Origin of the sequence: Pseudomonas sp. B3G-3 (assembly GCF_028640915.1) — a bacterium.
GTDB lineage: Bacteria > Pseudomonadota > Gammaproteobacteria > Pseudomonadales > Pseudomonadaceae > Aquipseudomonas > Aquipseudomonas chlororaphis_I.
This window is the reverse complement of the sequence record NZ_JAQZAB010000076.1, coordinates 1-41079: the sequence shown is the minus strand read 5'-3', so window position 1 is coordinate 41079 and position 41079 is coordinate 1. Positions and strand designations below refer to the sequence as shown.

Genomic DNA, 41079 nt, shown 5'->3' with positions numbered 1-41079 from the left:
CACGCATCCAGTGTAGGAGCGAAGCTTGCTCGCGATGAACGATAACGCGGTACTACAGGCGCTCCGCGGCGTCTGAATCGCGGGCAAGCCTCGCTCCTACGGGGAGGATGGCCCCACGCATCCAGTGTAGGAGCGAAGCTTGCTCGCGATGAACGATAACGCGGTACTACAGGCACTTCGCGGTGCCTGGGTCGCGGGCAAGCCTCGCTCCTACCTGTTCAAGGGCCTCAGCCGGCGGTGAGCATCGGATGCCCGGCCGCCTGGGCCTCTTCGCGCAACCACTGGAAAAACGCCCGCACCGGCGGATGCCGTTCGCGCCCGGGCACGCACAAGGCGCTGTAGCCTGCGCCGTCGACATGTATCTCCGGGCGATACGGCACCAGCAGGCCGCTGGTCACGCTCTCCGACACCAGGATATTGCTGGCCAGCACCAGGCCCTGGCCGGCAATGGCTGCTTGCAGGGCGTAGTGCTCCTCGTCGTATTCGCGAAACACCGGGCGATCCCGCATCCAGCTTTCCTGCGCCTTGTCGCACCAGGCCTCCCAGCCATGGGCATAGAGCTTGGAGTTGTGCCAGCGCACGCTGATCAGCGTCGGCGTTTGCTCGCGGGCCAGGGCCACCTGCTCCGGCGAGCCGTAGACCGCGAAGCACTCGTCGAACAGGCACAGCCCATAGAGGTTCGGGTAGTCGTCCAGGCTGTAGCGGATCACCAGGTCGACGCTCGCGTCCTGCTGCAGGTCGATGACCTCGCAATTGGTGTCCAGGCGCAGGTTGATGTTCGGGTGCCGGGCATAAAAACGCCCCAGGCGCGGCACCAGCCACAGCGCGGCGAAGGCTGGCGTGGTGGAGATCATCAGGTTCGCGCCGCTGCGTTGCGGGCGCAGGCTGTCGACGCTCTGCGCCACTTCCAGCAAGGCGCCGTGCAGGCTGTGGAACAGGCGCTCGCCGCATTCGGTCAGGCGCACCTGGCGTGGCAGGCGCTGGAACAGCGGCACGCCCAGCCAGCTTTCCAGGGAGCGGATCTGGTGGGAAATCGCCGTGGGCGTGACCGACAGCTCCTCGGCAGCGGCCTTGAAACTCAAGAGCCGGGATGCCGATTCGAAGGCGCGCAAAGCGGTCAGCGGCAGGTTGGCAAACATACAGGGGCACCTTATGGGTGAAATGGATTCATCCTGATCAACTATTGCTCATTTGTTCCATGGGGCCGGCATCAATAGCTTTATTCCCGCCCAGGAAGGCTTTTTACGGTCTTCCAGAATGATCCAGGATGAGGAATGACAGATGAGCAGAATTCTAGCAGTACATGGCAGCCCCCGTGGCGAACGCTCCCATTCGCGGCGGCTGACGGAACGCTTTCTCCAGGCCTGGCTCGAGGCCCATCCCCAGGGCCAACTGACCCGTCGGGAAGTCGGCCGCGCTTCGCTGCCCCATGTCAGCGAGGCCTTCGTCGCCGCGGCGTTTTATCCCGAGCCGCAGGCGCGGCCCTTGTCGATGCAGGCCGACCTGGCCCTGAGCGACGAGTTGGTGAGCGAGTTGCTGGAGCATGAGCTGCTGGTGATCTCGGCGCCGATGTACAACTTCAGCGTACCCAGCGGCCTCAAGGCCTGGGTCGACCAGATCGTGCGCCTGGGCCTGACCTTCAATACCGTGCAGGACAATGGCATCGCCCAGTACGAGCCGCTGGTGCGGGGCAAGAAAGCGCTGATCGTCACCAGTCGCGGCGGCTTCGGCTTTGGTCCGGGTGGCGAGCTGGAAGCCATGAACCACGCCGATCCGTGGTTGCGTACCGCGCTGGGCTTTATCGGCATCGAGGACGTCACGGTGGTCGCGGCCGAAGGCGAGGAGTCGGCCGAGCGCACGTTCCAGGTGTCCTGCGCCGAAGCCGAGCAACGCCTGCTGGCGCTGGCACGGACCTTCTGAGGAGGCGACATGGCCTGGCTGTTCTTGCTGATCGCCGCCGCCTTCGAAGTCACCTTCGCCATGGGCATGAAGTACGCCGAGGGTTTCACCCGGCTATGGCCGTCGCTGCTGACGGTGGTGGCCGCGCTGGGCGGCATCTACTTCCTGACCCTGGCGATGCGTGAGCTGCCGGTGAGCATCGCCTACCCGATCTGGACCGCCATCGGTTCCCTGGGCACGGTGTTCCTCGGTTTTGCCTTGCTGGGGGAGAGCCTGACGCTGGTCAAGCTGGTGTCGGTGGGGCTGATCGTGGCCGGGGTGGTGGGGTTGAAATAGCCTATCCCTTGTAGGAGCGAAGCTTGCTCGCGATGGGCTGCGCAGCAGCCCCAAACCCGCTTCAGTTCTACTGGAAGAAATCCATTGCCTGAACCGGAGCTATCGCGAGCAAGCTTCGCTCCTACAGACCCGGGGCGATCCATTTATTGCCAATCCCCTGTAGCGAGCTTGCTCGCGTTAGTCTCGGGGGAATGTCATACAGTGGTCGTGAAGCTGTCATCTTGGCTGTCGATGCTCTTGGCTGCTGCCGACATCCAGCCTCGGGCGCCGCGGTCCCTGATACAAGTCCGATCACAAGGATGTTCCCATGTCCCAAGAGCTTGCCACGCGTTACCCGCTGGTCCTGGTCCCCGGCATGCTGGGGTTTATCCGGCTGGTGCTGTACTCCTACTGGTTCGGCATCGAGTCGGCGTTGCGCCGCGGCGGGGCCACGGTGATTGCGGTGCAGGTTTCGCCGCTGCATAGCACTGAGGTGCGCGGCGAGCAGTTGCTGGCGCGGATCGAGGAGATCCGCCGCGAAACCGGCGCCGACAAGGTCAACCTGATCGGCCACAGCCAGGGGGCGCTCACCGCCCGCTATGCCGCGGCCAAACGCCCGGACTGGGTGGCCTCGGTGACCTCGGTCGCCGGGCCCAATCATGGCTCGGAGCTGGCCGACTACATCGAACGCCACCATTCCATCGACACCCTGCGCGGGCGGGTGCTGAGTTTTATCCTGCGGGTGATTGCCGTGTTGATGTGCTGGCTGGACACCGGCTATCGCGGGCCGAAGCTGCCGGCGGATATCCATGCTTCGCACCGCTCGCTGACCAGCGAGGGCGTGGCGCTGTTCAACCGCCAGTATCCCCAGGGCCTGCCGGAAACCTGGGGCGGGCAGGGGCCGGAAGAGGTCAACGGGGTGCGTTACTACTCCTGGTCCGGCACCTTGCAGCCGGGCAAGACCAATCGCGGGCGCAACCTGTTCGACGGCACCAATCGCAGCTGCCGGCTGTTCGCCAGGACCTTCGTCCGCGAAGCCGGGCAGTGCGATGGCATGGTCGGCCGCTACAGCTCGCACCTGGGCACGGTGATTGGCGACGATTACCCCCTGGATCATTTCGATATCGTCAACCAGTCCCTGGGGCTGGTGGGCCGGGGCGCGGAGCCGATCCGGCTGTTCGTCGAGCATGCGCAGCGGTTGAAAGCAGCGGGGGTATAGCCAGGGAGGGATGTGGCGGTTTTGAGATTTATCGCGAGCAAGCTCGCTCCTACAGGATCGAGCCATCCCCTGTAGGAGCGAGCTTGCTCGCGATGACGATCTGTCAGGCGACGCTGACCTTGCGCCCCAGCACCGTGGTCCAGCGTTCCGACAGGATCACCCCGCCCAGGGTCAGCATCCCACCCACCAGGTGATACAGCGCCAGCTGTTCATGCAGCACCACGGCGGCGATCAGCGCGGTAATCAGCGGCAGCAGATTGAAGAACAGCGTGGTGCGGCTCGGCCCCAGGCGCACCACGGCCTGCATCCAGGCCAGCGGCGCGAGCATCGAGGCCAGCAGGCAGGCGTAGAGCACCAGGGGAATGTTGTGCAGGGTCAGGCCGGTTTTCGGCGAGGCCAAGAACAGCGGAAACAGCACCACCACGGCCACCAGCACCTGCAGGTACAGCAGCACCAGCGGCGGCAGGCGCAGCTGCCATTTTTTCAGCAGGGTGCTGTAGATCGCGTAGGCCAGGGTGGCGATCAGCATCATCGCGTCGCCCAGGTTCACGCCGTGTTCCAGCAGCACCTCGAGGCTGCCGGACGACACCACCACCAGCACCCCGGCAAACGACAGCACCGCACCGACCAGGGCACCGGCCGTCAGGCGCTGGCCGAGGCTGGCGATCGCCATGGCCAGCGACATCAGCGGCATCAGCGAAAGAATGATGCCCATGTTGGTGGCCGAGGTCAGTGTCGCGGCGAAGTACGCCAGGCTCTGGTACACCGCCATGCCCAGCACGCCGAGGATGAAGATCTTGCCCAGGTTCGGGCGGATCACCGCCCAGTGGGCGACCACCGCCTTGAGCATGAACGGTGTGAACAGCAGGCCGGCCAGCAGCCAGCGATAGAAACCGATCTCCGCGGGGAAGATCGCCCCGACCGCCAGCTTGTTGATGACGGTATTGCCGGCCCAGATAAAGACGGCCAGTAACGGATAAGCGTATTGCATGAGGAAAAACCAGAACGTTGATGAAGGGTGATTATCCCTCTGTCTGGATCAAAGCCTATACTTCGATCCAGACAACCCACCCTTGAATCCGGACAGCATGAGCAAAAAACACATCGACCTGCTGCCCTTCAGCGGTCTGCCGGCCCCGGTGTACTTCCGCTACGCCGATTTCGACGCCCACAGCCATGCGCTGGAGCATCGTCATCCCTGGGGCTGCCTGGAGTATTCGGCCCACGGCGTGATGCACATGGAGATCGCCGGCCAGCGCTTCATGTCGCCGCCGCAGTACGCCATCTGGATTCCGCCGGACACCGAGCACAGCTTCTACAGCCCGCAGCCGATCGTATACCGCGCCGTGTGCCTGGTCCCGGAGCTGTGCCGGGTGCTGCCGCAGCAGGCCTGCACCCTGGCCATCAGCGACATTCTCAAGGCGATCCTCAAGGACTTCGCCGCGCGCGACGTACAGATCCCCGAGCAGGAAACGGACAGCCGCCTGGCCCAGGTAATGCTCGACCAGTTGCAGCAGGCGCCGGTGCATGACGGTTACCTGCCTTATGCCAGCAGCCCGGCCTTGCTCGGCGTGCTGGAGGCATTGCAGGCCGCCCCGGGGGATAACCGCGCGCTGGCCGATTGGGCGCGGCAGATCCATGTCAGCGAACGCACCCTGGCCCGGCAATTCGTGCGCGAGCTGGGCATGAGTTTTGGCGAGTGGCGCCAGCGCCTGCGCTTCCTGGCGTCCATCGAGGCGCTGGACAGTGCGCGCAGTGTCCAGGAGGTGGCGTTCGACATGGGCTACAGCAGCGCCTCGGCGTTTATCGCGATGTTCCAGCGCCAGGCCGGCTGCACGCCCGAGCAGTACCGGCGCACCAGCCTACAGAACAGGTGAACCTGTAACAGGGTTTGTCTACACTGCGCTGGAGGCCGCGCCCGTCGGTGCGGTAACAAGGAGAAAACTCCATGAAGATGCTGCGTATCCCTTTGTTGATGGTTGGCCTGCTGCTCTGTTCCCAAGGATTTGCCGCCACCGCCCAGCAGAACAAGATGACCACGTGCAACGCCGACGCCACCGCCAAAGCCCTCAAGGGCGATGAACGCAAAGCCTTTATGAGCACCTGCCTGAAAGCCACCCCGGCTGCTGCGGCAACCCCGTCCACCCCGCAGGAACGGATGAAGACCTGCAACGCCGACGCCACCGCCAAAGCCCTCAAGGGCGACGAGCGCAAGACCTTCATGAGCACCTGCCTGAAGAAGCAATAACCTTTTCCCTCGCAGGCGCGAGCTTGTTCACGATCCGGTCGCGGCAGTTTGCCTGACACACTCTGTATCGTTGATCGCCAGCAAACCCGCGCCTGTCGGCCTCGCATCGTCAGTGCAACGCTGGCAGACTGCCAATCCTTTCACGCTGTTTGTTTGAGGCTGTATGCCAACGTTTTCTCAGCGTCATCTGTTGTTGTTCAGTTGGGTGATCATCTTCGGCGGCCTGCTGCTGGTAATCCCGTTGCGGCTATTACCGAGCCTGCTGGCGGGCCTGCTGGTGTTCGAACTGGTCAACATGCTCACCCCGCAATTGCAACGGCTGATCGAAGGTCGGCGGGCGCGCTGGTTGGCGGTGGCCCTGCTCGGCACCCTGGTGGTCAGCGTGCTGACGCTGCTGTTCGCCGGCGCCATCAGCTTCCTGCTGCACGAAGCGGAAAATCCGGGGGCTTCCCTGGACAAATTCATGGCGGTGGTGGACAAGGCGCGCGGCCAGTTGCCGCCGTTCCTCGACTCCTATCTGCCGGCCAGCGCGGCGGAGTTCCAGGTGGCCATCGGCGCCTGGGCCAGCAAGCACCTGAGCGAGCTGCAACTGGTGGGCAAGGACGCGGCGCACATGTTCGTGACCTTGTTGATCGGCATGGTGCTGGGGGCGATCATCGCCTTGCAGCGCGTGCCCGACCTGACCAAGCGCAAGCCGCTGGCGGCCGCGCTGTTCGACCGCCTGCACCTGCTGGTCCAGGCCTTTCGCAACATCGTGTTCGCGCAGATCAAGATTTCCCTGCTCAACACCTTCTTCACCGGGATCTTCCTCGCGCTGATCCTGCCGATGTTCGGCGTCAAGCTGCCGCTGACCAAGACCCTGATCGTGCTGACCTTCCTCTTGGGGCTGTTGCCGGTGATCGGCAACCTGATCTCCAACACCCTGATCACCATCGTCGGCATGTCGCTGTCGATCTGGGTGGCCGCGGCGGCGCTGGGCTACCTGATCTTTATCCACAAGCTGGAATACTTCCTCAACGCGCGGATCGTCGGCGGGCAGATCAGTGCCAAGTCCTGGGAATTGCTGTTGGCGATGCTGGTGTTCGAGGCGGCGTTCGGCCTGCCGGGGGTGGTGGCCGGGCCGATCTATTACGCCTACCTGAAGAGTGAATTGAAGCAGGCGGGGTTGGTTTGAGCTGACGCTATCCCTGTAGCCGCTGCCGAAGGCTGCGATCGGCCGAAGGCCGTAGCGATCTCAAAATCGCTGAAGGTCCTGCGGACCTTATCGCAGCCTGCGGCAGCGGCTACAGGGGGGCGTTTAGCCGTAGCGTTTTTTCGCTTCGATGGCCAGGCCGCTGCCGATGCTGCCGAAGATGTTGCCTTCGACGTGGCGTGCGTTGGGCAGCATGTCCGCGACGCTCTGGCGCAGGGCCGGGATGCCGCTGGAGCCGCCGGTGAAGAACACCGTATCGACCTGGCCGACGCCGACATTGGCATCGCCCAGCAGTTGCGTGACGCTGCCGCGGATGCGCTCCAGCAGGCTGTCGATGGACGACTCGAACAGCGCCCGGCTCAAGTCCACGCTCAGGCCCGCCTCGATACGGTCCAGGGGCACCACGCGGTTGTCGGCGTGGGTCAGCTGGATCTTGGTCTCTTCCACCTCCATCGCCAGCCAGTGTCCGGCGCGCTGCTCGATCAGCTTGAACAGGCGGTCGATGCCGCCGGTGTCTTCGATGTCGTAGCGCATGCTGCCCAGGGCCAGCTGGGACTTCTGCGAGTACACCGAGTTGATGGTGTGCCAGGTCGCCAGGTTCATGTGGGTGCTGGTGGGCATGTAGGCGCCGCTCTTCATCCGGCTGCCGTAGCCGAACAGCGGCATCAGGCCCTGGAGGCTCAACTGCTTGTCGAAATCGGTCCCGCCGATGTGTACGCCGCCGGTGGCGAGGATGTCCTCGTGGCGGTTGTCCAGGCCACGGCGCTCGGGCGACAGGCGCACCAGGGAGAAGTCGGAAGTACCACCGCCGATGTCGACGATCAGCACCAGCTCTTCGCGTTCGATGGTTGACTCGTAGTCGAAGGCCGCGGCGATCGGCTCGTACTGGAAGGAGACTTCTTTGAAGCCCAGCTTGCGCGCCACTTCCACCAGGGTGTCCTGGGCCTCCTGGTCGGCGGCGGCATCGTCATCGACGAAAAACACCGGGCGGCCCAGTACCACTTCCTCGAACTCCCGGCCGGCGGCAGCTTCGGCGCGGCTCTTGAGCTGGCCGATGAACAGGCCCAGCAGGTCCTTGAACGGCATCGCCGTGCCCAGCACGCTGGTGTCGTGCTTGATCAGCTTGGAGCCCAGCAGGCTCTTCAGCGAGCGCATCAGCCGGCCTTCGTAGCCCTCCAGGTACTCGTGCAGCGCCAGGCGGCCATACACCGGACGGCGTTCTTCGATGTTGAAGAAGACCACCGACGGCAGGGTGATCTTGTCGTCTTCCAGCGCAATCAGCGTTTCCATGCCGGGGCGCAGCCAGCCGACCGTGGAGTTGGACGTGCCGAAGTCGATACCGCAGGCACGGGCCGCAGATGCGTTTTTCATGTCTTTCGAGTTCCGGTTGGAAAAAACGGCCGCGCAGTGTATGCCAGTCGTTCGCAGAATCGAAGGCCGACTATCCGCTAAATCGAAACCCGCAAGCCTTGAAAGACTATTCTTTACCCCAAACTTGCAGGCATGGGCCGGGCAGCCATCGGGCGGTCGCAAGAACCGCTGCCAGCTGCCGATAAACTTCTGCTGCGCCGCGTGAGTCACAGTATTGAGATCGATCAGCCTTGACGCTGCTCAAGAGTGCATGCTGTACGTCCCGCCGCGCCACATTGATAACGGATGGTGATCCTTAGATGGACTTCAAAGACTATTACAAGATTCTCGGGGTGGAGCCGACGGCGGACGACAAGGCGATCAAGGCCGCCTATCGCAAGCTGGCGCGCAAATACCACCCCGATGTCAGCAAGGAAAAAGACGCCGAAGCCAAGTTCAAGGACGCGTCGGAAGCCTATGAAGCGCTGAAAAGCGCGGACAAGCGGGCCGAATACGACGACCTGCGGCGTTATGGCCAGCACGGCCAGCCGTTCCAGGGCCCACCGGGCTGGAAAGGCCGCGCGGATGCGGGCGGCTTCGGCGATGGCGGGGATTTTTCGGACTTCTTCAGTTCGATCTTCGGCAACCGCGGGCCGGGTTTCGGCGGTGGACAATCGCGCAGCGCCGGGCGCAGGGGGCAAGACGTGGAAATGGAATTACCGATCTTCCTGGAAGAAACCCTGTCGGCCGAGTCGAAGAAGGTCAGCTTCAAGGTGCCGCAGTACAACGCCGCCGGGCAGCATGTCAGCAACACCAGCAAGAGCCTGAACGTGAAGATCCCGGCCGGCGTCGCCGACGGCGAGCGCATCCGCCTCAAGGGCCAGGGCGCGCCCGGTGTCGGCGGCGGGGCCAATGGCGACCTGTACCTGACCATTCGTTTCGCGCCCCATCCGAAGTTCGATATCGAGGGCGAGAACCTGATCATCACCCTGCCGCTGGCCCCTTGGGAGCTGGCGCTGGGGACCGAGGTCGCGGTGCCGACCCTGACCGGCAAGATCAACCTCAAGGTGCCGGCCGGCAGCCAGAACGGCCAGCGCATGCGCGCCAAGGGCCATGGCCTGCTGAACAAGGCCGGGCATCGCGGTTATCTGTTCGTGCAGCTCAAGGCCGTGATGCCCAAGGCTTGCGGCGACGACGTCAAGGCGTTGTGGCAGGAGCTGGCGAAGAAGGCCGCCTTCAACCCGCGGGAGCATTTCTGATCCGCAACCCATTCTGATCTGGAACATAGGAGTCGCTGACCATGAGCACCCTGATCGTTCAGCTGGATATGGAAGAGTTCTGCGAGGTGGCCGATCTGCCGGCCGCCTATGTGATGGAAATCGTCGAGCACGGGATCCTCGATCCCCATGGCGCGGCGCCCCGCGACTGGCGTTTCACCGACTATGAACTGGCGGTCGCCAAGCGTGCCGCCAAGTTGCGGCGCGACCTGGAACTGGAGTGGGAAGGCGTCGCCCTGGCGCTGGAACTGCTCGACGAAGTCCGCGAGTTGCGCACGGAAAACCAGATGCTCAAGCAGCGCCTGGGGCGCCTGCTCGCCGACTGAGACTGCGCGTTATCGTTCATCGCGCTCCTACGGAGGCATGGGTGGTGATGTTGTAGCCGCTGCCGAGCCCGCGAGGCTGCGATCGGCCGCGAAGCGGTCGCAAAACCGGGCAACCCGTTCTTCCAGACACACCCCATGCCCAGGCTTTGCGAGGACTTCGTCCTCGATCGCAGCCTCGCGGGCTCGGCAGCGGCTACGGTGCGTTCGTCTCTATAGCGGTTGGAAGGCTCGGGCATCGTCCATCGCGAGCAATGGCGCGTCGGCCGGCCGCTCCTACAGAAGCATGGGCAGCGGCTACAGGGTTCTGTGTTGGCGGCTACAACGATTCGGCGCGGGATACTCGTGGCAGGGTCACGGTGAAGGTGGTGCCATCGCTCTCGTTGGAGCTGACCTCTATGCTGCCCTGGTGGGCGGTGACCACTTCCTTGACGATGAACAGGCCCAGGCCGAGGCTGGTGGAAGGGCTGCCGAGCTCTTCGTTGGCACTGCGCACCAGGGGATCGAAGAGGGTGCCTAGGGCTTCCTTGGGAATCGGCGGGCCGTAGTTGTGGATGGTCAGCAGCACCTGCTCGGCGCTGCCAGTGAGGGTCAGGGTCACGGTGCGACTGTTGCTGCCATGCTGCAGGGCATTGCCGATCAGGTTCTGCAGCATCTGTTCGATACGCCCGCGATCCCAGATGCCATGGCTGTCGCCATGGAAGTTCAGCGCCGGTGTGCAGTCCGGCTGGCCGGCGCAGGCCTCGTCCATGGCTGCCTTGATGGCACTGGCCATGTCCATGGGCGCCGGCTCGATGGGCAGGCTGCTGCCCAGGCGGCTGCGCACGAACTCCAGCAGGTCGCCGACCATCGCCGCCATGTGCCTGGCGCCACTCTTGATCCGCGACACATAGGCCAGCGCATCGGCGTCCAGCGCGACTTTGCGCGCCAGCATCTCGGTGGACATGCTCACCGCCTGCAAGGGCGCGCGCAGGTCGTGGCCGAGAATCGCCAGGAAGATATCCCGCGAGCGGTTGACCTGCTCGGCATAGGCCGTGGTGGATTCGGCCAGCGCCTCGTCGATGGCTTCGTTGAAACGGATCATGTCCTGGAAATAGGCCAGCTGCGGCGACTCCAGGCTGGTGACCCAGAGACGGATCACGCAGGCGCGCAGGTGGCGGAATTCCGAGGTCATCTGTACCAGGTCGAAGCCGACGTTGTGGCGCAATTCGCCATGGCTGGCGGCGGCCTCGTCGAGGCTCGGGGTCTTCTCCGGGCCTTCGCCCCTGGCCTTGGCCGCCTGTTCGCTGGCGGTCTGGGCGGTGCGCATGTCGCGAGCGGCGGCCAGCAGGATGGACTTGGCATGGTCGCGCAATTGCAGGCGGGTCAGGGAGTCGGTTTCGGGGGCGATGGATCGGGCGAATTGCTCCCACTCATCAACGATTCGATCAACGTGTTGCACGATGAAGTCGGGTAGACGCATGGCCGGGAACCTTGTCAGGCAGCAAGAGTGAGAACGGCCTGTCGAATTCTAGCCGCGATTGAGCCGTTCAACACGGCAAGACGTCCGGCTTTGCTGACCGTTGGGCGGCCCGCATGGGCGCCCGTTGGATCCAGGTTTCTAGAACAGAAAGTAGCGCTGGGCCATCGGCAACACGTCCGCCGGCTCGCACCATAGCAGCACACCGTCGGCCTTGACCTGATAGGTCTGCGGGTCGACCTCGATATCCGGCAGGTAGTCGTTGTGGATCAGGTCGGTCTTTTGCACGTCGCGGCAACCCTTGACCACCGCGATCTGCTTTTTCAGCCCCAGTTGCTGCGGCACCCCGGCCTCCAGCGCGGCCTGGCTGATAAAGGTCAGGCTGGTGGCGTGCCGGCTGCCGCCGTAACTGGCGAACATCGGCCGGTAATGCACCGGCTGCGGGGTCGGGATCGAGGCGTTGGCGTCGCCCATCAGGCTGGCGGCGATGGCCCCGCCCTTGAGGATCAGCGTCGGCTTGACCCCGAAGAACGCCGGACGCCAGAGCACCAGGTCGGCCCATTTGCCGATTTCGATGGAGCCCACTTCGTGGCTGATGCCGTGGGTGATCGCCGGATTGATGGTGTATTTGGCGATGTAGCGCTTGACCCTAAAGTTGCTGTTGCCAGCACCGTCACCCGGCAGCGGGCCGCGCTGGCGGTGCATCTTGTCGGCGGTCTGCCAGGTGCGGGTGATGACCTCGCCGACCCGGCCCATGGCCTGGCTGTCGGAGCTGATCATCGAGAAGGCGCCCAGGTCGTGGAGGATGTCTTCGGCGGCGATGGTTTCGCGGCGGATGCGGCTTTCGGCGAAGGCCACGTCCTCGGCGATGCTCGGGTCGAGGTGGTGGCAGACCATCAACATGTCCAGGTGTTCGTCGATGGTGTTGCGGGTGAACGGCCGAGTCGGGTTGGTCGAGCTCGGCAGCACGTTGGGGAAACCGCAGGCCTTGATGATGTCCGGGGCGTGGCCGCCGCCGGCGCCTTCGGTGTGGTAGGTGTGGATGGTGCGGCCCTTGAAGGCGCCGAGGGTGGTTTCGACGAAGCCCGACTCGTTGAGGGTGTCGGTGTGGATCGCCACCTGCACATCGTACTGGTCGGCGACGCTCAGGCAGTTGTCGATGCTGGCCGGGGTGGTGCCCCAGTCTTCGTGGAGCTTGAGGCCGATGGCCCCGGCCTTGACCTGCTCGATCAGAGGCTCCGGCAGGCTGGCGTTGCCCTTGCCGGTGAAGCCGATGTTCATCGGGAACGAGTCCGCCGCCTGGAGCATGCGCGCCATATGCCAGGGCCCGGAGGTGCAGGTGGTGGCGTTGGTGCCGGTGGCCGGCCCGGTGCCGCCGCCGATCATGGTGGTGACGCCGCTCATCAGCGCCTCTTCGATCTGCTGCGGGCAGATGAAGTGGATATGGGTGTCGATGCCGCCGGCGGTGAGGATCATGCCCTCGCCGGCGATGACTTCGGTGCTGGCGCCGACGGCGATGGTCACGTCGGGCTGGATGTCCGGGTTGCCGGCCTTGCCGATGGCGGCGATGCGCCCGTCCTTGAGGCCGACGTCGGCCTTGACGATGCCCCAGTGATCGATGATCAGCGCGTTGGTGATCAGGGTGTCGACCACTTCGGCCGCCAGCAGTTGGCCCTGGCCCATGCCGTCACGGATCACCTTGCCGCCGCCGAACTTCACTTCTTCGCCGTAGGTGGTGAAGTCCTTCTCGACTTCGATCCACAGCTCGGTATCGGCCAGGCGTACCTTGTCGCCGACGGTGGGGCCGAACATGTCGGCGTAGGCTTGTCTTGAAATCTTCATGTGCTTGCCTTGGGATTCAATTGGATTTGAGACCGCTCGCGTAGCTCGCTATTCGCGGGCAAGCCTCGCTCCTACATTTGATCGCATTCCCTTGTAGGAGCGAGGCTTGCCCGCGATGGCGTCAGAACAGGCAATGCACCTCAAAGGTCGCCCATGACCCGCCCGGCGAAACCGAACACCCGGCGATGCCCGGCCAGGTCCACCAGTTCCACCTCGCGGGTCTGCCCCGGCTCGAAGCGCACGGCGGTGCCGGCCGGGATGTTCAGGCGCATGCCTCGGCTGGCGGCGCGGTCGAAGGTCAGGGCGTCGTTGGTTTCGAAAAAGTGATAGTGCGAGCCCACCTGGATCGGCCGGTCGCCGCTGTTGGCGACGCTCAGGCTGAGGGTGCGGCGGCCGGCGTTGAGTTCGATGTCGCCGGGCTGGATCTGGTATTGGCCTGGAATCATACGGGTTGCCCCAGAGTCTTGAAGTAAATGGCGGTCGGGCTGTAGGTGCCGTCCGGGCTTTGGCAGTAGTTCGGCAGTTCGCCGACGCGGGTGTAGCCGAGGGCGCTGTAGAAGGCTTCGGCGTCCGAACCGGCTTCGGTGTCCAGGTACAGCAGGCCGCGCTTGTGCTGGCGCGCCGCGAGCTCCACGGCGTGCATCAATTGCTGGCCCAGGCCACGGCGGCGGGCGTCGTGGCGCACCTGGAGCTTCTGCACTTCGGCGCGATTGAGGCCGTTGGGTTTCTGGCACAGCGCCAGTTGCACGCTGGCCAGGACCCGTTCGTCCTGCACCACCACCCACAGCAACAGGCTACCGTCGGCCACGCTGGCCTGGACGCTGTTGACGTAGGCGCGGGCCTGTTCCTCGTCGAGGTCGGCCATGAAACCCACCGAAGCGCCGTGGCCCACGGCGTCGAACAACAGATCAATCAACCCCTGGCGATAGTGGGCAAAGCTCTCCGCATGGACTCGACGCAGTTGGGCAGCGTTCATCGGGTATCACTCCTTGTGGATAGTGGGCGGTAGCGCCCCCGGATCGAGGGTCAGCTGCATGAACGTCAGGTCCAGCCAGCGCCCGAACTTGGTGCCCACTTGCGGCATCTGTCCGGTGGTGACGAAGCCCAGGCGTTCGTGCAGGCGGATCGAGGCGGCATTGCCGCTTTCGATGGCCGCGACCATCACGTGCTTGTCGCAGCTCCTGGCGCGTTCGATCAGCGCTTGCATCAGGCGCGGGCCGAGGCCGTTGCCGCGCTGGTCGTTGCGCACATAGACCGAGTGCTCGACGGTATGGCGGAAACCGTCGAAGGGCCGCCAGTCGCCGAACGAGGCATAGCCGAGCACGCTGTCGTCGGCGTCGACCGCCACCAGCACCGGATAACCCTGGGCCTGGCGGGCGCTGAACCAGGCCTGGCGATTGCCCAGGTCCACGGCCTGCTCGTTCCAGATCGCCGTGGTGTTAAGCACGGCGTCGTTATAGATATCGCGGATCGCCGGCAGGTCGGCATGCACGGCATCGCGGATGGAATACGTCATGGCGTGGCCTCAGGCAATCGGTTGATGAACGGTGACCAGCTTGGTGCCGTCGGGGAAGGTCGCTTCCACCTGGATTTCCGGAATCATCTCCGGGATGCCTTCCATCACTTGTTCGCGGGTCAGCAGGGTGGTGCCGTAGTGCATCAGCTCGGCCACGGTCTGGCCGTCGCGGGCGCCTTCGAGCAGCGCCGCGGAAATGTAGGCCATGGCTTCCGGATAATTGAGCTTCACCCCCCGGGCCAGGCGTCGTTCGGCCACCAGGCCGGCGGTGAAGATCAGCAGTTTGTCTTTTTCGCGTGGGGTCAGGTCCATCGTTGGCAATCCGTTGTTGTAGGAGCGAGCTTGCTCGCGAAAAGTGTTAGCGATAATGCGTACTGCCTGAAGGAGCGCGGTGACTTGGCGTTTTTCGCGAGCAAGCTCGCTCCTACAGGGACATGGATATTCATGTGCTCCAGATCCTCGGCGGCAGCGCCTCGCGGCCCAGCAGGGCGGGGCGCAGCAGGCGCCACAGGTCGATCAGCCAGGCGCGGGCCAGCAGCGCTTCGCTGGCCAGGCAGCGGGCCACCAACAGGCCGGGCAGTTGCGTCAGGTCGCCGCGCACGGCATGAGGCAGTGCGCGGCAGCGTTCCAGCAACGGGCTGTCGATCTCGCCGGTGGCCAGCAAGGTGGCGAAGACCGGCTGGCCGTCCAGGCCGATCGGTGAGTCGAGCAAGCCGTCGCCGCCGACAATGCGCTGGCGTTCGTGCCAGAGCAACTGGCCGTCGCGGCGGATGTCCAGGTGCGACTGGAAATGCCCGAGGTCGAAGCGTTCGTCGCTGGCGGGGCGGCCGAGGGCCACCAGGTCCCAGTAGAACAGCCGGGCGTCGCCTTGCAGCTCGATGCGGGTGCTCAGCTCGGCCTGGGCGGCGCTGAACACGATGGTTTCCTGGGGCAGCCATTCCAGGGTGGCACCGGCGGCGACGCTCAAGTCCAGGGTCTGATAGGCCGGCCCGGTGGCGCGATACCACTTGGCGGCACCGGGGCTGGTCAGCTGCGCCCAGGCATCGCGTTCGACGCTGGCGCGGATCTGCAGGCGGTCGCCGCCGGCAATCCCGCCGGGCGGATGCACGATGATGTGCTGGCAGACTTCGGGGCCTTCGGCGTACAGATGCTTCTGCACCCGCAGCGGGCCCTTGTGCCGGCGCTGCACCGGGCGCGTGCTGTCGCCAAAGCGGGCGTAGCCGAGTTCCAGCTCGGCATGCCAGCTGGGGGTGAACAGGGCGGTGTGGGCAGGCAGATTCATGATTCGTGCTTAATGTCGGGACGTTACAGGTTAGATCGTAACCAGTCCGCGTACACCCTCGGCTTCCATATTTTCACCGCGGCCCTGCTGGACGATTTCGCCCCGGGACATCACCAGATACTGATCGGCCAGTTCGGCGGCGAAGTCGTAGAACTGTTCCACCAGCAGGATCGCCATGTCGCCGCGTGCCGCGAGTTTCTTGATCACCGCGCCGATCTCCTTGATCACCGACGGCTGGATGCCCTCGGTGGGCTCGTCGAGGATCAACAGCCGTGGCCGGCTGGCCAGGGCGCGGCCGATGGCCAGCTGCTGTTGCTGACCGCCGGACAGGTCGCCGCCGCGCCGCTGCTTCATTTGCAGCAGCACCGGGAACAGCTCGTAGATAAAGGCCGGCACTTCCTTGGCCTCTTTCGCGCCAAAACGCGACAGCCCCATCAACAGGTTTTCCTCCACGGTCAGGCGGCCGAAGATCTCCCGGCCCTGGGGCACGTAGGCGATGCCGGCGTGCACCCGCTGATGGGGCTTGTAGGCGGTGATCGCCTGGCCTTCCCAGTTCACCGCGCCTTCCCTGGCCGGCAGCAGGCCCATCAGGCATTTGAGCAGGGTGGTCTTGCCCACCCCGTTGCGCCCGAGCAGGCAGGTGACCTCGCCGACCTTCACCTCGAAGCTCAGGCCCCGCAGGATGTGGCTACCGCCGTAGTACTGGTGCAGGTGTTGGACTTGTAGCATTGGAACTCCGTTAGTAGGGCTTCAAGCGGCAAGCTTCAAGCTGCAAGTAAGGGCGGGGGATGTGGCTTTGCTGTTCACTTGCCGCTTGAAGCTTGCGGCTTGAAGCTGGCCGATCATCTGCCCAAATAAACTTCAACGACACGTTCATCGGCCTGCACCTGTTCCAGCGACCCTTCGGCCAGCACGCTGCCCTGGTGCAGCACGGTGACGTGGTCGGCGATCGAGCCGACGAAGCCCATGTCGTGCTCCACCACCATCAGCGAGTGCTTGCCCGCCAGGCGCTTGAACAGCTCGGCGGTGAACTCGGTCTCGGCATCGGTCATGCCCGCCACCGGCTCGTCGAGCAGCAGCAGTTGCGGGTCCTGCATCAGCAGCATGCCGATCTCCAGGAACTGCTTCTGGCCGTGGGACAGCAGGCCGGCCTGGCGCTCCACCGAGGCGGTCAGGCGAATGGTTTCCAGCACTTCGTCGATGCGGTCCTTCTGCTCGCCGGAGAGTTTCGCCCGCAGGCTGGCCCACACCGACTTGTCGGTCTTCTGCGCCAGCTCCAGGTTTTCGAACACGCTCAGGGCCTCGAACACCGTGGGCTTCTGGAACTTGCGGCCGATCCCGGCCTGGGCGATCTGCACCTCGCTCATCTGCGTCAGGTCCAGGGTTTCGCCGAACCAGGCCTTGCCGTGGGTGGGTCGGGTCTTGCCGGTGATCACGTCCATCAGGGTGGTCTTGCCCGCGCCGTTGGGGCCGATGATGCAGCGCAGTTCGCCGACGCCGATGTACAGGTTGAGGTCGTTGAGCGCCTTGAAACCGTCGAAGCTGACGCTGATGTCTTCCAGGGTCAGGATGGTGCCGTGGCGGGTGTTCAGGCCCTTGCCGGCGGCCTGGCCGAGGCCGATGGCGTCGCGGCTGCTACCCGCGTCCTTATTGGGTTCGAGGATGGGCTCAAGCATGAAGTCAGCCGTCGCAGTGACTCTCATTGTTCACCTCGTTTTTTCAGCAGGCCGATTACACCTTTAGGCAGGTACAGGGTCACGACGATAAACAGCGCGCCGAGGAAGAACAGCCAGTATTCCGGGAAGGCCACGGTGAACCAGCTCTTCATGCCGTTGACCACGCCGGCGCCGAGCAGCGGGCCGATCAGCGTGCCGCGACCGCCCAGGGCGACCCACACGGCGGCCTCGATGGAGTTGGTCGGCGACATTTCGCTGGGGTTGATGATGCCCACCTGCGGCACGTACAAGGCGCCGGCCAGGCCGCAGAGCACCGCGCTCAACACCCAGACGAACAGCTTGAAGCCGCGCGGGTCGTAACCGCAGAACATCAGTCGGTTCTCGGCATCGCGCAGCGCGGTCAGCACCCGGCCGAACTTGCTCCGGGCCAGGCGCCAGCCGATGTACAGGCTGGCCACCAGCAACAGCACGGTGGCCAGGAACAGCACCGCGCGGGTGCCCGGCTCGGTGATGCCGAAGCCGAGGATGGTGCGGAAGTTGGTGAAGCCGTTGTTGCCGCCAAAGCCGGTCTCGTTGCGAAAGAACAGGAGCATGCCGGCGAAGGTCAGGGCCTGGGTCATGATCGAGAAATACACGCCCTTGATCCGCGAGCGGAAGGCGAAGAAACCGAACACCAGCGCCAGCAAGCCCGGCGCCAGCACCACCAGGCACATCGCCCAGAGGAAGCTGCTGGTGCCGCTCCAGTACCAGGGCAATTCGCTCCACGAAAGGAAGGTCATGAACGCCGGCAGGCTGTCCCCCGCGGCCTGGCGCATCAGGTACATGCCCATGGCGTAGCCGCCGAGGGCGAAGAACAGGCCATGGCCCAGGGACAGCAGCCCGGCATACCCCCAGACCAGGTCCAGGGCCAGGGCGACTATGGCGTAGCAGAGGATCTTGCCCACCAGGGTCAGGGTGTAGGCCGAGACATGCAGCGGGTTGTCCGGCGCCAGCAGCGAGAGCAGCGGCAGGGCCAGCAGCACCGCCAGGATCAGCGCGCCGACGGCGACCGAGACCTTGGGCCCGGCTTTCTGGCTGGCGGTAATGAGCAATGGTTGATTCATCAGTCGATCACCCGTCCTTTCAATGCGAAGAGGCCTTGCGGACGTTTCTGGATAAACAGAATGATCAGCGCGAGGATCAGGATCTTGCCGAGCACGGCACCGATCTGCGGTTCGAGAATCTTGTTGGCTACCCCTAAGCCGAACGCGGCGAACACGCTACCGGCCAGTTGGCCGACGCCGCCGAGCACCACCACCAGGAACGAGTCGATGATGTAGCTCTGGCCCAGGTCCGGGCCGACGTTGCCGATCTGGCTCAGGGCCACGCCACCGAGGCCGGCGATGCCGGAGCCGAGGCCGAAGGCGAGCATGTCCACCCGGCCGGTGGGCACGCCGCAGCAGGCGGCCATGTTGCGGTTCTGGGTGACCGCGCGCACGTTCAGGCCCAGGCGGGTCTTGTTCAGCAGCAGCCAAGTGAGGACGACGACAAACAGCGCGAAGGCGATGATCACGATGCGGTTGTAGGGCAGCACCAGGTTGGGCAGCACCTGGATCCCGCCGGACAGCCAGGCCGGATTCGACACCTCGACGTTCTGCGCGCCGAACACCAGGCGTACCAGCTGGATCAGCATCAGGCTGATGCCCCAGGTGGCGAGCAGGGTTTCCAGCGGCCGGCCGTAGAGGTGGCGGATCACCGTGCGTTCCAGGGCCATGCCGATGCCGGCGGTGACGAAGAACGCCACCGGCAGGGCGATCAGCGGGTAGAACTCGATGGCCTGCGGGGCGTAGCGCTGGAACAGCAACTGCACCATGTAGGTGGAGTAGGCGCCGAGCATCAGCATCTCGCCGTGGGCCATGTTGATCACCCCGAGCAGGCCGAAGGTGATCGCCAGGCCCAGGGCCGCCAGCAACAGGATCGAACCCAGGGACATGCCGCTGAAGGCTTGGCCGAGCACTTCGCCCACCAACAGCTTGCGCTTGACCTGGGCCAGGCTGGTTTCGGCAGCAGTGCGCACCCCGGCATCGGCTTCCACCCCGGGTTCGAGCAGGCCTTCGAGGCGGGTGCGGGCCAGCGGGTCGCCGGTTTCACCCAGCAGGCGTACCGCGGCCAGGCGCACGGCCGGGTCGCTGTCCACCAGTTGCAGGTTGGCCAGGGCCAGGCTCAGGGCGTCGTGCACGGCCTGGTCCTGTTCGGCGGCCAGACTGGCATTGAGGAATTTCAACTGCGCCGGCTTGGCGCTTTTCTGCAACTGCTGCGCGGCGGCCAGACGGATGTTGGCATCGCTGGCGAGCAGTTGATGGCTGGCCATGGCGGTGTCGATCAGGCCGCGCAGGCGATTGTTCAGGCGCAAGGTCTTGGCTTGCCCATCGACGGTCAGCTGGCCTTGCTGCAAGGCGCCGAGCAGTTCGAGGCGCGCCGGGTCGGGTTGCGCGGCCCAGCTTTCCAGGAGCCTGGCCTGTTGCGTGGCGTTGGCCGCGACGAAGTCTTCGGCGTCGCCGGCCCTGGCAGCCAAGGGCAGCAACAGCAGGCAGGCGAGAATGAAACGGTAGAGGGCAGTGGGCATATCGATGTCCTTGAAAGGTCCGGATGACCTCGCGGTACACCCGGACACCTGTAGGAGCGAGCTTGCTCGCGATGAGGCCCGCAGGACCTCCAGCGGTGATTGCTCTTGCGACCGCTTCGCGGTCGATCGCGAGCAAGCTCGCTCCTACAGGGAAGGCGTCAGACCTGAGGTCAGGATCAGTTGCTCTTCACTGCGTAATCCGGCTTCTTGTCGTTGCCCGGGATGAACGGGCTCCACGGCTGGGCGCGGATCGGGCCTTCGGTCTGCCAGACCACATTGAACTGACCGTCCGGCTGGATCTCGCCGATCATCACCGGCTTGTGCAGGTGGTGGTTGGTCTTGTCCATGGTCAGGGTGTAGCCCGACGGCGCGGCGAAGGTCTGGCCGGCCAGGGCTTCGCGGACTTTGTCGACGTCGGTGGACTTGGCTTTCTCCACCGCCTGGGCCCACATGTGGATGCCGACGTAGGTGGCTTCCATCGGGTCGTTGGTCACGGCTTTATCCGCGCCCGGCAGCTTCTTGGCCTTGGCGTAGGCTTTCCAGTCGGCGACGAACTTCTGGTTCACCGGGTTCTCCACGGACTCGAAGTAGTTCCAGGCCGCGAGGTTGCCCACCAGCGGCTTGGTGTCGATGCCGCGCAGTTCTTCCTCGCCCACGGAGAAGGCCACCACCGGTACGTCGGTGGCTTTCAGGCCCTGGTTGGCCAGCTCCTTGTAGAACGGCACGTTGGAGTCGCCGTTGACGGTGGAGATGACCGCGGTCTTGCCGCCGGCGGAGAACTTCTTGATGTTGGCGACAATGGTCTGGTAGTCGCTGTGGCCGAACGGGGTGTAGACCTCTTCGATGTCCTTGTCGGCCACGCCTTTGGAATGCAGGAACGAGCGCAGGATCTTGTTGGTGGTGCGCGGGTAGACATAGTCGGTGCCGAGCAGGAAGAAGCGCTTGGCGCTGCCGCCGTCTTCGCTCATCAGGTATTCCACCGCCGGGATCGCCTGCTGGTTAGGCGCCGCGCCGGTGTAGAACACGTTCGGCGACATCTCTTCGCCCTCGTATTGCACCGGGTAGAACAGCAGGCCGTTGAGTTCCTCGAACACCGGCAGCACCGACTTGCGCGACACCGAGGTCCAGCAGCCGAACACCACGGCGACCTTGTCCTGGGTCAGCAGCTGCCGGCCTTTCTCGGCGAACAGCGGCCAGTTCGACGCCGGGTCGACCACCACCGCCTCGAGCTTTTTACCGTTGACGCCGCCCTTGGCGTTGATCTCGTCAATGGTCATCAGCGCCATGTCCTTGAGCGAGGTTTCGGAGATCGCCATGGTCCCCGACAGCGAATGCAGGATGCCGACCTTGATGGTCTCGGCGGCCTGGACGGTCCAGGTCATGCCCATCGCGGCAATGCTTGCCGTGAGTGTGAAAGCCTTGATCAAGCTGCGACGCTTCATTGTGCGATCTCCATGAACTTATGAGTTTTCTTGGTTGGCAGATGCGGACTACTGAAGGGCTGTTTTGCAAGGGGTGTGCCTAGTCGGCACAGGGCATGAAAACGTCGCTTTTACGGATAGGGGGAGAGGGATGGCGCACCAATGCGGGGCCATCAGGCGTCTTTGGTGCGGGCGAATGCGCTTCGTTGGTGCTGCTGGTGGCCGCCTTTGTAGCCGCTGCCGCAGGCTGCGATAAGGCCGAAGGCCTTCAGCGATCTCGAAACCTTGCGCGCCCTTCGGTCGCGATCGCAGCCTGCGGCAGCGGCTACAGGGCAGCGTCCGCCAAACCGTGCGCATTGTTCTTCTGCAGGAGCGAGCGGGCGGCGATCCGACTTGCCCGCGATGGCGGCGCATCAGGCACGCCGCTTTTTCAGCGGCGGCGCATCAGGCCGATGAAAAACAACCCGCCAATGGCCGCCGTGGCCACGCCTATGGGCAGGTCTTCGGGGGCGATCAGGGTGCGGGCGGCGACGTCGACCCAGACCAGGAACACACTGCCCAGCAGCACGCACACCGGCAACAGCCGACGATGCTCGGCGCCCACAAGACGCCGGGCGATATGCGGCACCATCAGCCCGACGAAGCCGATGGAACCGCTGATGGACACCAGCACCCCGGTCATCAGCGAAGCGATCAGGAACACCCGCAGCCGCACGTTGCGGGCATTCAAACCGAGGGTCACCGCGGTCTGCTCGCCGGCCATCAGCGCGTTCAACGGCCGCGCCATGCCCAGCAGCAGGACCAGCCCGAGCAGCACGCTGGCCGCCGGCACCGCCAGCAGTTCCCAGCGCGCCAGGCCCAGCCCGCCGAGCATCCAGAACATCACCGCCGAGCTGGCGCGGTGGTCGCCCATGAACAGCAGCAGGTTGGCCACCGCCATCATCACGAAGGACACCGCCACCCCGCACAGCAGCAGGCGGTCGCTGTCGAGCCGGCCATGGCGCGCGGCGATGCCAAGCACCAGCAACATGCTCGCCAGGGCACCGATAAAGGCGGCGATGGGCAGGGTCAGCAGGCCGACGATTTCACCCACATGCAGCACCACGATCACCGCGCCCAGGGTGGCGCCGGAGGTCACGCCGAGCAGGTGCGGGTCGGCCAGCGGATTGCGCGTCACCGCTTGCAGCACTGCGCCGATCAAGGCCAGCCCGGCGCCGACCAGGGCGCCGAGCAGCATGCGCGGCACGCGGATCAGCCAGACGATATGTTCCTGCCCGGCGCTCCAGTCCACCTCGCCCAGGCCGAGTGTCTTGTGCAGCAGGATCCGCCAGACCACGTCCACCGGCACCCGCGCCGAGCCGAAACCCAGGGACAATACGCAGGACGCCAGCAGCAGCGCACCGAGGGCAAGCAGCAGCAAGGCATAACGACGATCGATCATGCGCCGTGGAAACCCTTGGCCAGGGTTTGCACCGCTTCGACGTTATCGATGCCCGGCGTGGCCTGCACGTAGGGGATCACGATGAAGCGCTGGTTGCGGATCGCGTCCACCGATTGCAGCGCCTTGTTGTTGAGCAGGAACTGCTGCTTCTGTTCGGCGCTGATTTCGCTGTAGTCGACGATCACGATCACCTGCGGGTTGCGCTCGACCACGGTTTCCCAATTGACCCGGGTCCAGCTGGCCTCCACATCGTCGAGGATGTTGCGTCCGCCGGCGGCGTCGATCAGCGCCTGGGGCATGCCCAGGCGGCCGGAGGTCATGGCGCGGTCTTCGCCGCTGTCGTAGAGGAACACCCGAGGTTTTTCCGTGGGCAGGTCCTGCTGGATCGCGGCGACCTGTTGCTGCATGTCGGCGATCAATTGGTTGGCGCGGTCCTGTACATCGAAGATCCGCCCCAGGTTGCGCAGGTCGTTGTAGGTGTCGTCGAGGCTGGCCGGCGGGCGCTTCATCACGAAGGCACAGGACTCGGTCAGCTCCAGCACATTGATGCCCAGCGGCGTCAGGGTCTGCGGGGTCAGGTCGCCGCCGACGCGCATGCCGTAGTCCCAGCCGGCGAAGAAGAAATCGACATTGGCGTCGAGCAGGGTTTCCACCGACGGGTACTTGGCCGCCAGCTCCGGCAGGCCGTCGAGGATGGTCCGCATCTCGGGCGTCACCGCCTTCCAGCCGCTGATGCCGCTGTAGCCGACCATGCGCGACTTGAGGCCGAGGGCGAGCATCATCTGGGTCATGTTGATGTCGTGGCTCAGGGCGTGTTTCGGCGTTTCCTTGAAGGTCACCTCGCGGTTGCAGCTGTGGACGGTCAGCGGGTAACGGGTGGCTTCGGCGCAGGCCTGGCCGGCGAACAGCGACAGGGCCAGGCACAGGCTGGAGCGAAACAGGCTGTTGAGTGAGACGCGCAGGGTCATGGTTGGGTTATCCAGGTGATTCGTGGGTAGCCGGACAGCGGGTGTTGGTCGACCAGGGCCTGGACGCCGAACACCTGCTGCAGCAGTTCGCGGGTCAGCACTTCGGCCGGTGTGCCGCTGGCGACGATGCGCCCGTGATCGATCACGTACAGGCGATCGCAGAAGGCCGCGGCGAGGTTCAGGTCATGGATGCTGGCGAGGGTGCCGATGCCCAGGCGCTTGACCCGTTGCAGCAGCTCCAGCTGGTAACGTGGGTCGAGGTGGTTGGTCGGCTCGTCGAGGATCAGCAGTTGCGGTTGCTGGGCCAGGGCGCGGGCCAGGATGACGCGCTGCTTTTCCCCGCCGGACAAGGTAGCGAAGGCATGCGCCTCGAAACCCAGCAGGCCCACCGACTCCAGCGCCTGGCGGGCGATGGCGCGGTCTGCGGCGCTGTCGCCGTCGAACAGGCCCTTGTGCGGCGTGCGGCCCATGGCGACCACTTCTGCGACGGTCAGGCCGAAGGCCTCGGGAAACTCCTGCAACACCACGGCGATGCGTTGCGCGCACCAGCGCGGTGTCTGTTTCCAGACGTTGTAGTGATCGAGCCGGACTTCGCCCTGGTCCGGCCGGCTGAAGCGATAGCTGCAACGCAGCAGGCTGGTCTTGCCGCTGCCGTTGGGGCCGATCAGCCCGACGAATTCCCCCGGCGCCACGCGCAGGCTGGCCTCACGCAGCTGGAACTGGTGATGACAGTGGCCCTGGCCCAGGGGCGTCCAGGCCAGGTTGGTGAGGTTCAGCGAGGTCATGCGGTTGCTCTTGAATACGGGGTGATGCGACAGGCGTCGTCGCGGGCAAGTCGGATCGCCGCCCGCTCTGTAGGAGCGAGGCTTGCCCGCGATGGGGCCATCGGCTCAAAACTGATAATCGGCGGTCACGAAAAACGACCGCGGTTCGCCGAGGATCCATTGCTGGCCCTCATTGTATTGGCTTTGCGCGTACTGCCGGTCGAACAGATTGTTCAGCTGCAAACCGAAGGTGGTGTTGCGCAGGGCTTTCCACGACAGCACCGCATCGACCACGGTGTAGCTGGGCAGCTCGTTGCGGTTGGCCAGGTCGGCGTAACGGGCATCGACATAACGCACCCCGGCGCCGGCCCGCAGGTTATCGGTCACGGCCTTGTTCAGCCACAGGTTGGCGGTGCGCCGCGGCACGTCCACCGGGCGATTGCCACTGCGCGAGACGAACCGGTTGCCGACCTGCTCTTCGAAGTCGTCGTACTGGGCCTTGACGATGGCGGCGTTGGCTTGCAGCTGCCAGGCGTGCGGCAGTTGCAGGTCGAGGCTGGCTTCCAGGCCGCGTGACGACTGCTGGCCGACCTGTTGCTTGAGTGTCGGGTTGCCCGGGTCGTCGGTCAGCAGCTTCTTCTTGACGATGTGATAGGCCGCCAGGGTCCACTCGCCGCGCTGGTCCCAGAACATCTGCTTGAGGCCGATCTCGCTCTGCCGGGCGCGGGCCAGGTCGTATTGCTGCTGGCTCGGGCTCAGGGAAATCAGGCCGCCGACACCGTCGGTACTGGTGGCGTACTGGCCGTAGAACGAAGTGTCCGGCGTCAGGGCGAACACCAGGCCGGCCTTCCAGTTGTTGCCGGTCAGGGTCTTGTCGCTCTGGCTGCCGTCCACCAGGTTGTCGCGATCCACCTGCACATAGTCGCGGCGCACGCCGGTCACCAGCGACCAGCGCTCGCTCAGTTGGGTACGGTTTTCGGCGAAGGCCGACATCTGCTTGGTGGTGCTCTGGAACTGCGGGCGATAGGCCGAGGCGCTGTCGAAACGGCCCTTGTCCGGGTGTTGCAGATCCAGCGGCTGGCCATCCGGCAGCGCATCGTTGAACGGCGAGTTGCTGTTGAGCTGGAAGCGGATGCGGTTGTAATCGACCCCGGCCAGGGTCTGGCTGTCGAGGCCGAACAGGCTGTGCTTGAAGGTGAAGGTCTGGCGATCGCCGACCTGCTCCTGCTGGTGCTTGATGGCGAAGTTGCCGCTGCGCAGAAGCTGCTGGCCGGCGGTGTCCCAGTTGTAGTTTTCGGCGTTCTGCCAGCGCCGTTGGGCCTTGAGGTAATACAGCTCGTTGCTGGCGCTGACGCTGTCGGAGAGCTGCCACTCGCTGGTCAGGCGCGTCCACTGATCGTTGTAGTGCTGCTTGTCGTTGCCGATGTTGTAGTTCTTGTCCCGCAGGCCCTCATGGAAGCGGCCATTGACCAGCGGGGTGCCGAAATAATTCATCGGCTGCTGGTCGCCGTAGTCGTGGGCGAGGGTGAAGGCCAGGTCGTCCGTGGCCTGCCAGCGCAGCGCCGCGCTGATGAAGTCGCTGGCGCTGTCGCCGCGATCGATCCAGCCGTTGCTGCGCAGGCGGTTGAGGTTCAGGCGATAGCTCAGGGTGTCGCTCAGCGAGCCGCCGCTGTCGAGGGCCTGCTGCTGGCTGTCGTAGGAGCCGTAGCCGAGGCGCAGGTGGTTTTCGATTTCGCCGGCGAAGGGTTTCTTCGGAATCACGTTGACCACCGCGCCGGTGGCGCCTTCGCCATACAGCACCGAGGCCGGGCCGCGCAGCACATCCACCCGTTCCACCGACCAGGTGTCCACCGGGAAGGTCACGGTGCCCATGCCGCTGTACAGGCGATTGCCGTCATACAACTGCATCACCGAACCCTGGCCGGTAAAACCACGGGCCGACAACGAAGTGCCGCCGTCGCCGGGTGTGCCGGTACGGCTGATCCCGGTGCCGCGCGACACCGCGTCCTGCACGCTGCGGTCGCCACGCTGGCGAATGCGCTCGCCACTCAGGCTCTCGGTGCTGGCCGGGGTTTCCAGGGCGCTCAGGCCCAGGCGCGAGCCGGCGGTGGTCGGCGTTTGCAGGCTGATGTCCTGCGCGTCGAGGGCGGGCGCGCTGATGGTGCCGGTGGGCAGCGTCAGGGGCGCGTCGTCGGCCTGGGCGGAATGATTCAGGGCCAGCAGGCAGAGGCTGGACACGAGGTACCTATTTATTGAGGGGCAGTTCATTGGGGCGGTTGAATCGCTTCTTCGGGAGGAATACCCGCGGCCTTGGTGGCCGCGAGCAGGGATCATACATGCAAGTGTTATAAAGTAACATTATGCATGCCGGAAATTGAAGCGACAGCAGTCTACAGATCCCTCTAAACCGCGCATCTCGCCTGATTCATGATGAAGATGAGGCCGATTCAGCCGAGCGGTTCCAGCGCGACAACAGCAAGCGATCCAGCAGCCACACGGCCACCAGCGAGGCCCCGACCAGGGGAAAGGCCACGGCCAGCGCCAACATGATCGCCATCGCGGTTTTCCATTTCGGCAGGTCGTGGCGCAGCGGCGGTACGCCAAGGCGTCCCTGGGGGCGGCGCTTCCACCAGATCACCAGGCCACTGACGGAGCTCAGCAGGATCATCAGGCAGATCAGCAGCACCACGATCTGGTTGAACGGGCCGAACATCTTGCCTTCGTGCAGCATCACCCCGACTTCGGTGGCGCGGGCCACATTGCTGTACTGCTGCCAGCGCACATCGGCCAGGACCTTGCCGGTGTATTGGTCGACATGCAGGGTGGCGTCGTTGCGCGGGTCGTCGGCGAACACGGCAATGGTGAATACGCCGCTGGCGGTGGTCGGCAAGGTGATGCTGTAACCGGCTTCGACCTGGCGCTGGGTGGCGATGTCCTGCACCTGCTGCAGGCTGATCACGGGCGCCGCCGGGCCTTCGTGCGCGTCGCCGTGGGCCATGTGTTCGGCATGGTCGCCGGACATCGGCAGCGGCGTGTTCTCCATGGCCCAGGGCACGGTCTGGCGGCTGGCGGTGTTGAGTTCGCCAGCCTGCTGGTCGGACTTGGGCACGTCATTCCACATCGCCGCCGGAAAGCGGTTCCACAGCTCGGCGTATTGCTTGCCCCAGAAGCCGGTCCAGGTCATGCCGCTGAGCAGCATCAGCAGCAGGAACGCCGCGCCCCAGAAGCCGACCACCGCATGCAGGTCGCGCCACAGCACGCGGCCGCGGCTGCCCAGGCGTGGCCACAACACCCCGGCCGACGACTTGCCGCGCGGCCACCACAGGTACAGCCCGGACACCACCAGGACGATGCCCCAGCCTGCCGCCAGCTCTACCAGGCCGTCGCCGAGGGTGCCGATCATCAGCTCGCCATGAATGGCCCGGGCGATGGCTTGCAGATTGTTCTTGGCATCCTGCTCGCCAAGGATGTTGCCGTGGTAAGGGTCGACGAACACATTGAGTTCGCCACCTTCCTGCTGCACCACGAACTGCGCACTGCGCCCAGCTTCGAGCGGCGGCAGGTACTGTTTGACGTGGCCCTGGGGATACGCGGCCTGGACCCGCTGGAGCTGCGCATCGGCGCTGAGGATGTGGTGCCCCGCCGGCACCTGCAGCAGGTGGCTATACATCAGTTGGTCGAGCTGGGGTTTGAACAGGTAGATGATCCCGGTCAGGGACAGCATCACCATGAAAGGGGCTACGAACAGCCCGGCATAGAAATGCCAGCGCCAGGCCAGGTTGTAGAAAGACACTTTGGGTTGGCTCATCAGGGAATGCTCCGCATGGGCAATTGTCTCTGTAGCCGCTGTCGAAGGCTGCGATCGGCCCCAACGGCCGCAGCGTATTCAAGATCGCTGAAGGCCTTCGGCCTTATCGCAGCCTGTCGGCAGCGGCTCCATTTCTTGTTGTGTTTAGAAGCTCAGGTCCACCTTGGTCCAGAGCGTGCGCCCCGGTTCGTTGATGGCTTGCGGGTCATTGGCCGGGTAGCCGAACCCGGCGTTGCCGGCCAGGTTCAGGTGCTCGGCGTAAGCCTTGCCGAACAGGTTGTCGACGCCGGTGCTGACCTTCAGGTTCTTGTTGATCCGATAGGCGCCGTTGAGCGAGAACACGCCGAAGCCGCCGCTCTTGCCGAAGTCCTTGCCGACCACGTTGCCCTTGTTTTCGTCGATGCGGTTCTGCGCCGCCACCACCCGCCACAGGGCGCCGGCACTCCAGTTGTCCTCGCTGTAGGTCAGGCCGAAACGCGCGTCCAGCGGCGGCATCTGCGGCAATGGCGTGCCGTCACTGCTGTTCTTGCCCCAGGCATAGGCCAGGGTGGCGTCGGCCTTCCAGTTGTCGGTCAGCTTGTAGGCCGCGCCGAGTTCGCCGCCCATGATGCGGGCGTCGATGTTCTCGGCTTGCGAGGTCATGCCCATCATTCCCGGGCGGTAGTTGAACAGGATGTAGTCGCGCACCTGGCCGATGTAGCCGGAGGCCCAGGCTTCCAGTTCGGCGGTCTTGTATTGCAGGCCGAAGTCGAGCTGGGTGGTCTTTTCCGGCTTGATCGAATCGAAGGCGTTGAGCGATCCGGCCGGGCCCATTTTCGGCGAGAACAGCTCCCAGTAATCCGGGAAGCGTTGCGCGTGGCCGAGGCCGGCGTAGACCGTGGTCGGGCTGTCGGCCAGGTCATGCTCGTAGCGGATGAAACCGCTGGGCAGGGTGTCGGCGCGGGTATCGCCAGCGGTCGGGTTGGGCCGGCTCATCATTCCGGAACCGATGCGCTGGCGGTAATCCTTGGCCGAGGCGCGGTCCACCCGGGCGCCGCTGATCAGCCGGTCGCGGTCGGCGGCGTACCAGGTCAGCTCGCCGAACGCGCCGTAGTTGTGGAAGTCGGCGTCCTTGGTGCGGGGCTGGTCCTTGTAGGTGTCGATGCCCATGGCGCTGCGCTGGCGGTGTTCGTTGGTCTGCGCATCGATACCGCTGATCAACTGCACGTCGGCCCAGCGCCAGGTGGCCTTGATCCGCGCGCCGAGGGTGCGGCGGTCGACGTTGCTGGCCATCGGGCCGGCCATCATCCCGGTGCCGGACGGCGTGCGCAGGGTGTAGTTGTCCATCACATGGTCGGCATAGTTGTAGTAGACCTGCGCCTCGACCTTATCCAGTACCTCGCCGATGTTGGAGCGCTCGAAACGCAGCCCCAGGCTTTCGCGCTTGAACTGCGAACCGTCCATGCCGCGCCCGGCGTAACGCGCTTCGCCGTCGCCCTTGCCGGCGGTGAGTTCCAGCAGGGTGTCGGCGTCCGGGGTCCAGCCGACGGCGACGTCACCGTTCCACTTCTCGTAGCGCGACGGCACGGTGTCGTTGTTGCCGTCCTTGTAGTCGTCGGAATGGGCCTGGTTGCCAATCACCCGCACGTAGCCCAGCGGCCCGCCGGCGGCGGCATCCACCACCTTGTCGAAGCGACCGTTGGAGCCGGCCAGGACGCTGGCGTTGACCCGGGTGCCCAGCTCGCCGAAGTTTTCCGGTTCGCGGTCGAAGAGGATGGTCCCGGCCGAAGCGCCCGGGCCCCAGAGCACGGTTTGCGGGCCCTTGATCACCGTCAGCTTGTCGTAGGTTTCCGGCGAGATATAGGAGGTCGGCGCGTCCATGCGGCCGGGGCAGGCGCCGAGCATCATGCTGCCGTTGGTGAGGATGTTCAGGCGCGAGCCGAACATGCCGCGCAGCACCGGGTCGCCGTTGGTACCGCCGTTGCGCACCAGGGCGAAGCCGGGGATGGTTTTCAGGTAGTCGCCGCCATCGCTGGCCGGGACCGGTTGGCGCGGATCCTTGGGGTTGGTGACCACGGTCAGCGGCGAGCTGGGGGCGATGGCGGTGATCACCGTCGGGCTCAGTTCTTCGCCGTGCTGGCTGTGATCCACCGGCTGTTCGGCCGCCAGGGCCAGTGGTGTGAGCAGGGCGCCGCACAGGACGGCGATGGCATGGCTGAAACGTACGCGAGGTTCGTTCAGGGCAAAGGTAGCGCAGGCCTGGGCAGAGCACAGGCGAGTGTCAGCAGAAAACCTGGACATAAAGGTTCCATCAATCATTTCGTAAACAACACGGCCAGCAGCCTGCGGCTGTCTTTTCTACAGTCGGCCGGGTGAAGTGCGGTTGAGGGGTTTACGCAATGACTGGCGGGGCGCGGGTCCGGGCACCGGGGAACACCGTCTGCCGGGCATGGCCCAGGCGCGGCGAGGGGGTGAGGAAGTGGCTGGACGGCGAACTGTCGAGCGCCGTGAACGACAGGCTGCCAGGCAGCGCGGGGCAGTTGAACAGCAGGCTGCAATAACCGCACTTTTCCCAGAGCGCATGGTGTTCGCCCTGGACCTTGCCGTGCTCTGCGCCGTGTGGGGTTTCACCGTGGCAGCCGGGCTCGCCCATGTCCATCGACATGGACAGGTTCATCGGCATCGACTGGGAAATCAGCGGACCGATAAAGATCATCAGCATGGCGAACAGGCTGATCCAGCTGCCGCGCCTTACTTTCAGGGGCGTGCGCACGGATCGCCGGGTGCCAGGCGAGCGCGGGGAGTTCACGGTAATGACGACCGGTACTTACTGGGCGTGCATGTGTTCCTGGGTGCCCGCGGGCGCCTGCTTCTGCACCGCCACCTCGACCGTGACGTCGCCGGACTTCTCGAAGTGCAGGGTCAGCGGGAAGCGCTTGCCGTCGCCGAGCAGGCTGCGGTCTTTGAGCTCCAGCAGCATCACGTGATAGGCCATGGGCGCGAAGGTGACGGTTTCGCCCGGGGCAATCGCCACGTTGGGCACCTGCAGCATCTTCATCAGGTCGCCCTGCTGCACGTGTTCATGCAGCTCGGCCTTGCCCGCGATCGGCGAGTCGACGCCAAGCAGGCGGTCGGCATTCTTGCCGGTGTTGTGTATGACGAAATAGGCCGCCACCGTCGGAGCATTGGGCGGCAGCTCCTGCGACCAGGGGTGGGCAATCTGCAACTCGCCAGCCTTGTATTCATGGGCGGCGGCAAAACCAGCAGGCAACAGCAGGGCGGCCAGCAGCAGAGCTTGCAAGGCCTGTACGGATTTCAACATGACAGTTCTCCAGAACGATTCGACACGCAGATCAATTGCGAGGTGGAATCAGACCAGAGGTGAGGCGCGGGGATTGAGGCTCGGCCATTGCTGGCGCGGCGTGGGCATGACCAGCGCGGGTGGCGCGACGCTGCGGTTGGACTCGAAACGGGCGAAATACAACTGCGGCGCATGGCCTGGCAGGGCAACCAGGGGCGCCGAGCCGGAACAGCACCAGCAGTGCTGCATGGTGGAGTGATCGTCGTTCTGCGGGGCTTGCTGCTCCAGCTTGCCCAGGGAGATCGCCACCAGCTTGGTGCCGCTGGAGGAACAGAAACTGCCCCACAACAGCTGTTCGGCAGGTGCTCGATCGGTCTGCTGCATGGCTCCCGAAAGCGGCATGGCAAGCATGTTGAACAGCACTGCGAAGCAGGCGATCCAGGCAAATGCGAGCCGTTGTCGGGACATGTTGACGATCCGTCAGGTTGAGCGAACAGGGGGGTATTTAGCCTGATCGCTGTGGATAAGTAAAAAGGCGCCGTGCGGTGTGGTGTCGCAGCGCCACCTGGACTTGTCGTTCCTCAGTGAGCCGGTACCGCGCGGACCTCGATGGCAACGCCGAGCTTGGCGCGGATGGCGGCAAAGATCGCGGCCAGGTTGTCCATGCTCGGGTTGCCGCTGGCGGACAGCATGCGATGCAGGCTCTTGCTCGGCTTGGCGGTCTCCCGGGCCAGCGCTTCGAAGCCGACGGTGGCGTTGATCAGGTCGCGCAGAATGATCCGCGACATCTCCGGTTCGCCGTTGAGAAACAGCGTAGCAGCCTCGTCCAGCAGCGCCTGGGAAAACGCCGGGTCGCGCTCGGCGCGTTCGGCAATGCTGTGCTTGAAGCTTCGAGTCAGTGCCATGGGTGTCACCTCGTTTTCAGTTCGGCCTTCTTGCGGTGATGGAATTCGGCGATCAGTTTTTTTGCCTGCCTGATGTCTGCCTGCTGGCTGGACTTGTCGCCACCGCCAAACAGGATCACCAGGTGCCGGCCTTCCTGGATCAGGTAGATCCTGTAGCCCGGACCCCAATCGATGCGGTATTCGCCAAGCCCGTCGAACCACTTGATGTTGGACGTGTTGCCCATTTCCAGGCGTAGCAGCGCGGTGGAAACCTTGACGGCTGCCTGGGTATCCAGCGTTTCGAACCAGCGACCGAAGGGGCTGCGCTGGTTCTCTTGCTGGTATTCCTCGACTGTGATCATCGCCGGCCTTAAAGGTAACAAATAAGTTACTATATGGATAGGCCTTTGATCGTGACGCAAAGCCTGTTCGTGGCCAACGCCGCAAGTGTTTCTACTGTCTTCAATACGCGAAGGCCCCGTGGCGCGGCGGCCGGGGCTGCGCCTTGCCGTTCAGCGGGGAACGTCGGATGGCTTGGTAACTCGATGTATCGGCCGCGCTTTTGCGCGGCCAGAAGGTCAGCGCAGGGCCTGGAGCAACTCGCCCAGGTCATGGAATTCCCGATCGACCGCTAGCAACGGCGGCCGCTGCAGGATCAGCACCGGCAGCCCACGCTCGCGCGCCACTTCCAGCTTGGGTTCGGTGGCGCTGCTGCCGCTGTTCTTGCTGATCAGCACGTCGATACGGCGGCGTTCGAACAGTTCGCGTTCGCCGTCGATCAGGAAGGGGCCGCGTGCGCCTATCACTTCGCACCGCTCATTGCCGGGGTACGGGTCGAGGGCGCGCAGGGTCCAGAACTGCCCGGCGGGGATCTCATGCAGGTGCTGCAAGGGCTCGCGGCCCAGGGTGAACAGCGGGCGCTTGAAGGGTTGGAGTGCCTGGACCAGTTCGGCCCAGTCGCGGACTTCGCGCCAGTCGTCACCGGCCTGTGCTTGCCAGGCCGGCCGACGCAGGGCCCAGCAGGGGATGCCACACAGGTGCGCGGCCGTGGCGGCGTTCTGGCTGATCTGTGCGGCATAGGGGTGAGTGGCGTCCAGCAGCAGCTCGATGCCTTGCTCGCGGATGAACCGGGCCAGGCCCTCGGCGCCGCCGTAGCCGCCGACCCGCACCTGGCAGTCCAGGTCAGCGGGCACGCGCCCGATACCCGCCAGGCTATAGATGTGCTCCGGCCCCAGGGTCCGGGCAATGGCCAGGGCTTCGGTCACGCCACCCAGCAGCAGTATGGGTTTCATCGAAAAGCTCCAGCATGGCCGACGATGCCGCCCTGGCGGTCGATGGCGAAGACTTCGACCTGGACCTGTGCCGGCACCACGCTGCGCGCAAAGTTAAGGGCGTGCTGGCACACCGCGTCGCCCAGGGCGATACCAGCGGCGCTGGCCATGGCCAGCGCCTGCTGGCTGGTGTTGGCGCCACGGATGGCGTCTTGCAGCGCCTGGTCGCCGCCGACCGCCGCGGCCCATTCGGCCAGTTGCGGCAGGTCGATGCTGGAATGGCGGCTGTGCAGGTCCATGTGCCCGGCCGCGAGCTTGCTGATCTTGCCGAAACCGCCGCACAGGCTGAGCTTGTCCACCGGCACTTTGCGCAGGTGCTTGAGCACGGCGCCGACAAAGTCGCCCATTTCAATCAGGGCGATTTCCGGCAGGTCGTAGACGCGGCGCATGGTGTCTTCGCTGGCGTTGCCGGTACAGGCGGCGATGTGCAGGTAGCCGTTGGTCTTGGCGACGTCGATGCCCTGGTGGATCGAGGCGATATAGGCCGCGCAGGAAAACGGCCGCACGATGCCGCTGGTGCCGAGGATCGACAGGCCGCCGAGAATGCCCAGGCGCGGGTTCATGGTTTTCAGCGCCAGGGCTTCGCCATCCTCGACGTTGACCGTGACCTCGAAACCGCCCTGGTAGCCGCGTTCCCGGGCCAGCGTCGTCAGGTGCTCGCTGATCATCCGGCGTGGCACCGGATTGATCGCCGGCTCGCCCACACCCAGCACCAGGCCGGGGCGGGTCACGGTGCCCACGCCTTGGCCGGCGATGAAACGAATGCCGCTGTCCGGGCTCAGGCGCACCTGGGAATAGAGCAGGGCGCCGTGGGTCACGTCGGGGTCGTCGCCGGCATCCTTGATCGTGCCGGCTTCGGCGCCGTTGTCGGTAAGGCGGCAGAACTCCAGGCGCATCTGCACCTGCTTGCCCTTGGGCAGGACGATCTCCACGGCGTCGCTACTGGTGCCTTCGAGCAACAGGCGCGCCGCCGCCAGGCTGGTGGCGGTGGCGCAGCTGCCGGTGGTCAGGCCGCTGCGCAGCGGGGCGGGTTGTTCCGCCGTTTCTTCACGCATGCTGCGCGGCCTTGTGTAGGAGCGAGCTTGCTCGCGATCCAGGCAACTCTGTCCGTCTGGCAGACGCTATCGCGAGCAAGCTCGCTCCTACAGGGGAGGGCAGGGCGTTCATAGCGGTTTGACGAGGTCGAGCAAGGTAATGGGCAGCGCCTGGCGCCAGGTGTCGAAGTCCCCCAGGGGCAGGGCCTGGGCGACATGGATGCGGGTCAGCTCGCCGCCATGCCGTTCGCGCCAGGCCATCAGGGTCGTTTCGCTTTGCAGGGTCACGGCGTTGGCCACCAGCCGGCCACCGGGCTTGAGCCGGGCCCAGCAGGTGTCGAGCACGCCGGGGCGGGTCACGCCGCCGCCGATGAAGATCGCGTCCGGGGCTTCCAGGCCATCCAGCGCTTGCGGCGCGCTGCCGCGAATCAGTTGCAGACCGGGTACGCCGAGGGCGTCGCGGTTGTGTTCGATCAGTTGCTGACGGCCTGGGTCGGCTTCGATGGCCAGGGCCCGGCAACTGGGGTGCGCGCGCATCCATTCGATGCCGATCGAGCCGCTGCCGGCGCCGACATCCCACAGCAGTTCGCCCGGGACAGGGGCCAGGCGAGCCAGGGTGATGGCGCGCACATCGCGCTTGGTCAGCTGCCCGTCGTGCTGGAAGGCCGAGTCCGGCAAGCCGGCCAGGCGCGACAGCCGCGGCGTATCGGGTTCGGCCAGGCATTCGATGGCCACCAGATTGAGGTCGGCGATGGCCGGGTCGCTCCAGTCGTTGGCGCTGCCGTCGGTCCGCCGTTCGGCTTCGCCGCCCAGATGCTCGAGCACGCTGAGCCGGCTCGGGCCGAAGCCGCGTTCGCGCAACAGCGCGGCGATGGCCGAGGGGCTGAGGCCGTCATTGCTCAGGACCAGCAGGCGCACACCGCTGAACAGCTGGGCGCTGAGGGCCGCTACGGGGCGGGCGACCACCGAGAGCGTCACCACCTCTTGCAGCGGCCAGCCGAGGCGCGCGGCCGCCAGGGAATAAGAGGAGGGCGCGGGCAGGACGTGCATTTCCTCCTGGGCCACCTGGCGCGCCAGGCTGGCGCCGACGCCGAACAGCATCGGGTCGCCGCTGGCCAGCACGCACACCGGCTCGCCGCGCTTGGCCAGCACCGGCTCCAGTGAGAAAGGGCTCGGCCACAACTGCCGCTCGCCACGGATGCACACCGGCAGCAGGTCCAGTTGCCGCTGGCCGCCGACGATCCGCGAAGCGCCCAGCAGGGCGCGCCGGGCGTTCTTGCCCAGGCCCTTGAAGCCGTCTTCACCGATTCCCACTACTGTCAGCCAGGGCGACATCGCTATTCCTCGAGGGTAAAACCTGTTCTTCCGACAGGCAGGCTTTTCATGCCTTCGGACAAAGCAGGCATAATACCGCGCCTTCGCCCGCGAAGCGCCTTTCCCACACAGCCGGTCACCCCCTTGAACGAACGCCCGATGTCCACCGCCTTACGCCCCTCGGCCTGTCCGGGGTTGCTGCGTATCGTCCCGGCGCTGGACGGCGGTATCTGCCGGATCAAGCTGGCCGGCGGGGCGATCAGCGCGGCCCAGGCCCGCGCGGTGGCCGCTGCGGCCGAGCGGTATGCCGGCGGGGTGATCGAGGCGACCAACCGCGCCAACCTGCAGATCCGCGGCATTGGCGCCGAGCACCAGGCGCTGATCGCCGATCTGTTGGCCGCCGGCCTGGGGCCGACCACCGCGGCCGGCGATGATGTGCGCAACCTGATGCTCAGCCCCACGGCCGGGATCGACCGGACGATGCTCATCGACACCCGGCCCCTGGCCGCGCAGATTCTCGCCACCTTGCAGAGCCATCCGCGTTTTCATGAGTTGTCGCCCAAGTTTGCCGTGCAGCTCGACGGTGGCGAGGCCCTGGCCATGCTGGAGCATCCCCATGACCTGTGGCTCTCGGCGTTCGAAGGCGCGGGCGAGCCCTGGCTGGCCTTCGGCCTGGCCGGCTGCCCTGGGGACCTGCCCCTGGCCAGCGTGGCGCTGGAGGATGGGCTGGCCCTGGTGGTGGCGGTGCTGGAGCTGTTCCTCGACCTGGCCCGCCCCGAACAGACCCGTATGCGCCAGCTGTTGGCGGAACACTCGGCGGCTGAACTGCTGGCGCAGGTGTCCGCGCGCTTGCCGGGGCCGGTGATCCGGGTGGGCGATTGGCAGCGCGTAGCCCCTTCGGAGCCGCTGCATATCGGTACTTATCCACAGCGGCAACCGGGCCAGGTCTATGTCGGTGCGGTCACACCCCTGGGGCGGCTGGACCCGCCGATACTGCGCGGCGCGGCGCAGCTGGCCGAGCAATGGGGCGACGGCAGCCTGAGGTTCACCCCCTGGCAAAGCCTGCTGCTGCCGAACCTGCGGGCCGAGGACGCGCCTGAAGTCACGCGCCGCCTGCAACAGCTGGGTTTTCTCTGCTCGCCAGAGCAGCCCCTGGCCCACCTGATTGCCTGCACCGGTTCCAGCGGCTGCGGCAAGGCCCTGGCCGATACCAAGGGCGACGCGGTGAAGCTGGCCGCCTTGCTCCAGCGCCAGCGCCTGGACGTCCACCTGTCCGGCTGCTCGCGTTCCTGCGCCGCCGCCCATGTGGCACCGGCTACTTTGCTGGCCGTCGCCCCCGATCGTTACGACCTCTATTTTCGCGATGCCGCGCAGCCGGGTTTCGGCACGCTGCACGCCCGCAACCTTTCCCTTGAAGCGGCCGGCGCATTGCTCGATGCCCGCCCACGGAGCACCCTTGATGATTGATTACATCCGCGACGGTCAGGAGATCTATCGCAACTCCTTCGCGATCATTCGCGAGGAGGCCAGGCTCGATCGCATTCCCGCGGACCTGGAAAAACTCGCGGTGCGGGTGATCCATGCCTGCGGCATGGTCGATGCCATCGACGGTCTGCAATTCTCCGAAGGCGCGGGCCAGGCCGGGCGCGTCGCGCTGGCCGCCGGGGCGCCGATCCTCTGCGATGCGCGGATGGTGGCCGAAGGCATTACCCGTGCCCGTCTGCCGGCGAACAATCAGGTGATCTGCACCCTGCGCGACGAGCGCGTGCCGGAGCTGGCCCGCGAGCTGGGCAACACCCGCTCGGCGGTGGCCCTGGAACTGTGGCGGCCGTACCTGGAAGGCAGCGTGGTGGTGATCGGCAACGCCCCGACCGCGTTGTTCTACCTGCTGGAAATGCTCGACGCCGGCGCGCCGAAACCGGCGCTGATCCTTGGCTTCCCGGTAGGCTTCGTCGGTGCGGCCGAGTCCAAGGCGATGCTCGCCGCCGACAGCCGCGGCGTGCCTTTTGTGATCATGCAAGGTCGCCTGGGCGGCAGCGCCATGGCCGCCGCCGCCGTCAACGCCCTGGCCACGGAGATCGAATGATGCAGCAACCTGGACGTTTGATCGGCCTGGGCGTCGGCCCCGGTGATCCGGAACTGATTACGGTCAAGGCCCTGCGCCTGCTGCGCGAGTCGCCGGTGGTGGCGTACTTCGTCGCCAAGGGTAAAAAGGGCAATGCCTTCGGCATCATCGAAGCGCACCTGCAGGACGCACAGACCCTGTTGCCACTGGTCTACCCGGTGACCACCGAAGTGCTGCCGGCGCCGCTGTCCTACGAGCAAGTGATCAGCGACTTCTACGACACCGCCAGCGAGCAGCTGGCCGAACACCTGGACGCCGGCCGCGACGTGGCGGTGATCTGCGAAGGCGACCCGTTCTTCTACGGCTCCTACATGTACCTGCATGACCGCCTGGCCGAGCGTTATCAGGCCGAAGTGGTGCCGGGGGTGTGCTCGATGCTCGGTGGCGCCTCGGTGCTGGGCGCGCCGTTGGTGTATCGCAATCAGAGCCTGTCGGTGCTCTCCGGGGTGCTGCCCCATGACGAACTCAAACGTCGTTTGGCCGATGCCGACGCGGCGGTGGTGATGAAGCTGGGGCGCAACTTCCCCAAGGTGCGCCAGGTGCTCGAAGAGCTGGGCCTGGCCGAGCGCGCGCTGTATGTCGAACGGGCGACCATGGCCAACCAGAAGATTGTGCCGCTGGATGAAGTGCAGCCGATGTCTTCGCCGTATTTCTCTCTGATCATCGTGCCCGGTGAAAGGTGGCAAGGTTGATGGCCCGTTCCGCGCCGGCCATCGTCATCCTTGGCCAAGGCAGCCTGGCGACTGCGCACAAACTTCAACAGCTGTACCCGGATGCGCTGATCCACGGCCTGGCCGAACGGGTCGAAGGCGCCGACCGCCCGTACCAGGAGTTCGGCGCGACCCTGCGCCAGCTGTACCAGCAGGACACGCCGATCATTGCCCTGTGCGCCGCGGGCATCGTCATCCGGACCCTGGCGCCGCTGCTGCTGGAGAAGGGCGCGGAGCCGCCGGTGCTGGCCGTGGCCGAAGACGGCAGCGCCGTAGTGCCGTTGCTCGGTGGCCTGGGCGGGGTGAACGTCATGGCCCGGGAAATCGCCGCCGGCCTGGGCGTGGCGGCGGCCATCACCACCAGCGGCGAGCTGCGCTTCGGCACCTGCCTGCTCAACCCACCTAGCGGCTATGCCCTGGGCGATCCGGAGCTGGGCAAGCGTTTCGTCTCCGACCTGCTGGGCGGGGAAAGCGTGCGCATCGAAGGCGCCGCGCCCTGGCTGGCCGAGGCCCGGTTGCCGCAGGACCAGCAAGCCCGGCTGACCATCCGCGTCGGCTCGGCCGAGCGCGAGCCGGCCGCCAACGAACTGCTGATCTATCCGCGCAGTGTGCTGATCGCCTGCAACGGCAAGATCGCGGGCGCCGCTGCGCTGCGCGATGCCTTGCATCAGAAGCAGATCGCCGTGCAATCCGTCGCCTGCCTGCTGGCCGCCGACGGCGACATGGCCAGTCCGGCCCTGCGTGAAGCCGCCGCCGAGCTGGGCGTGCCCCTGCGTTTCGCCCCGGCCGCCAGCAGCGTCGCCGAGCTGGCGCAACAGGCCGTGCCGCAACTGCTGCCGCCGCTGAGCGTGGGGGAAGACATCGCCATTGCCGTGGCCAGCCAGCCGCTGGACCCGCAGCAGATCGGCCGCCCCCGTGGTCGCCTGGCGGTGATCGGCCTGGGCCCTGGCGCCGCCGAATTGATGGTGCCGGCGGTGAAAGCCGAACTGGCGCGGGCCAACGATATCCTCGGCTACGAAACCTATGTGCGCATGGCCGGCCCGTTCCGTGCCGACCAGGTCATGCACTGCACCGACAACCGTGAAGAAATGCAGCGTGCGCGCCACGCCTTCGAGCTCGCCGCCCAAGGCCGCTCGGTGGTGGTGGTGTCCTCCGGCGACCCGGGTGTCTTCGCCATGGCCGCGGCGGTGCTGGAAGCGCTGCATGAATCCAGTGAGCCGAGCTGGCATCAGGTCGAGCTGGAAATCCTTCCCGGGGTTTCCGCTTCCCTGGCCACCGCCGCACAGGCCGGCGCGCCGCTGGGCCACGACTTCTGCGTGCTGTCGCTGTCGGACAATCTCAAGCCCTGGGCAATCATCGAGAAGCGCCTGGACCTGGCGTCCCAGGCCGACCTGGCGCTGGCGTTCTACAACCCGATCTCGCGTTCGCGTCCTTGGCAGCTGGGGCGCGCGCTGGAGATCGTGCGTCAGCACCGCACCGCGGATACGCCGGTGGTGCTGGGGCGGGATATCGGCCGTCCGGGGCAGACTCTGAGGGTCACTACCCTGGGTGCCTTGACTCCGGAGCAGGTGGATATGCGCACCATGGTGTTGGTGGGGTCTTCCACCACCTGCGTATTCCCCAGGGCTGGAGGTGGGGAGTGGGTCTATACGCCGAGGTGGTACGGCCAGAAGCCATAGGCCTGCCTTGCTCCCGGGCGGCTGTATGGTTCCGCCGTTATGGCGAGGGCATGTTTTTGTAGGAGCGAGGCTTGCCCGCGATGGCGTCCGTGCTGGCGCTGCATTTTTTGGACGGTG

At 65.4% G+C, this 41079-nt stretch carries 41 protein-coding genes; 12 read left to right on the top strand and 29 right to left on the bottom strand.

From position 1 onward, the window contains the following. Positions 1-227: 227 nt before the first annotated feature. Positions 228-1139 (bottom strand): LysR substrate-binding domain-containing protein, encoded by a 912-nt coding sequence (locus PVZ80_RS08745; protein ID WP_028683721.1) that lies wholly within the window; start codon positions 1137-1139, stop codon positions 228-230. Between the two features lie 142 nt (positions 1140-1281). On the opposite strand from PVZ80_RS08745, the gene PVZ80_RS08740 reads away from it, so the two are divergent. From PVZ80_RS08740 to PVZ80_RS08730, 3 genes are all read left to right on the top strand, one after another. Further along, complete coding sequence (locus PVZ80_RS08740) at positions 1282-1920, top strand: FMN-dependent NADH-azoreductase (protein ID WP_028683720.1); 639 nt, start codon at positions 1282-1284, stop codon at positions 1918-1920. A gap of 9 nt (positions 1921-1929) precedes the next feature. Beyond that, the gene (locus PVZ80_RS08735) at positions 1930-2235 is read left to right on the top strand and encodes a DMT family transporter (RefSeq protein WP_009046729.1); all 306 of its coding nucleotides are present in this window, start codon (positions 1930-1932) and stop codon (positions 2233-2235) included. Between the two features lie 307 nt (positions 2236-2542). After that, positions 2543-3433, top strand: a complete 891-nt coding sequence (locus PVZ80_RS08730; RefSeq protein ID WP_124307550.1) for an esterase/lipase family protein — start codon at positions 2543-2545, stop codon at positions 3431-3433. 103 nt (positions 3434-3536) lie between these two features. On the opposite strand, the gene PVZ80_RS08725 is transcribed toward PVZ80_RS08730, so the two are convergent. Further along, positions 3537-4424 carry a DMT family transporter gene (locus PVZ80_RS08725; protein ID WP_009046731.1) on the bottom strand — a complete coding sequence of 296 codons (888 nt, stop codon included), beginning with the start codon at positions 4422-4424 and terminating at the stop codon, positions 3537-3539. A 97-nt stretch (positions 4425-4521) separates the two neighbouring features. Between PVZ80_RS08725 and PVZ80_RS08720 the strand changes: the two genes are divergently transcribed. The 3 genes from PVZ80_RS08720 (at position 4522) to PVZ80_RS08710 (ending at position 6855) form a co-directional block, all read left to right on the top strand. Further along, positions 4522-5310 carry an AraC family transcriptional regulator gene (locus PVZ80_RS08720; RefSeq protein WP_016704103.1) on the top strand — a complete coding sequence of 263 codons (789 nt, stop codon included), beginning with the start codon at positions 4522-4524 and terminating at the stop codon, positions 5308-5310. Between the two features lie 71 nt (positions 5311-5381). Continuing rightward, positions 5382-5681, top strand: coding sequence for a PsiF family protein (locus PVZ80_RS08715; RefSeq protein ID WP_009046733.1), 300 nt, complete (start codon positions 5382-5384; stop codon positions 5679-5681). Between the two features lie 163 nt (positions 5682-5844). Continuing rightward, positions 5845-6855: an AI-2E family transporter gene (locus PVZ80_RS08710; RefSeq protein ID WP_009046734.1), complete on the top strand. Its 1011-nt coding sequence runs from the start codon at positions 5845-5847 to the stop codon at positions 6853-6855. Positions 6856-6978: 123 nt separating this feature from the next. Here the strand turns inward: PVZ80_RS08710 and PVZ80_RS08705 are convergent, their stop codons facing one another. Continuing rightward, entirely contained in the window at positions 6979-8244 is a 1266-nt protein-coding gene (locus PVZ80_RS08705) for an Hsp70 family protein (protein ID WP_009041945.1), read from the bottom strand. A 299-nt stretch (positions 8245-8543) separates the two neighbouring features. On the opposite strand from PVZ80_RS08705, the gene PVZ80_RS08700 reads away from it, so the two are divergent. After that, complete coding sequence (locus tag PVZ80_RS08700; protein WP_009046736.1) at positions 8544-9482, top strand: DnaJ C-terminal domain-containing protein; 939 nt, start codon at positions 8544-8546, stop codon at positions 9480-9482. A 41-nt stretch (positions 9483-9523) separates the two neighbouring features. Further along, positions 9524-9826, top strand: coding sequence for a chaperone modulator CbpM (locus PVZ80_RS08695; protein ID WP_009046737.1), 303 nt, complete (start codon positions 9524-9526; stop codon positions 9824-9826). Positions 9827-10142: 316 nt separating this feature from the next. On the opposite strand, the gene PVZ80_RS08690 is transcribed toward PVZ80_RS08695, so the two are convergent. The 26 genes from PVZ80_RS08690 to cbiE all read right to left on the bottom strand — a co-directional run bounded on the left by PVZ80_RS08690 (position 10143) and on the right by cbiE (position 36469). Then, positions 10143-11285: a sensor histidine kinase gene (locus PVZ80_RS08690; RefSeq protein ID WP_273863690.1), complete on the bottom strand. Its 1143-nt coding sequence runs from the start codon at positions 11283-11285 to the stop codon at positions 10143-10145. Positions 11286-11423: 138 nt separating this feature from the next. Further along, a complete protein-coding gene (gene ureC, locus PVZ80_RS08685) occupies positions 11424-13124 on the bottom strand; it encodes an urease subunit alpha (protein WP_009046739.1) in 1701 nt (566 codons plus the stop codon). Between the two features lie 140 nt (positions 13125-13264). Beyond that, positions 13265-13570 (bottom strand): urease subunit beta, encoded by a 306-nt coding sequence (locus PVZ80_RS08680; protein WP_009046740.1) that lies wholly within the window; start codon positions 13568-13570, stop codon positions 13265-13267. Further along, complete coding sequence (locus PVZ80_RS08675) at positions 13567-14100, bottom strand: GNAT family N-acetyltransferase (RefSeq protein ID WP_081362813.1); 534 nt, start codon at positions 14098-14100, stop codon at positions 13567-13569. Before PVZ80_RS08675 ends, PVZ80_RS08680 begins: the two co-directional genes overlap by 4 nt. A 6-nt stretch (positions 14101-14106) precedes the next feature. After that, a complete protein-coding gene (locus PVZ80_RS08670; protein WP_053268113.1) occupies positions 14107-14640 on the bottom strand; it encodes a GNAT family N-acetyltransferase in 534 nt (177 codons plus the stop codon). A 9-nt stretch (positions 14641-14649) separates the two neighbouring features. Next, positions 14650-14952, bottom strand: a complete 303-nt coding sequence (ureA, locus tag PVZ80_RS08665) for an urease subunit gamma (protein WP_007927275.1) — start codon at positions 14950-14952, stop codon at positions 14650-14652. Positions 14953-15082: 130 nt separating this feature from the next. After that, a complete protein-coding gene (locus tag PVZ80_RS08660) occupies positions 15083-15922 on the bottom strand; it encodes an urease accessory protein UreD (protein WP_016703751.1) in 840 nt (279 codons plus the stop codon). Positions 15923-15952: 30 nt separating this feature from the next. Next, on the bottom strand, positions 15953-16651 hold the full coding sequence (urtE, locus tag PVZ80_RS08655) for an urea ABC transporter ATP-binding subunit UrtE (protein ID WP_009046744.1): 699 nt from the start codon (positions 16649-16651) through the stop codon (positions 15953-15955). 113 nt (positions 16652-16764) lie between these two features. Further along, positions 16765-17625, bottom strand: coding sequence for an urea ABC transporter ATP-binding protein UrtD (urtD, locus tag PVZ80_RS08650; RefSeq protein ID WP_028683714.1), 861 nt, complete (start codon positions 17623-17625; stop codon positions 16765-16767). After that, positions 17622-18701, bottom strand: a complete 1080-nt coding sequence (gene urtC / locus PVZ80_RS08645) for an urea ABC transporter permease subunit UrtC (RefSeq protein ID WP_273863689.1) — start codon at positions 18699-18701, stop codon at positions 17622-17624. Before urtC ends, urtD begins: the two co-directional genes overlap by 4 nt. Then, positions 18701-20203, bottom strand: a complete 1503-nt coding sequence (gene urtB / locus PVZ80_RS08640; protein ID WP_273863688.1) for an urea ABC transporter permease subunit UrtB — start codon at positions 20201-20203, stop codon at positions 18701-18703. The genes urtC and urtB overlap by 1 nt, the downstream gene beginning before the upstream one ends. 176 nt (positions 20204-20379) lie before the next feature. Continuing rightward, positions 20380-21645 (bottom strand): urea ABC transporter substrate-binding protein, encoded by a 1266-nt coding sequence (urtA, locus tag PVZ80_RS08635; protein ID WP_009046748.1) that lies wholly within the window; start codon positions 21643-21645, stop codon positions 20380-20382. A 409-nt stretch (positions 21646-22054) separates the two neighbouring features. After that, positions 22055-23065, bottom strand: coding sequence for a FecCD family ABC transporter permease (locus PVZ80_RS08630; protein ID WP_009046749.1), 1011 nt, complete (start codon positions 23063-23065; stop codon positions 22055-22057). After that, on the bottom strand, positions 23062-24033 hold the full coding sequence (locus PVZ80_RS08625) for an ABC transporter substrate-binding protein (protein WP_273863687.1): 972 nt from the start codon (positions 24031-24033) through the stop codon (positions 23062-23064). The genes PVZ80_RS08630 and PVZ80_RS08625 overlap by 4 nt, the downstream gene beginning before the upstream one ends. After that, entirely contained in the window at positions 24030-24818 is a 789-nt protein-coding gene (locus tag PVZ80_RS08620; RefSeq protein WP_016703757.1) for an ABC transporter ATP-binding protein, read from the bottom strand. The genes PVZ80_RS08625 and PVZ80_RS08620 overlap by 4 nt, the downstream gene beginning before the upstream one ends. A gap of 105 nt (positions 24819-24923) precedes the next feature. Continuing rightward, positions 24924-27050 carry a TonB-dependent receptor gene (locus tag PVZ80_RS08615; RefSeq protein WP_273863691.1) on the bottom strand — a complete coding sequence of 709 codons (2127 nt, stop codon included), beginning with the start codon at positions 27048-27050 and terminating at the stop codon, positions 24924-24926. Between the two features lie 172 nt (positions 27051-27222). Continuing rightward, on the bottom strand, positions 27223-28605 hold the full coding sequence (locus PVZ80_RS08610; protein ID WP_273863686.1) for a PepSY-associated TM helix domain-containing protein: 1383 nt from the start codon (positions 28603-28605) through the stop codon (positions 27223-27225). A gap of 144 nt (positions 28606-28749) precedes the next feature. Beyond that, positions 28750-30885 carry a TonB-dependent copper receptor gene (locus PVZ80_RS08605; RefSeq protein WP_009046754.1) on the bottom strand — a complete coding sequence of 712 codons (2136 nt, stop codon included), beginning with the start codon at positions 30883-30885 and terminating at the stop codon, positions 28750-28752. A gap of 91 nt (positions 30886-30976) precedes the next feature. Next, entirely contained in the window at positions 30977-31357 is a 381-nt protein-coding gene (locus tag PVZ80_RS08600) for a DUF2946 domain-containing protein (protein WP_081001202.1), read from the bottom strand. 54 nt (positions 31358-31411) lie between these two features. Continuing rightward, positions 31412-31906 carry a copper chaperone PCu(A)C gene (locus PVZ80_RS08595; RefSeq protein WP_273863685.1) on the bottom strand — a complete coding sequence of 165 codons (495 nt, stop codon included), beginning with the start codon at positions 31904-31906 and terminating at the stop codon, positions 31412-31414. Between the two features lie 48 nt (positions 31907-31954). Beyond that, positions 31955-32353 (bottom strand): DUF2946 domain-containing protein, encoded by a 399-nt coding sequence (locus PVZ80_RS08590; RefSeq protein WP_007932873.1) that lies wholly within the window; start codon positions 32351-32353, stop codon positions 31955-31957. Positions 32354-32466: 113 nt separating this feature from the next. After that, entirely contained in the window at positions 32467-32790 is a 324-nt protein-coding gene (locus tag PVZ80_RS08585; protein WP_009046758.1) for a helix-turn-helix domain-containing transcriptional regulator, read from the bottom strand. Between the two features lie 5 nt (positions 32791-32795). Beyond that, the gene (locus PVZ80_RS08580; RefSeq protein WP_009046759.1) at positions 32796-33131 is read right to left on the bottom strand and encodes a type II toxin-antitoxin system RelE/ParE family toxin; all 336 of its coding nucleotides are present in this window, start codon (positions 33129-33131) and stop codon (positions 32796-32798) included. A 216-nt stretch (positions 33132-33347) separates the two neighbouring features. Further along, positions 33348-34061, bottom strand: coding sequence for a cobalt-precorrin-6A reductase (locus tag PVZ80_RS08575; protein WP_016703763.1), 714 nt, complete (start codon positions 34059-34061; stop codon positions 33348-33350). Continuing rightward, positions 34058-35155 carry a cobalt-precorrin-5B (C(1))-methyltransferase gene (locus tag PVZ80_RS08570; RefSeq protein ID WP_273863684.1) on the bottom strand — a complete coding sequence of 366 codons (1098 nt, stop codon included), beginning with the start codon at positions 35153-35155 and terminating at the stop codon, positions 34058-34060. The genes PVZ80_RS08575 and PVZ80_RS08570 overlap by 4 nt, the downstream gene beginning before the upstream one ends. Positions 35156-35263: 108 nt before the next feature. After that, a complete protein-coding gene (gene cbiE / locus PVZ80_RS08565; protein ID WP_273863683.1) occupies positions 35264-36469 on the bottom strand; it encodes a precorrin-6y C5,15-methyltransferase (decarboxylating) subunit CbiE in 1206 nt (401 codons plus the stop codon). 138 nt (positions 36470-36607) lie between these two features. On the opposite strand from cbiE, the gene cobG reads away from it, so the two are divergent. The 4 genes from cobG to cobJ are packed head-to-tail and all read left to right on the top strand — an operon-like array spanning position 36608 to position 40962. After that, entirely contained in the window at positions 36608-37915 is a 1308-nt protein-coding gene (gene cobG / locus PVZ80_RS08560) for a precorrin-3B synthase (RefSeq protein WP_289946506.1), read from the top strand. Beyond that, positions 37908-38534 carry a precorrin-8X methylmutase gene (locus tag PVZ80_RS08555; protein ID WP_028683701.1) on the top strand — a complete coding sequence of 209 codons (627 nt, stop codon included), beginning with the start codon at positions 37908-37910 and terminating at the stop codon, positions 38532-38534. Before cobG ends, PVZ80_RS08555 begins: the two co-directional genes overlap by 8 nt. Beyond that, a complete protein-coding gene (locus PVZ80_RS08550) occupies positions 38534-39265 on the top strand; it encodes a precorrin-2 C(20)-methyltransferase (protein WP_028683700.1) in 732 nt (243 codons plus the stop codon). Before PVZ80_RS08555 ends, PVZ80_RS08550 begins: the two co-directional genes overlap by 1 nt. Next, a complete protein-coding gene (gene cobJ / locus PVZ80_RS08545) occupies positions 39265-40962 on the top strand; it encodes a precorrin-3B C(17)-methyltransferase (RefSeq protein ID WP_101281742.1) in 1698 nt (565 codons plus the stop codon). The genes PVZ80_RS08550 and cobJ overlap by 1 nt, the downstream gene beginning before the upstream one ends. Positions 40963-41079: the final 117 nt, after the last annotated feature.

Bases quoted from the DNA above. Each gene is read 5' to 3' on its own strand.
- PVZ80_RS08745 (WP_028683721.1), bottom strand. From the start codon at position 1,139: ATGTTTGCCAACCTGCCGCTGACCGCTTTGCGCGCCTTCGAATCGGCA.
- PVZ80_RS08740 (WP_028683720.1), top strand. From the start codon at position 1,282: ATGAGCAGAATTCTAGCAGTACATGGCAGCCCCCGTGGCGAACGCTCC.
- PVZ80_RS08735 (WP_009046729.1), top strand. From the start codon at position 1,930: ATGGCCTGGCTGTTCTTGCTGATCGCCGCCGCCTTCGAAGTCACCTTC.
- PVZ80_RS08730 (WP_124307550.1), top strand. From the start codon at position 2,543: ATGTCCCAAGAGCTTGCCACGCGTTACCCGCTGGTCCTGGTCCCCGGC.
- PVZ80_RS08725 (WP_009046731.1), bottom strand. From the start codon at position 4,424: ATGCAATACGCTTATCCGTTACTGGCCGTCTTTATCTGGGCCGGCAAT.
- PVZ80_RS08720 (WP_016704103.1), top strand. From the start codon at position 4,522: ATGAGCAAAAAACACATCGACCTGCTGCCCTTCAGCGGTCTGCCGGCC.
- PVZ80_RS08715 (WP_009046733.1), top strand. From the start codon at position 5,382: ATGAAGATGCTGCGTATCCCTTTGTTGATGGTTGGCCTGCTGCTCTGT.
- PVZ80_RS08710 (WP_009046734.1), top strand. From the start codon at position 5,845: ATGCCAACGTTTTCTCAGCGTCATCTGTTGTTGTTCAGTTGGGTGATC.
- PVZ80_RS08705 (WP_009041945.1), bottom strand. From the start codon at position 8,244: ATGAAAAACGCATCTGCGGCCCGTGCCTGCGGTATCGACTTCGGCACG.
- PVZ80_RS08700 (WP_009046736.1), top strand. From the start codon at position 8,544: ATGGACTTCAAAGACTATTACAAGATTCTCGGGGTGGAGCCGACGGCG.
- PVZ80_RS08695 (WP_009046737.1), top strand. From the start codon at position 9,524: ATGAGCACCCTGATCGTTCAGCTGGATATGGAAGAGTTCTGCGAGGTG.
- PVZ80_RS08690 (WP_273863690.1), bottom strand. From the start codon at position 11,285: ATGCGTCTACCCGACTTCATCGTGCAACACGTTGATCGAATCGTTGAT.
- ureC (WP_009046739.1), bottom strand. From the start codon at position 13,124: ATGAAGATTTCAAGACAAGCCTACGCCGACATGTTCGGCCCCACCGTC.
- PVZ80_RS08680 (WP_009046740.1), bottom strand. From the start codon at position 13,570: ATGATTCCAGGCCAATACCAGATCCAGCCCGGCGACATCGAACTCAAC.
- PVZ80_RS08675 (WP_081362813.1), bottom strand. From the start codon at position 14,100: ATGAACGCTGCCCAACTGCGTCGAGTCCATGCGGAGAGCTTTGCCCAC.
- PVZ80_RS08670 (WP_053268113.1), bottom strand. From the start codon at position 14,640: ATGACGTATTCCATCCGCGATGCCGTGCATGCCGACCTGCCGGCGATC.
- ureA (WP_007927275.1), bottom strand. From the start codon at position 14,952: ATGGACCTGACCCCACGCGAAAAAGACAAACTGCTGATCTTCACCGCC.
- PVZ80_RS08660 (WP_016703751.1), bottom strand. From the start codon at position 15,922: ATGAATCTGCCTGCCCACACCGCCCTGTTCACCCCCAGCTGGCATGCC.
- urtE (WP_009046744.1), bottom strand. From the start codon at position 16,651: ATGCTACAAGTCCAACACCTGCACCAGTACTACGGCGGTAGCCACATC.
- urtD (WP_028683714.1), bottom strand. From the start codon at position 17,625: ATGAGAGTCACTGCGACGGCTGACTTCATGCTTGAGCCCATCCTCGAA.
- urtC (WP_273863689.1), bottom strand. From the start codon at position 18,701: ATGAATCAACCATTGCTCATTACCGCCAGCCAGAAAGCCGGGCCCAAG.
- urtB (WP_273863688.1), bottom strand. From the start codon at position 20,203: ATGCCCACTGCCCTCTACCGTTTCATTCTCGCCTGCCTGCTGTTGCTG.
- urtA (WP_009046748.1), bottom strand. From the start codon at position 21,645: ATGAAGCGTCGCAGCTTGATCAAGGCTTTCACACTCACGGCAAGCATT.
- PVZ80_RS08630 (WP_009046749.1), bottom strand. From the start codon at position 23,065: ATGATCGATCGTCGTTATGCCTTGCTGCTGCTTGCCCTCGGTGCGCTG.
- PVZ80_RS08625 (WP_273863687.1), bottom strand. From the start codon at position 24,033: ATGACCCTGCGCGTCTCACTCAACAGCCTGTTTCGCTCCAGCCTGTGC.
- PVZ80_RS08620 (WP_016703757.1), bottom strand. From the start codon at position 24,818: ATGACCTCGCTGAACCTCACCAACCTGGCCTGGACGCCCCTGGGCCAG.
- PVZ80_RS08610 (WP_273863686.1), bottom strand. From the start codon at position 28,605: ATGAGCCAACCCAAAGTGTCTTTCTACAACCTGGCCTGGCGCTGGCAT.
- PVZ80_RS08605 (WP_009046754.1), bottom strand. From the start codon at position 30,885: ATGTCCAGGTTTTCTGCTGACACTCGCCTGTGCTCTGCCCAGGCCTGC.
- PVZ80_RS08595 (WP_273863685.1), bottom strand. From the start codon at position 31,906: ATGTTGAAATCCGTACAGGCCTTGCAAGCTCTGCTGCTGGCCGCCCTG.
- PVZ80_RS08590 (WP_007932873.1), bottom strand. From the start codon at position 32,353: ATGTCCCGACAACGGCTCGCATTTGCCTGGATCGCCTGCTTCGCAGTG.
- PVZ80_RS08585 (WP_009046758.1), bottom strand. From the start codon at position 32,790: ATGGCACTGACTCGAAGCTTCAAGCACAGCATTGCCGAACGCGCCGAG.
- PVZ80_RS08580 (WP_009046759.1), bottom strand. From the start codon at position 33,131: ATGATCACAGTCGAGGAATACCAGCAAGAGAACCAGCGCAGCCCCTTC.
- PVZ80_RS08575 (WP_016703763.1), bottom strand. From the start codon at position 34,061: ATGAAACCCATACTGCTGCTGGGTGGCGTGACCGAAGCCCTGGCCATT.
- PVZ80_RS08570 (WP_273863684.1), bottom strand. From the start codon at position 35,155: ATGCGTGAAGAAACGGCGGAACAACCCGCCCCGCTGCGCAGCGGCCTG.
- cbiE (WP_273863683.1), bottom strand. From the start codon at position 36,469: ATGTCGCCCTGGCTGACAGTAGTGGGAATCGGTGAAGACGGCTTCAAG.
- cobG (WP_289946506.1), top strand. From the start codon at position 36,608: ATGTCCACCGCCTTACGCCCCTCGGCCTGTCCGGGGTTGCTGCGTATC.
- PVZ80_RS08555 (WP_028683701.1), top strand. From the start codon at position 37,908: ATGATTGATTACATCCGCGACGGTCAGGAGATCTATCGCAACTCCTTC.
- PVZ80_RS08550 (WP_028683700.1), top strand. From the start codon at position 38,534: ATGCAGCAACCTGGACGTTTGATCGGCCTGGGCGTCGGCCCCGGTGAT.
- cobJ (WP_101281742.1), top strand. From the start codon at position 39,265: ATGGCCCGTTCCGCGCCGGCCATCGTCATCCTTGGCCAAGGCAGCCTG.